Source organism: Xanthomonas fragariae, from assembly GCF_900183975.1.
In the GTDB taxonomy this organism is placed as follows: domain Bacteria; phylum Pseudomonadota; class Gammaproteobacteria; order Xanthomonadales; family Xanthomonadaceae; genus Xanthomonas; species Xanthomonas fragariae.
Genome location: NZ_LT853882.1, coordinates 3961168 through 4017963 on the forward strand (window position 1 = coordinate 3961168; position 56796 = coordinate 4017963).

At 62.2% G+C, this 56796-nt stretch carries 44 protein-coding genes, 1 tRNA gene, 1 other RNA gene and 18 pseudogenes; 34 read left to right on the top strand and 30 right to left on the bottom strand.

What is annotated here, in order from left to right; genetic code table 11:
* Window positions 1-190 precede the first annotated feature (190 nt).
* The 3 genes and pseudogenes from PD885_RS18360 to PD885_RS21110 all read right to left on the bottom strand — a co-directional run.
* Window positions 191-857 (bottom strand): annotated as a pseudogene (locus tag PD885_RS18360) (alpha/beta hydrolase); the annotation flags it as partial.
* A 40-nt stretch (window positions 858-897) separates the two neighbouring features.
* Complete coding sequence (locus PD885_RS18365; RefSeq protein WP_002801519.1) at window positions 898-1704, bottom strand: IS5 family transposase; 807 nt, start codon at window positions 1702-1704, stop codon at window positions 898-900.
* Between the two features lie 168 nt (window positions 1705-1872).
* Entirely contained in the window at window positions 1873-2055 is a 183-nt protein-coding gene (locus PD885_RS21110; RefSeq protein ID WP_134656568.1) for a hypothetical protein, read from the bottom strand.
* Between the two features lie 393 nt (window positions 2056-2448).
* Between PD885_RS21110 and PD885_RS18370 the strand changes: the two genes are divergently transcribed.
* From PD885_RS18370 to PD885_RS18385, 4 genes and pseudogenes are all read left to right on the top strand, one after another.
* A complete protein-coding gene (locus PD885_RS18370; protein ID WP_002809572.1) occupies window positions 2449-2736 on the top strand; it encodes a hypothetical protein in 288 nt (95 codons plus the stop codon).
* Between the two features lie 43 nt (window positions 2737-2779).
* Window positions 2780-3045, top strand: a pseudogene (locus tag PD885_RS18375) (hypothetical protein).
* Between the two features lie 77 nt (window positions 3046-3122).
* A complete protein-coding gene (locus PD885_RS18380; RefSeq protein WP_002809568.1) occupies window positions 3123-3716 on the top strand; it encodes a DUF4142 domain-containing protein in 594 nt (197 codons plus the stop codon).
* A 195-nt stretch (window positions 3717-3911) separates the two neighbouring features.
* Window positions 3912-4799: a TIGR01777 family oxidoreductase gene (locus PD885_RS18385; RefSeq protein ID WP_002809565.1), complete on the top strand. Its 888-nt coding sequence runs from the start codon at window positions 3912-3914 to the stop codon at window positions 4797-4799.
* 8 nt (window positions 4800-4807) lie between these two features.
* On the opposite strand, the pseudogene PD885_RS18390 reads toward PD885_RS18385, so the two are convergent.
* The 5 genes and pseudogenes from PD885_RS18390 to PD885_RS18410 all read right to left on the bottom strand — a co-directional run bounded on the left by PD885_RS18390 (window position 4808) and on the right by PD885_RS18410 (window position 7440).
* Window positions 4808-5604 (bottom strand): annotated as a pseudogene (locus tag PD885_RS18390) (IS5 family transposase).
* 53 nt (window positions 5605-5657) lie between these two features.
* Window positions 5658-5861: pseudogene (locus PD885_RS18395) on the bottom strand (transposase); the annotation flags it as partial.
* A gap of 6 nt (window positions 5862-5867) precedes the next feature.
* Window positions 5868-6674, bottom strand: coding sequence for an IS5 family transposase (locus PD885_RS18400; RefSeq protein ID WP_002802516.1), 807 nt, complete (start codon window positions 6672-6674; stop codon window positions 5868-5870).
* 43 nt (window positions 6675-6717) lie between these two features.
* A pseudogene (locus PD885_RS18405) lies at window positions 6718-7315 on the bottom strand (IS5 family transposase); the annotation flags it as partial.
* A gap of 49 nt (window positions 7316-7364) precedes the next feature.
* A non-coding RNA gene (locus PD885_RS18410) (sX9 sRNA) lies at window positions 7365-7440 on the bottom strand.
* A gap of 215 nt (window positions 7441-7655) precedes the next feature.
* Here PD885_RS18410 and PD885_RS18415 point away from each other — a divergent pair.
* The 4 genes from PD885_RS18415 (at window position 7656) to PD885_RS18430 (ending at window position 10633) form a co-directional block, all read left to right on the top strand.
* Window positions 7656-8321: a response regulator transcription factor gene (locus PD885_RS18415; RefSeq protein WP_002809562.1), complete on the top strand. Its 666-nt coding sequence runs from the start codon at window positions 7656-7658 to the stop codon at window positions 8319-8321.
* The gene (locus tag PD885_RS18420; RefSeq protein ID WP_002809560.1) at window positions 8318-9502 is read left to right on the top strand and encodes a sensor histidine kinase; all 1185 of its coding nucleotides are present in this window, start codon (window positions 8318-8320) and stop codon (window positions 9500-9502) included. Before PD885_RS18415 ends, PD885_RS18420 begins: the two co-directional genes overlap by 4 nt.
* A 100-nt stretch (window positions 9503-9602) precedes the next feature.
* A complete protein-coding gene (locus tag PD885_RS18425) occupies window positions 9603-9899 on the top strand; it encodes a hypothetical protein (RefSeq protein ID WP_040762756.1) in 297 nt (98 codons plus the stop codon).
* A 71-nt stretch (window positions 9900-9970) separates the two neighbouring features.
* Window positions 9971-10633, top strand: coding sequence for a DUF3313 domain-containing protein (locus tag PD885_RS18430; RefSeq protein ID WP_040762724.1), 663 nt, complete (start codon window positions 9971-9973; stop codon window positions 10631-10633).
* Window positions 10634-10758: 125 nt separating this feature from the next.
* Here PD885_RS18430 and PD885_RS18435 read toward each other — a convergent pair whose 3' ends face one another.
* Window positions 10759-11577, bottom strand: a complete 819-nt coding sequence (locus tag PD885_RS18435; RefSeq protein ID WP_002809553.1) for a hypothetical protein — start codon at window positions 11575-11577, stop codon at window positions 10759-10761.
* Between the two features lie 245 nt (window positions 11578-11822).
* Between PD885_RS18435 and PD885_RS18440 the strand changes: the two genes are divergently transcribed.
* The 7 genes from PD885_RS18440 to PD885_RS18470 all read left to right on the top strand — a co-directional run bounded on the left by PD885_RS18440 (window position 11823) and on the right by PD885_RS18470 (window position 18185).
* Window positions 11823-13259, top strand: a complete 1437-nt coding sequence (locus tag PD885_RS18440) for a Do family serine endopeptidase (protein ID WP_002809552.1) — start codon at window positions 11823-11825, stop codon at window positions 13257-13259.
* A gap of 115 nt (window positions 13260-13374) precedes the next feature.
* Entirely contained in the window at window positions 13375-13737 is a 363-nt protein-coding gene (locus PD885_RS18445; RefSeq protein WP_002809551.1) for a hypothetical protein, read from the top strand.
* Between the two features lie 3 nt (window positions 13738-13740).
* Window positions 13741-14223, top strand: coding sequence for a hypothetical protein (locus tag PD885_RS18450; protein ID WP_088057045.1), 483 nt, complete (start codon window positions 13741-13743; stop codon window positions 14221-14223).
* Window positions 14220-14603: a hypothetical protein gene (locus PD885_RS18455; RefSeq protein ID WP_088057046.1), complete on the top strand. Its 384-nt coding sequence runs from the start codon at window positions 14220-14222 to the stop codon at window positions 14601-14603. Before PD885_RS18450 ends, PD885_RS18455 begins: the two co-directional genes overlap by 4 nt.
* A 175-nt stretch (window positions 14604-14778) precedes the next feature.
* On the top strand, window positions 14779-15885 hold the full coding sequence (locus PD885_RS18460; RefSeq protein ID WP_002809543.1) for an AI-2E family transporter: 1107 nt from the start codon (window positions 14779-14781) through the stop codon (window positions 15883-15885).
* A 147-nt stretch (window positions 15886-16032) separates the two neighbouring features.
* On the top strand, window positions 16033-16770 hold the full coding sequence (locus PD885_RS18465) for an HAD family hydrolase (RefSeq protein ID WP_088057047.1): 738 nt from the start codon (window positions 16033-16035) through the stop codon (window positions 16768-16770).
* Between the two features lie 44 nt (window positions 16771-16814).
* Complete coding sequence (locus PD885_RS18470; protein WP_002809538.1) at window positions 16815-18185, top strand: leucyl aminopeptidase family protein; 1371 nt, start codon at window positions 16815-16817, stop codon at window positions 18183-18185.
* Here the strand turns inward: PD885_RS18470 and PD885_RS22260 are convergent.
* Window positions 18179-18440: pseudogene (locus PD885_RS22260) on the bottom strand (RNA polymerase sigma factor); the annotation flags it as partial. The gene PD885_RS18470 and the pseudogene PD885_RS22260 overlap by 7 nt on opposite strands.
* Before the next feature lie 179 nt (window positions 18441-18619).
* Here PD885_RS22260 and PD885_RS18480 point away from each other — a divergent pair.
* The 3 genes from PD885_RS18480 to PD885_RS18490 all read left to right on the top strand — a co-directional run bounded on the left by PD885_RS18480 (window position 18620) and on the right by PD885_RS18490 (window position 21879).
* A complete protein-coding gene (locus tag PD885_RS18480; RefSeq protein WP_002809533.1) occupies window positions 18620-19717 on the top strand; it encodes a catalase family peroxidase in 1098 nt (365 codons plus the stop codon).
* Window positions 19714-20247, top strand: a complete 534-nt coding sequence (locus PD885_RS18485; protein WP_002809530.1) for a cytochrome b — start codon at window positions 19714-19716, stop codon at window positions 20245-20247. Before PD885_RS18480 ends, PD885_RS18485 begins: the two co-directional genes overlap by 4 nt.
* Before the next feature lie 273 nt (window positions 20248-20520).
* Window positions 20521-21879 carry an IS5 family transposase gene (locus PD885_RS18490; RefSeq protein ID WP_088057048.1) on the top strand — a complete coding sequence of 453 codons (1359 nt, stop codon included), beginning with the start codon at window positions 20521-20523 and terminating at the stop codon, window positions 21877-21879.
* A gap of 32 nt (window positions 21880-21911) precedes the next feature.
* Here the strand turns inward: PD885_RS18490 and tmk are convergent, their stop codons facing one another.
* From tmk to PD885_RS22265, 3 genes are all read right to left on the bottom strand, one after another.
* Complete coding sequence (gene tmk / locus PD885_RS18495; RefSeq protein WP_002809527.1) at window positions 21912-22595, bottom strand: dTMP kinase; 684 nt, start codon at window positions 22593-22595, stop codon at window positions 21912-21914.
* 972 nt (window positions 22596-23567) lie between these two features.
* Entirely contained in the window at window positions 23568-24935 is a 1368-nt protein-coding gene (locus tag PD885_RS18510) for an IS5 family transposase (RefSeq protein WP_065975027.1), read from the bottom strand.
* 350 nt (window positions 24936-25285) lie between these two features.
* Window positions 25286-25663 carry a hypothetical protein gene (locus tag PD885_RS22265; RefSeq protein WP_231892705.1) on the bottom strand — a complete coding sequence of 126 codons (378 nt, stop codon included), beginning with the start codon at window positions 25661-25663 and terminating at the stop codon, window positions 25286-25288.
* Between the two features lie 199 nt (window positions 25664-25862).
* Here PD885_RS22265 and PD885_RS18520 point away from each other — a divergent pair.
* A protein-coding gene (locus tag PD885_RS18520; RefSeq protein ID WP_088057049.1) for an IS5 family transposase occupies window positions 25863-26661 on the top strand; the annotation gives its coding sequence in 2 pieces (ribosomal slippage) (window positions 25863-26134 and window positions 26133-26661; 801 coding nt in all).
* A 1026-nt stretch (window positions 26662-27687) separates the two neighbouring features.
* Here the strand turns inward: PD885_RS18520 and PD885_RS22845 are convergent.
* Window positions 27688-27955: pseudogene (locus PD885_RS22845) on the bottom strand (GTP-binding protein); the annotation flags it as partial.
* Window positions 27929-28322: pseudogene (locus PD885_RS18530) on the bottom strand (roadblock/LC7 domain-containing protein); the annotation flags it as partial. The pseudogenes PD885_RS18530 and PD885_RS22845, both read right to left, overlap by 27 nt.
* Window positions 28323-28679: 357 nt before the next feature.
* Between PD885_RS18530 and rocF the strand changes: the two are divergent.
* The 7 genes and pseudogenes from rocF to rarD all read left to right on the top strand — a co-directional run bounded on the left by rocF (window position 28680) and on the right by rarD (window position 33769).
* Window positions 28680-29603: an arginase gene (gene rocF / locus PD885_RS18535; RefSeq protein ID WP_002809521.1), complete on the top strand. Its 924-nt coding sequence runs from the start codon at window positions 28680-28682 to the stop codon at window positions 29601-29603.
* Window positions 29604-29711: 108 nt separating this feature from the next.
* Entirely contained in the window at window positions 29712-29864 is a 153-nt protein-coding gene (locus tag PD885_RS18540) for an entericidin A/B family lipoprotein (RefSeq protein WP_002809518.1), read from the top strand.
* A 79-nt stretch (window positions 29865-29943) separates the two neighbouring features.
* Window positions 29944-30078 (top strand): entericidin A/B family lipoprotein, encoded by a 135-nt coding sequence (locus tag PD885_RS18545; RefSeq protein ID WP_002809516.1) that lies wholly within the window; start codon window positions 29944-29946, stop codon window positions 30076-30078.
* A 327-nt stretch (window positions 30079-30405) separates the two neighbouring features.
* A complete protein-coding gene (locus PD885_RS18550) occupies window positions 30406-31695 on the top strand; it encodes a tryptophan--tRNA ligase (RefSeq protein WP_002809514.1) in 1290 nt (429 codons plus the stop codon).
* A gap of 182 nt (window positions 31696-31877) precedes the next feature.
* Window positions 31878-32078, top strand: coding sequence for a hypothetical protein (locus PD885_RS18555; RefSeq protein ID WP_002809511.1), 201 nt, complete (start codon window positions 31878-31880; stop codon window positions 32076-32078).
* A gap of 160 nt (window positions 32079-32238) precedes the next feature.
* Window positions 32239-32844, top strand: a pseudogene (locus PD885_RS18560) (DMT family transporter); the annotation flags it as partial.
* Window positions 32845-32859: 15 nt separating this feature from the next.
* Window positions 32860-33769 (top strand): annotated as a pseudogene (gene rarD, locus PD885_RS18565) (EamA family transporter RarD).
* Between the two features lie 59 nt (window positions 33770-33828).
* Here rarD and PD885_RS18570 read toward each other — a convergent pair.
* The 4 genes and pseudogenes from PD885_RS18570 to PD885_RS18585 form a co-directional block, all read right to left on the bottom strand.
* Window positions 33829-34944: an alpha/beta hydrolase family protein gene (locus PD885_RS18570; RefSeq protein WP_088057050.1), complete on the bottom strand. Its 1116-nt coding sequence runs from the start codon at window positions 34942-34944 to the stop codon at window positions 33829-33831.
* Between the two features lie 342 nt (window positions 34945-35286).
* A pseudogene (locus PD885_RS22850) lies at window positions 35287-35463 on the bottom strand (ABC transporter permease); the annotation flags it as partial.
* 235 nt (window positions 35464-35698) lie between these two features.
* A pseudogene (locus PD885_RS18580) lies at window positions 35699-35934 on the bottom strand (ABC transporter ATP-binding protein); the annotation flags it as partial.
* A gap of 24 nt (window positions 35935-35958) precedes the next feature.
* A pseudogene (locus PD885_RS18585) lies at window positions 35959-37326 on the bottom strand (IS5 family transposase).
* Between the two features lie 149 nt (window positions 37327-37475).
* Between PD885_RS18585 and PD885_RS22270 the strand changes: the two are divergent.
* The 4 genes and pseudogenes from PD885_RS22270 (at window position 37476) to PD885_RS18610 (ending at window position 40919) form a co-directional block, all read left to right on the top strand.
* Entirely contained in the window at window positions 37476-38066 is a 591-nt protein-coding gene (locus tag PD885_RS22270) for a SirB1 family protein (protein WP_002809484.1), read from the top strand.
* Window positions 38067-38170: 104 nt separating this feature from the next.
* A pseudogene (locus PD885_RS18600) lies at window positions 38171-38836 on the top strand (IS5 family transposase); the annotation flags it as partial.
* A gap of 63 nt (window positions 38837-38899) precedes the next feature.
* Window positions 38900-40044 (top strand): IS3 family transposase gene (locus tag PD885_RS18605; protein ID WP_088056617.1). Its coding sequence is split into 2 segments (ribosomal slippage): window positions 38900-39137 and window positions 39137-40044, totalling 1146 coding nucleotides; the frame shifts between segments, so codons are not numbered across the junction.
* Window positions 40045-40592: 548 nt separating this feature from the next.
* The gene (locus PD885_RS18610) at window positions 40593-40919 is read left to right on the top strand and encodes a hypothetical protein (protein WP_088057051.1); all 327 of its coding nucleotides are present in this window, start codon (window positions 40593-40595) and stop codon (window positions 40917-40919) included.
* Between the two features lie 108 nt (window positions 40920-41027).
* Here PD885_RS18610 and PD885_RS18615 read toward each other — a convergent pair.
* The 4 genes from PD885_RS18615 to birA form a co-directional block, all read right to left on the bottom strand.
* Window positions 41028-41103, bottom strand: a tRNA-Thr gene (locus PD885_RS18615).
* A 189-nt stretch (window positions 41104-41292) separates the two neighbouring features.
* Window positions 41293-42171 (bottom strand): SPOR domain-containing protein, encoded by an 879-nt coding sequence (locus PD885_RS18620; RefSeq protein WP_088057052.1) that lies wholly within the window; start codon window positions 42169-42171, stop codon window positions 41293-41295.
* Window positions 42172-42180: 9 nt separating this feature from the next.
* A complete protein-coding gene (locus PD885_RS18625; protein ID WP_002809476.1) occupies window positions 42181-42909 on the bottom strand; it encodes a type III pantothenate kinase in 729 nt (242 codons plus the stop codon).
* Window positions 42906-43910, bottom strand: coding sequence for a bifunctional biotin--[acetyl-CoA-carboxylase] ligase/biotin operon repressor BirA (gene birA / locus PD885_RS18630; protein ID WP_238396058.1), 1005 nt, complete (start codon window positions 43908-43910; stop codon window positions 42906-42908). Before birA ends, PD885_RS18625 begins: the two co-directional genes overlap by 4 nt.
* A gap of 51 nt (window positions 43911-43961) precedes the next feature.
* Here birA and PD885_RS18635 point away from each other — a divergent pair.
* A pseudogene (locus PD885_RS18635) lies at window positions 43962-44272 on the top strand (hypothetical protein).
* 65 nt (window positions 44273-44337) lie between these two features.
* Window positions 44338-44843: pseudogene (locus PD885_RS18640) on the top strand (zinc-dependent peptidase).
* Window positions 44844-44853: 10 nt separating this feature from the next.
* Here the strand turns inward: PD885_RS18640 and PD885_RS18645 are convergent.
* Window positions 44854-46221, bottom strand: coding sequence for an IS5 family transposase (locus PD885_RS18645; protein ID WP_088057136.1), 1368 nt, complete (start codon window positions 46219-46221; stop codon window positions 44854-44856).
* A 152-nt stretch (window positions 46222-46373) separates the two neighbouring features.
* On the opposite strand from PD885_RS18645, the pseudogene PD885_RS18650 reads away from it, so the two are divergent.
* Together PD885_RS18650 and PD885_RS18655 are read left to right on the top strand one after the other, a co-directional pair.
* Window positions 46374-46765 (top strand): annotated as a pseudogene (locus tag PD885_RS18650) (integrase core domain-containing protein); the annotation flags it as partial.
* 256 nt (window positions 46766-47021) lie between these two features.
* Complete coding sequence (locus tag PD885_RS18655; RefSeq protein WP_088057054.1) at window positions 47022-47438, top strand: cointegrate resolution protein T; 417 nt, start codon at window positions 47022-47024, stop codon at window positions 47436-47438.
* Here the strand turns inward: PD885_RS18655 and PD885_RS18660 are convergent.
* The 6 genes and pseudogenes from PD885_RS18660 to PD885_RS18685 form a co-directional block, all read right to left on the bottom strand.
* On the bottom strand, window positions 47426-48463 hold the full coding sequence (locus PD885_RS18660) for a hypothetical protein (RefSeq protein WP_082244341.1): 1038 nt from the start codon (window positions 48461-48463) through the stop codon (window positions 47426-47428). The genes PD885_RS18655 and PD885_RS18660 overlap by 13 nt on opposite strands.
* A 425-nt stretch (window positions 48464-48888) precedes the next feature.
* A complete protein-coding gene (locus PD885_RS18665) occupies window positions 48889-50211 on the bottom strand; it encodes a right-handed parallel beta-helix repeat-containing protein (protein WP_088057055.1) in 1323 nt (440 codons plus the stop codon).
* Window positions 50212-50410: 199 nt separating this feature from the next.
* Window positions 50411-51756 (bottom strand): annotated as a pseudogene (locus PD885_RS18670) (IS5 family transposase).
* Between the two features lie 200 nt (window positions 51757-51956).
* Complete coding sequence (locus PD885_RS18675; RefSeq protein WP_002809469.1) at window positions 51957-52379, bottom strand: DUF2147 domain-containing protein; 423 nt, start codon at window positions 52377-52379, stop codon at window positions 51957-51959.
* A gap of 436 nt (window positions 52380-52815) precedes the next feature.
* On the bottom strand, window positions 52816-55002 hold the full coding sequence (gene uvrD, locus PD885_RS18680; protein WP_088057056.1) for a DNA helicase II: 2187 nt from the start codon (window positions 55000-55002) through the stop codon (window positions 52816-52818).
* A gap of 123 nt (window positions 55003-55125) precedes the next feature.
* Window positions 55126-56517, bottom strand: a complete 1392-nt coding sequence (locus PD885_RS18685) for an FAD/NAD(P)-binding protein (protein WP_002809466.1) — start codon at window positions 56515-56517, stop codon at window positions 55126-55128.
* Window positions 56518-56796 lie beyond the last annotated feature (279 nt).

Genomic DNA, 56796 nt, shown 5'->3' on the forward strand with positions numbered 1-56796 from the left:
TTCACATCACCGAGATCGTTTTACTGAGAAATAAGCATGAGCAACAGCGTGGCTGGTTAACGAAACATCTGGAGCAATTTCAGAGATAGAAAACGCATAGCAACCAGGTGCATGAGTCGCAACTGCCGATGTCGAAAGACTCGTACACACGTCGGTCGAGACAAGCGTCGTAATCAGTGCGGGCAACAGATCAGCTGGCGATCTTCTCCACCGCACGAATATCGCCGCTGAGCGCAGGCGTGGCTTGCCCGGATGATGACGCTGCATCGCCATGCTGCTTGAGCAACTGCTAGCGCACGACCACCACATCCTTGGCCAGTTGGTGCTGATGCTCCTTGACGCTCACAGCGTGGTCGGTACCAGCAACGAACGCGCGAGGTCAGCGACCGTGCCTGCACGGATGTATCGGCGTAATTGCGCAGCACCGAATGCGTCACGATCACACCGTTCTCCGCCGCCACCAGCAGCGCATCGCACTGATACGCGGCGCATGCCGCCAAGGCATGCCACCAAGGCGATGTTGCGGGTTGGGCTCGAGCTGCGCTGACGGTAAGCCATCAGATCCGGATCGGCATTGAGGCTGAGCTTGGGCGCCTCCCAGTGCTCGCCCTTGTAGAGCGCGGCAGAACGCAACGCCAGCCATTCCAACGGCCACTCGCGCGTCAGTAATACGCCAGATAACCGCCATCCCTCACTTCTACCAGCGGGATCGAATGCGCATCCGCATACGGCAGACTAGCCAGCTGATCGTAGGCGTCCTTGATATCGTCCAGGTTATGCGCACGCGTCACGGCCTGACGCATCGATGCATAGCTCTCGTGCCCACGCAGATCGAAGATCGTACAGATGTACCCTAAGAGGAGCTAACAAAACGTAGCGCGCAGTCGCTAGAGCGTGTTATGAACTTTGAAAGAGGGTGGCTGCATTTCCAAGCATCAGGATCGTGAAGACGACGAAGTGCAAACCGGCCAAGGTTTCCGGCAATCGCTCGTAGTCGCGTGCCAGCCGTCTGAAACGATTGGCCCATCCGAAGCTGCGCTCGACAACCCAACGGCGCGGCAGCAAGACAAAGCCTTTTTTCGCTTCTTGCAGCTTGATCACGTGCAACTCAATGCCTTCTTCCGTGGCCGCCTGCGCCGGTTCTTGACCGGTGTAGCCCTGATCAACAAAGGCGATCTTGACCGTTTCACCGGTCACGTGTTGTACCTCTTGTGCCAACGATCGGACTTGCGCGCGCTCCTGCTCATTAGCCGGCGTCACCTGGACAGCGAGCAGATGTCCAAGCGTATCGACGGCCATGTGTACCTTGCTGCCTTTCTTGCGTTTATAGCCATCGTATCCAGCACGCGGCCCGCTTTCGCAGGTGGACTGCAGCGTGCGAGCATCGAAAATGACCGCGCTCGGCTGGCCTTTTTTCCCTTGCGCCACACGCAAGAGTGAGCGCAGATCACTGACCATGGCCTCAAAGCAGCCCGCTTGCAGCCAGCGCTGTGTTTGCTGATACACCGCTTCCCAGGGCGGAAAATCGTTGGGAAGCAATCGCCATGGTGCGCCGGCGCGCGCGATCCACCGCAGTGCGTTGAACATCGCGCGTAGCTCATACTTGCGCTGCGGTGCCTGCACGTCCATCAGCGTCAAATAGGGAGCCGCAAAGGCCCATTCTTCGTCGGAAATATCGGTGGAATAAGGCTTACGAGGCTTCATCCGTATACGTTAGCGTGACAAGGGCAAAGTTCATAACACGCTCTAGGTGGGTATGGACGGCGCGGAGCGACCGCCGTATACGCGCGGAACATGCCGATTCCCAGCACCGACCGCACCCGCATGGCGGTGAGCACATTTGTTTTGTTATCCGCTTTTATCCCAACTAGGTTATTTCAAGGCCAGATACAGGCCCAGCACGATGAGAAACACCACGATCAAGCTGATGGCAGCCCGCCCGCCACGCAGTTCCAATAGGGCATGCCACCACACGCGTGTTTCGGGTGTGCCGCTGGCATGATGCGGCTTACGACGACTGCTTTCGCTGTCCTGCATCCTGAGTGCTCTGTCCATTACGTCGATGCATACCTTACTGATTAGACGTTACACAGGTGTGGAGCGGCTCACAATCTTCCGTGAAATGCGGCATTGCATGAGCGATGTCGCTTTCAATGCATCGCTACCGCATGCGTGGGTGAGGTAGCTTGCAGCAATCTGCGGCGATGCAAATGGCATGCATCACGGCGCTGAGCTGATCACTGCAGCCTGGTCACACGTGGCACCCATACGCGCATTTTTCAAAGCGATTACCTGAATAAGTAGCGTGCAGAAGTGCGAGAACAAACTTACCAATTAAGCGTGCAAGGGTGCGCGATGCAGCGCAATGGTCGCGTTCGATGATCATTCGTTGACATACCCGGAGTTACTCTGCACGTCAAGTGTATTTAATCCGGACCACCTCACGTCATGAGCAGAGATCCATCCGTCATCGATGTACAAGCCGAAATCGCGCATTGGCAGGCGCGGCACGCCCAGGGCAACCTCGGCGCGGGCAAGTTCAGCGAGTTGTCACCGGTGGTGAAAATGGCCTGCGATATCTATCTGCAGGCACCGCGTTCGAGCGATCAGGAACGTCTGCGTTTGTTTCGCGACCGCCTGGAGCATCACTTCATTTCATCCAACACGCAGTCAAATTACGAACAGTTGGCCACCGATTGCTGGCAGAGGTTGGGCACACGCAATAGCCATAGTTGAGCACGCAGTCGTTGATCAGGACCTGTACCCATTGGAGATCGTCATGAAAACCCCGTATCAAGTGCAGCGGAGTTGGAACGACTGGAGCGGTTGGTACCGCACATCGTCAACGACCAGGGCGACCGCGCGGAGGAAATCCTCGGCTTCCATGTCGTCAGCCTGCTGGGCAACGCGCCAGCTAGCGAGCATGCAGTGATTCGCGAACGCACCGCGCGCATGGCACGCGTCTGCCGTGCTGCGCAAGACGCAGTGTGCGCACCGATCAGACCCTTGGGCAGGACGCCAATCGCCCAGCCGCAGCGGACCTGATCGACACGTCACCGGAGCCGCACAGCGGCTCCTTTGCATTTGATCGTCGGCGACTGCCGACTCACTCCAGGACAGTCATGAAATCCACTCTTGTTGCTGCTTCGCTACTGGCCATGCTGACTCTCACCGCGTGCGATCGCCCCGGCGGCGATGCATCGCGCACTGCGCCATCCGTCTCGCCGGAACCGAAGCCTGCGCCGATCAGCGGCAACGGTGCGACCGAATTGGCCAAGGGCGATGGCGGCGCATTGGGCGTACTGGCGGCGATCGATGAGAACGAGATCGCGCTTGCCAAACAGGCCATCGACCAGGACCTGGGTGGCACCACCGCCGAGTTCGCGCAGCAGATGCTACATGACCATGAAGCCAACCTTGAAAAAACCAAGGCGCTTGGCGCAACTAACAGCCCGCGTGCCGATGCGATGCGCGCCAAGGGCAAGGCCGCGGTAGAAGCGTTGTCGAAGACGTCGACCCTGCCCGACGGCAAGGACGCGTACCGCAACGGCTTCATGCGCAACATGGTCATGGACCACGGCGACGCCCTCAAGATTATCGATTCCGAACTATTGCCAGCCGCCGAAAGCGCGCCGGTCAAGCAGCACCTGGAAGAGACCCGCCGCGTGGTGGCGGCGCTTTTCGAACGCGCCCATGCGGTGTCTTCGTCGAAGTAAGCGCCGACGCTCGTCTGCAGCACGCAAACGCGCCGGCCTGTCCGGCGCGTTTGCGCTTGGGCGATCCGCCGCGCGCAGGGCACTCGGCACCAACGCCCATCGAGGCGACCGCTGCAACATCGCTGGGTCAGCTTCACTTCGCTGCAGTCCGCACTGGCCTATCGTGCCGCATCGATTCGGCCCAGGAGTCTTTCCATGCATTTGCTCATCACCGGCGGCACCGGCTTCATCGGTCAGGCCTTGTGCCCGGCGCTGCTGCATGCCGGCCACCAAGTCAGCGTGCTGACCCGCGATCCGCGCCGCGCTGGCCGCACCCTACCCGGTGTCACCGTCGTAGACACGCTGAACGGGATACAGGCCGACGCCGTCATCAACTTGGCTGGCGAGCCGCTGGCAGCCGGCCGCTGGACCGACGCACGCAAGCAGCGCTTTCGCGCCTCGCGGCTGGGCATCACCCGCCAGCTGCACGCCTGGATCGCGCAGCAGCCGGCCGCACAGCGCCCGTTGGTGCTGATCTCCGGCTCGGCGGTAGGCTATTACGGCGAACGCGGCGACACCGCACTGACCGAAACCGATAGCGCTGGCGAGGACTTCTCCGCCGTGCTTTGCCGCGACTGGGAGGCGGAAGCGAACAGGATCGCCGCGCTTGGCCCTCGGGTGAGCTGGGTGCGCACCGGCATCGTGCTGGACCAGGACGGCGGCGCACTGGCGCGCATGCTGCCGGCGTTCCGCTTCGGCGGTGGTGGCCCGTTCGGCGATGGCCGGCACTGGATGAGCTGGATCCACCGCGCCGACATGGTCTCGCTGCTGCTCTGGTTGCTACAGCATGGCGAACCCGGCGCCTACAACGCCACCGCACCGAACCCGGTCACCAATGCCGAATTTACGCAGACCTTGGCCAAGGTGTTGCATCGCCCTGCCCTGCTGGCGCTCCCAGCCGGCCTGTTGCGAATTGGTTTTGGCGAGATGGCCGATCTGCTGTTGATCAGCCAGAAGGTGCTGCCGCAACGCGCGCTCGATGCCGGCTTCCGCTTCCAGTACGTGGGCCTGGAGGCCGCGCTGCGTGCCATCCTGCAACGCTAAGAGCCTGTTCACGATCTTTTGAGTAGAAGCGCCAAGAAGGCCAGATGGATGAACTGCAAGCTGGTGTTGAGTTTGCGCTCGCAGTTCTTCCACAGCCTTCGGTTTTTCTCCAGCCAGGCAAAACTGCGCTCGACGATCCAGCGCTTGGGCATGACCTTGAAGGTGTGCAGTTCGCTGCGCTTGGCAATCTGCACCGTGAGCTGCTCGCCTAGAATCTCTCGCACGCCTTCGGCAAACGGTACTCCGGTGTAACCACTGTCGCACAGCAGGCTTTGTACATGCGTCAAGTTTGACTGACAGCGCTCCAGCGCCCGCAGCGCACCTTTGCGGTCGGTCACCTCCGCCGTCGTCACCGCGATGGCATAGGGCACCCTGGGTATCAACAGCGATATGCCGCTTGATGCCCGACACCTTTTTGCCCGCGTCATATCCCTTTTGCCCGGCTGTGTCCGTGTTCTTGACGCTCTGCGCGTCCACGATCAAGAACCTGCTGAAGATGTTGCGCTCCTGTTTCTGGCGGGCCACGCCAACCTGATTTTTTGAGCGCCCGCTCCAGCAGGCTCACTCCTTCATCGTCGCACTCGCTCCACTTGGCAAAGTACGCGTGCACGGTCCGCCACTTCGGAAAGTCGCTGGGTAGCGCTCGCCATTGGCAACCGGTTCGCAGCACGTACAACACTGCGCACCACACCTCATACATATCCACTCGGCGTGGCTTGGTGCGCTTGCGCGCTTGTTCCAGGATCGGGAGGATGTGTTCGAAACGCTCCCGGCTCATGTCGCTCGGATAGGTTTTTTGGCGCATCCGCAGAGTCTGCACCAATCAGGAAAGATCGTGAACAGGTTCTAAGAGCCTGTTCACGATCTTTTGAGTAGAAGCGCCAAGAAGGCCAGATGGATGAACTGCAAGCTGGTGTTGAGTTTGCGCTCGCAGTTCTTCCACAGCCTTCGGTTTTTCTCCAGCCAGGCAAAACTGCGCTCGACGATCCAGCGCTTGGGCATGACCTTGAAGGTGTGCAGTTCGCTGCGCTTGGCAATCTGCACCGTGAGCTGCTCGCCTAGAGCGTGTTATGAACTTTGAAAGAGGGTGGCTGCATTTCCAAGCATCAGGATCGTGAAGACGACGAAGTGCAAACCGGCCAAGGTTTCCGGCAATCGCTCGTAGTCGCGTGCCAGCCGTCTGAAACGATTGGCCCATCCGAAGCTGCGCTCGACAACCCAACGGCGCGGCAGCAAGACAAAGCCTTTTTTCGCTTCTTGCAGCTTGATCACTTGCAACTCAATGCCTTCTTCCGTGGCCGCCTGCGCCGGTTCTTGACCGGTGTAGCCCTGATCAACAAAGGCGATCTTGACCGTTTCACCGGTCACGTGTTGTACCTCTTGTGCCAACGATCGGACTTGCGCGCGCTCCTGCTCATTAGCCGGCGTCACCTGGACAGCGAGCAGATGTCCAAGCGTATCGACGGCCATGTGTACCTTGCTGCCTTTCTTGCGTTTATAGCCATCGTATCCAGCACGCGGCCCGCTTTCGCAGGTGGACTGCAGCGTGCGAGCATCGAAAATGACCGCGCTCGGCTGGCCTTTTTTCCCTTGCGCCACACGCAAGAGTGAGCGCAGATCACTGACCATGGCCTCAAAGCAGCCCGCTTGCAGCCAGCGCTGTGTTTGCTGATACACCGCTTCCCAGGGCGGAAAATCGTTGGGAAGCAATCGCCATGGTGCGCCGGCGCGCGCGATCCACCGCAGTGCGTTGAACATCGCGCGTAGCTCATACTTGCGCTGCGGTGCCTGCACGTCCATCAGCGTCAAATAGGGAGCCGCAAAGGCCCATTCTTCGTCGGAAATATCGGTGGAATAAGGCTTACGAGGCTTCATCCGTATACGTTAGCGTGACAAGGGCAAAGTTCATAACACGCTCTAGAATCTCTCGCACGCCTTCGGCAAACGGTACTCCGGTGTAACCACTGTCGCACAGCAGGCTTTGTACATGCGTCAAGTTTGACTGACAGCGCTCCAGCGCCTGCAGCGCACCTTTGCGGTCGGTCACCTCCGCCGTCGTCACCGCGATGGCATGGGGCAACCCCTGGGTATCAACAGCGATATGCCGCTTGATGCCCGACACCTTTTTGCCCGCGTCATATCCCTTTTGCCCGGCTGTGTCCGTGTTCTTGACGCTCTGCGCGTCCACGATCAAGAACCTGCTGAAGATGTTGCGCTCCTGTTTCTGGCGGGCCACGCCAACCTGATTTTTTGAGCGCCCGCTCCAGCAGGCTCACTCCTTCATCGTCGCACTCGCCCCACTTGGCAAAGTACGCGTGCACGGTCCGCCACTTCGGAAAGTCGCTGGGTAGCGCTCGCCATTGGCAACCGGTTCGCAGCACGTACAACACTGCGCACCACACCTCATACATATCCACTCGGCGTGGCTTGGTGCGCTTGCGCGCTTGTTCCAGGATCGGGAGGATGTGTTCGAAACGCTCCCGGCTCATGTCGCTCGGATAGGTTTTTTGGCGCATCCGCAGAGTCTGCACCAATCAGGAAAGATCGTGAACAGGTTCTTAGAGTGGCTAACAAAAAGTAGCGAGCAGTCGCCAGGTAGGTGCGGACGGTAGGGACAAGTTGCAGTGTACTAAGGATACATGCCGATTCCGAACAGCGGCCGCGCCCGCCTGGTGGCGAGCGCAGTCGTTTTGTTAGCCACGCTAAGCCGGCCGCAAAAACGTGGCGCGGGCTGACCGGAACGGGTCGCACCCCAGTCCCGACCTGCCGCGCGGACCGTGCACTAATATTTGCCTAACGACCATCTCCGAGAGTGCTGCGGATCTCGGACTGGCCCTGCGCCCGGCGGAAACACCTATGCACCTGCTCCTTGTCGAAGACGACACCATGCTGGCCAATGCGATCTGCGACGGCATACGCCAACAGTCCTGGACCATCGACCACGTCGGCAGCGCTAATGCTGCCAAGACGGTACTGGTGGACCACCGCTACACCGCGGTATTGCTGGATATCGGCCTGCCCGGCGAATCGGGGCTGACGGTGATCCGCTTCATGCGCAGCCATTACGACCCCACCCCGGTGATCGCATTGACCGCGCGTGGCCAGCTCACCGACCGCATCCGCGGCCTGGATGCCGGCGCCGACGATTATTTGGTGAAACCCTTTCAGTTCGACGAGCTGATGGCGCGGCTACGCGCGATCACCCGGCGCAGCCAGGGCCGCGTGGTGCCGCTGCTCAATCAGGGCGATGTCTGCGTGGACCCGAGCAACCGCAAGGTCACCAAGAACGGTAAGTGGGTGGCACTGAGCGCGCACGAATATCGGCTGCTGCTCGCACTGATGGAGCGCGCTGGGCGCGTGGTCACCAAGGATCAACTGGAAGAAGGCGTCTACGGCGGTCCGTCGGAAGGCGGCAGCAACATGATCGCGGTGTATGTGCACCAGCTGCGCCGCAAACTGGGTGACGAGCTCATCTCCACCATCTATGGCCAGGGCTATATGGTCGGTAAGTCACCCGAATGAAATCGCTGCAGGCGCGCATGCTGGCGGTACTGGCCACGATCGTTTTGCTGAGCTGGTCCACCTCCCTGTGGATTTTGGTCGCACTGGTCACCCAGGGCCATGAAAGCGTGTTCGAGCAGGAGCTCAACCTACTTGGCGATCAATTGATCAGCACCCTGCCCGATGCGCTGGAGCATCGCTTCGACACACAATCAGAGCCGCCCAATAGGGTGGACGCGCGTACCCCGACCGGCACTATGTCCTCGCGCATGAGTTTCAAGCAGACGCTGATTGCGATGGTGCTCAACACCCTGCAATTGGGCATCCTGGGACTGCTGGTGTGGTGGGCGGTGCGTACCTCGCTAGGGCCACTGCGCGCCATTTCCGGCGCCATCGCCCAACGCACCGGCCTGGACACCGAACCGGTGCCGCTGGAGCAGGTGCCCGATGAAATCCGCCCGCTGATCGGCTCGTTCAACACCTTGCTAGCGCGGGTGGAGAAAGCCGTGCAGGCCGAGCGCGATTTTGTTGCCGATGCCGCGCACGAACTGCGCACACCGCTCTCGGCGCTGCATGCCTACGCTGAGGTCGCGCTGCGCGCACCGACTCTGGAAGCCAAGGACGCCGCGGTGCGCCAGCTGCTGGAGACCGCACGGCGCAGCAACCGCCTTGCCGAACAATTGCTGGATCTGGCGCGGCTGGACGCCGGCATTAGTTCGACCGCCTACCACCAAGTCGAAATGGGCGAGCTGATGAAGCATGTGCTGGACGAATTTAGCGTGCAGGCCGATGCACGCCAGATCAATCTGCAGGCCGAGGTATCGCCGTGCCTGCTGCGCTGCGATGTGGATGCGATCGGCATCCTGATCCGCAATCTGGTCGACAACGCTATCCGCTATGGCCGCACCCATGGCACGGTGGAAGTAAGTTGCGGCTACTGCCTGCGCGCCGATGTGCTGCATCCGTTCGTGCAGGTCAGTGATGACGGCCCCGGCGTGCCGGAAAGCGCGCAGGCATCCATCTTCGAACGGTTTTATCGCGTGCCCGGCAGCGAGGTGCAGGGCAGCGGGATCGGGCTGTCGTTGGTAGCCGGCATCGCACGCATGCACGCGGCAACGATCGAAACCTGCGAAGGCAACGATGGCCGCGGTCTATGCGTGCGCGTGGTGTTTGCCGGCGACCGTGCACCCAGCGCGACCTGAACGTCGTGTGCGTGCTGCAACAGCATGCAGACAGACCCAATAAGTTCCCAAACACGCCTGCCTAAAGTTCACTCACCGCACGCATCCAGGATGCATGGTGATGTTCCACTCGATCCGTTCCACCCAACTCATCCCCGCCGCAATCTCGCTGTTGGCCGCGCAGACCGCCGCCAACGATGGCGACGCTGTCGCTGCCACTGTGACGCAGATTGCACCTACGCTGGATTTTCGCTGCGGCCGTACCGGCACACGCAATCGCGACATCTGGAGCGACCTGCCCGACATCCGCAGCGCACGCGACGCCCGCGGCCTGACGCGCTGGGCCACGAGCGGCGTATTGTTCACCGCCGCAGCGGCCGTGTTTGCGATGGCGCTGGCCAGTTTTCTGTTGCATTGAGCACTGAGCACCAGGCCACGGCTACGCGCTGGCGCATCCAATCTATCTGCTTCCTTCTTCAGGTCTTTTCCATGTCGCCCCATTCGCTTGTTCGTTGCTGCGCACTCGCCGTTGTCAGCGTGACCCTGATCGGCTGCGCCAGCACCCGTCCGATGCCGTACAGCCAATTGCCGTCTTCGAGCTATCTACGCCCGCAGGAGGGTAGCCGCGGCGACCGCATGCCGTACGCCTACCACGGCGATGTGGATTGGACACGTTATCGCGCAGCACTGGTCGAGTCGGTGAGCATTTACCGCGGGCCGGATGCGCAATTTGAAGACGTGCCCGAGCACGACAAAAGCATGCTGGCCGAATACATGCAGCAGGAGTTCGGCAACGCGATTGCCCAGCGCTGGGAGCGAACGACGTCGGCCGACCGCGACACCTTGCGGGTGCGCATCACCCTGACCGGCGCCAAGCCCAGCAAGCGGGTGCTCGGCACCATCATGAAGGTCGACATCGGCGGCGGCTCCTACAACGCAGTGCAGGCCGCACGCGGCAAGGAAGGCGCGTTCTCCGGCTCGGTCAGCTATGCGGTTGAAATATACGATGCGCCCAGCAATCGTCTGCTGGCTGCGTATGTCGAAAAGCAGTACCCGAGCGCAATGAATATCAAGGCCAGCCTAGGTGCGTACGACGCGGCGAAAGCCGGCATTCGCAAGGGAGCTGAGCAGTTGGTGGAGGGGTTGGAGTAGCAGGAGAATCGGGAATCGCTAGCGATCCCCACTAGCGATCCCCATATGACAAAGGCCGGTGCTGTACCAACAGCGCCGGCCTTTTTCCAACGTCAGCTCGCCGTGCAAGCGTCAGCGCTGCACCGTCAGCGTGTTACGCGCTTGGCGACTTTCTTGCCGACCGCTTTGCGTGCGGCGGTGGTCTTGGCCACTGCGCGCGTTGCCGGGGTCTTGGTGACCTTGGCCGCCTTCTTCAGCGCAGTTTTGGTCACCGCTTTCTTGAGTGGGGCCTTCTTCACCGCAGCCTGCTTGGTCGCGGTCTGCTTGGCGACCGGCGCCTTTTTGGCTGCGGGCTTGGCACTCGTTTTGACGACCGACTTCTTGACTGCTGCCGACGTGGCCGCCGCCTTCTTCGCTGCCGAACGCGCACCCACTGTGGCCACCGCAGTCTTGCGCGCCGCGCTCTTGGCTGCGGTCCTGGCGCTTAGTGCAGCGGCTTCTGCCTTGGCGTTGGCCTTGGCTATTTCCAGCTTCTGCTTGGCGCTGGCCTTGGTGTTGGCCACCTTTTTCTTGGCGGCATCGGCGGTGCTGGTCAACTTTTGCTTGGCCGCGTCTTTGGTCGTGGTTAGCTTCTGCTTGGCAGCGTCCTTGGTGGCGGTGAGCTTGTCCTTGGCGGCGTCTTTGGTCGAGGTGAGCGAGCGCTTGGTCCTGGCGACGCTGCGCTTCACTGCTGTGGCCGCCTCGCTTGCCTTTTTGACGAACTTTTTCTCGACCTTGACCACCGCTTTGCGCGCCTTGGCCACGCGTGTCTTGACCTCGGCCGCCGCCGTGCTGGCTACATCGTGCACATTGGCAACCGCCTCGCTGGTGGTGCTTGCAATGGTTTCGGTCAGTTCGGTGGCGGTGCTCTTTACGCTATCGACGGCGTCGGACAGGGTTGACGTTACACCATTGCCGTTGCTCATAAACCCTCCTTAAGGGCATCAGTATCTGGATACGCGGGCGATGCGCGGCGGCATGCGTCATGCTGAAACAAGCATCGTATCGAGCGGACGCTACGCTGGGCTCATGCAGCTGTCAACGTAATGCCAGCAAGGGATGGGCGTCACTTTCACCGAAAGTTAAATTGCGAGCAGGCACTCTCGTTCAGCTTGATTTACGCAGTCAGACGCCCTATTTCTCTTCCACCGCGCAACCCGGAATACGTTCCATGCGACCGCTGCCCACCCTGCTGACTCTTTCGCTTGCCGCTGCCTTCGGCGGATTTGCCGCCACCGGCATCACTACCTGGCTGGACAATCGCGCCGAGGCAACCCCGGCCGGCAATGCCGCTTTCACCTTGCCTAGCGCCGCGGCGCTCCCGGCAGCCGTCGCCGGCCAACCGGTGCCGTCGCTGGCGCCGATGCTGCAACGGGCGATGCCGGCGGTGGTCAGCGTCAACACCAAACAAGTGGTGCGCGTGCGCAACCCGTTCTTCAACGATCCGATCCTGCGCCGGCTGTTTCCACAGGTGCCGCAGGACCGCATCGACGAATCGCTGGGTTCGGGCGTGATCATCGATGCGCAAAAGGGCTATGTACTGACCAACCACCACGTCATCGAAAATGCCGACGACGTGCAGGTGACACTCGGAGACGGGCGCACGGTCAACGCCGATTTCATCGGCTCCGATGCCGATACCGATATCGCGCTGATCCGCATCAAGGCCGACAACCTCACCGACATCAAATTGGCCGACAGCAATGCGCTGCGCGTGGGCGATTTCGTGGTGGCGATCGGCAACCCGTTCGGCTTTACCCAGACGGTGACCTCCGGCATCGTGTCGGCGGTGGGCCGCAGCGGTATTCGCGGGCTGGGCTATCAGAACTTCATCCAGACCGATGCCTCGATCAACCCGGGCAATTCCGGCGGTGCGCTGGTCAATCTGCAAGGTCAGCTGGTGGGCATCAACACCGCCAGTTTCAATCCGCAGGGCAGCATGGCCGGCAATATCGGGCTGGGCCTGGCGATTCCGTCCAACCTGGCGCGCAACGTGGTCGAGCAATTGGTGACCAAGGGCGTGGTGGTGCGCGGCACGCTCGGTCTGGAGACCCAGAATCTCACGCAGCAAATGCTGCAGGGCTTGGGTGTGGATTCTTTACGCGGCGCCTTGGTGACACGCGTGTTGCCGGGCTCAGCTGCGGCCGCCGCAGGCGTGCAGCCAGGCGATGTTGTGGTGGCGGCCAACGATCAACGCGTGGACAGCGCCGAAGCACTGCACAACTACGAAGGCCTGCAAGCCGTCGGTAGCGCGGTGACCCTGGACATCCGTCGCGATGGCAAACCGCTCAAGCTCAAGGCGACCTTGAAGGAGCAGGACCGTGCCGTCACCGGCGACATGTTGGACCCGCGCCTGAGTGGCGCCACCTTTGTGGACCTGCCCGAATCGCTACGTCAATCCGGCATCACCGGAGTGATGGTCAGCGAGGTCAAACGTGGTTGCCGTGCAGCAGCCAATGGTCTGGTCTCCGGCGACGTGATCGTGGCCAGCAGTGTCGGCGAGTTTGCGGACTTGGCCAGCTGGCGCGCCAATTTCCAACGCAAGCCGGAGCAGTTGGTCGTGCGTATCCTGCGTGGCAACGCGCAGTACGACGCACTCATGCGTTGACTTGGCCTGCACGGCGGTGCACATCCACTAACACCCCCTACACTGCGGCGATGCTATTGCTGCACCACGCCCGCACGCTGTCGCGGCTGCCACCAATGACCAAAGGAGATATCGCATGAGCCCCACCAATACCGATCAGCTGAAGGAAAACCTGAGCGAAGCCGGCACCCATTTGAAGTCCGCTGCCAGTGCTGCCAGCGAAGCCGTCAAGGGCGCTACCAGCGCTGCAGGCGATGAGCTCAAGCTTGGCCGCGCCAACGTCAAGGCCGAACTGTCCGACACCGCACTGGCCGGCATGGCCGCTGCCGAGTTCGGCGGCGCCGCTGCCAAAGAACAGCTTGATGTACTGGTCAGCAAGGGCAACGACCTGCTGGGAAGCGCCACCGACTTGATCCGTGAGCGCCCGCTGGCCGCATTCGGCGTTGCCTTCGCGACCGGCTGGATCATTGCCAAACTGGCACGCAGCAACGACGACTAAGTCGTGAGCGATCAGGCTTCTACAGCTGCCGCCTCCGACGCGCAGAACGCGCGTTCGGACACGCCAGGACTGGACGAAAGCGTACGGGCGGTCGGCGCAGCCGGCCGCGCAACGCTGGGCTCGGCCAAAGACACCAGCCGTGCACTACGCCGGCTGGTGTCGGCCGACCTGCAACTGGCACGCAGCGCATTCGGACGCGGTCTGGCATGGGCATGCGTGGCCGTGGTGTTCGGCGCCTCGTCGTGGTTGTTGCTGGCGGGCGCGATCATTGCCTTGCTGCAACGCGCCGGTTTGTCGTGGTTCCAGGCAATGTTTTTTACTGCGCTGGCCAGCCTGTTGGTCACCGGCATCGCGGCATGGCGGGTGTTCTTCTACTTTGATCACACCGGCTTGAACGCAACACGTCGTCAGCTGATCAAGTTGGGCATTTTCGATGACCACAGCGACGACGCCACCGCATCGCCTGCCAGTGGAGCACGTACATGAAGTTCGGTACCTTGCGTCAGCGCGTCGAGCGCGCTGAATTTTTAGTGGAAGGGCGCGCCCAAGAGACGCGTCTACATTGGGGTGAGCTGGGCCAGGCATGGCGGGCAGGATGGTCCCCGCTGCGCATTGTGGTGGCCGGTTTCGGGCTGGGCTTCATCACTGGCCGCAACGAACCGCAGGCCGCGCTGGGCAGCATCGCCGGCAAGCTCGGCGGCATCCCCAAGATTTTACAGATGGTCAGCACGATCTCTGCGTTGTTTACTGCGCACCGTGTGCAGGAAGCGTCCGAACAAGCCGCGCGCGCCGCCGACAATGCCGAAGAGGTCGCTGCCGATGCTCCTGTCACGGTTGTGCAGGTGCCGGTCGAGCACGCTGCCTGAGGCTAGCTCCGTCTGTCGGGCCGCATGGTTACTGCGCAGTCCAATGCCCGGCTGAAGCAGCCATCTGCAACGTTCCTTAGTGACACCGCGCGCGCAGGCTCTGTGCACGCCGTTGACGTGTTGTGCCGATAATGGCGCACCGCTGGCAGTACGCCAGTCTGCTGCCAGGGTGCACATGTCTCTTCCCGTCAACTCATCGGATGCTGCCGCACCGGCAGATTCGCTTCCGCCGCCATCGGCACCACGCCCGCGCGCGCCTGCGTCGATGGTCGTGTTGGCCACGCTTGCGGTCGGCTACACGCTGTGGGCCGCGCAGACGATCATCTTGCCCATCATGCTGTCAGCGTTCTTCGCGCTGATCGGCAACCCAATCCTGCGCGGTCTGCGCAAGCTGTATATCCCGCGCTTTATCGGCGCATTGATGGTGCTGTGCCTGGGTCTGGCCGGCACCGTGACCTTAGCCGCGCAACTGGCAGGCCCGGCCGCCGAATGGGTGCAGCAGGCACCGCGACAAATGCGGCAAATTGCGCGCGATGTGCGTGATTTCACCAAGCCGGTGATGCAAGCCAACCAGGCGGCGGAAAATTTTGCACGCGCGGCCGGCGGCGAAGGCCAGCGCGGCGTGCAGATCGTGCGCACGCAGATGGACGACCCCTACAAGGCGCTGGTGCGCACGCCTAAGCTCGCTGCCTCGGTGCTGGCGGTGGTGCTGCTGACGTTCTTCTTCATGGTCTATGGCGAGAGCCTGCAGCGGCATGCAATTGCATTACTGCAGAACCGGCAGCAACAACGCTTCACCACAGAAATCATGTTGGATATCGAACGCGAGGTGTCGCGTTACGTACTCACCATCAGCGTGATCAACACGCTGGTCGGCCTTATTTTTGCCGGCATCTTGTATGCGCTACAGATTCCGCTGCCTGAAGCGTTGTTGTGGGGCACCGTGGTGGCGCTATTCAACTTCGCACCGTATGTGGGTCCGTTGATCGGCGTGATGCTGATGCTATTGATGGGCTTTGTGGAATTCCGCACCACTTTGTCCTCGCTGCTGCCGGCGATTCTGTATCTGGCGCTGCACACCATCGAAGGCCAGGTCGTCACCCCGATCGTGCTCGGCCGACGCATGGCGATCTCGCCGCTGATGCTGATCCTGGCGCTGATGCTGTTCGGCTGGCTCTGGGGCATGCTCGGCCTGCTGCTGGCGGTCCCGCTGCTGGTCTGCATTAAGATGGTGCTGAGCCGGGTGGAAGGGATGCAGCGCTGGGCCAGGCTACTTGAGTGACCGAGATTGGGGAGTCGGCATTAGGGATTTGCAAAGGCAGCTGCATTGCGCTGCGGGATTGGTCCAGGCGCCGGCACACCGCTGTTGCGAGTTGCCGATCCCGACTCCCCGATCCCCTTTTCATCGCCACAACCGTAAGATCGGCGCATGAGCTTCTACATCAACGCCATCACTCTCGACCTAGACGATACGTTGTGGCCTTTTGCGCCGATCGGTGCGCATATCGATCAGGTGTTGCACGACTGGATGCGTGAGCACAGTCCGGTCACTGCCGAGCGGTTTCCGGTGAAGGCAATGGGTGAGTTGCGCGAGCGCAGCTTTGCCGACAACCCGCATCTGCATCACGACCTCAGTGCGCTGCGTCGGTTGACGCTGGAGATGGCCTTGCGCGAGAGCGGCGGCGATCTGGCGTTGCTGGAGCCTGCCTATGAAGTGTTCTATGCCGCGCGCAATCAGGTGGAATGCTACCCGGACGCGCTCGACGCACTGGCCCGTATCGCCGCGCATGTGCCGGTGGCCGCACTCAGTAACGGCAATGCCGATCTGCAGTGCATCGACTTGATGCATCACTTCGCGTTTCAGCTGGGCTCGCGCGAGCACGGCAGCGCCAAGCCGGATCCGAGTATCTTCCTGGCCGCGTGCGCGCGCCTGCAGGCGCCGCCGGCGCAGGTGCTGCATGTGGGCGACCACGTACGCATGGATGTGCTCGGCGCACTCGATGCCGGCTTGCGCGCGTGCTGGATCAACCGCGACGGTGCGGTGTGGTCGCACCCCGCTCAGCAGCCGGACCTGGAGTTCGACAGCATGACCGGGCTGGCCGATTGGCTGGACGCACAACAGCTGCATCCAGGCACGCCGCACGACGGCATCCGGGTTCCCGCCTGAGCCCAACCTTTGCTCGGCGCACGGCGCCGCATTCGAGGATTTCCATGTCGCACCTCACCGGTTTCATCGATTCCAACGCTGCGGCCTTGCCGCTGTATGTGCTCGACCGCGAAGGCTTTGCGCACTGGTGTGCCGAGCAGCCAACGCGCGTGCTGTCGTGGGCGCAGGCGCAGCGCTTCGACGCCGCGCCGGGTAGCGTTTTGTTGTTGCCGGGCGAGCAAGGACTGGCCGGCGCGATCCTCGGTATCGGCGATCGCGCCGATGCCTACGCTTATGCACATGCACCGTTGGCGCTACCGCCGGCCAGTCGCTGGATGCTGGCCAGCGCGTTGAGCGAGACCGAACAGGCGTTGCTGCAGTTGGGCTGGGGGTTGGGCGCGTATCGCTTCTCGCGCTACCGCAAGGTGCCGCGGGCGCCGGCCGAACTGGCGGCCACGCCCTCGGCAGAAACCCGCGCCTTGATCGAAGCCTGTGTCCGCGTGCGCGATTGGGTCAACACGCCCACCGAAGACATGGGTCCGCAGCAACTGGAAGATGCCGTGCACACGCTGGCGCAGGCGCATGGTGCGCGGGTCGAGGCCATCGTCGGCGAAGCATTGCTGGCGCAAAATTTTCCCACCATCCATGCGGTGGGACGAGCCTCGCATCGTGCGCCGCGCTTGATCGCATTGCGTTGGGGCGCGGCCGAGCATCCGCATCTGGTGCTGGTCGGCAAGGGCGTGTGCTTCGACACCGGCGGCCTGGATCTGAAGCCGGCCGACGGAATGCGCAACATGAAAAAGGACATGGGCGGTGCAGCGCACGCATTGGCGCTGGCCGGCCTGGTGATGGCGCAGCAGTTGCCGGTGCGGCTGACGCTGCTGATTCCTGCAGTGGAGAACGCAGTGGGTCCGAATGCGTTCCGTCCCGGCGAAGTGATCACCACGCGCGTCGGCGTCAGCGTGGAAGTGGACAACACCGATGCCGAAGGCCGGCTGGTGCTGTGCGATGCGCTGAGCTACGCCACCGAACAGCGCCCGGATCTGATCCTGGATTTCGCCACACTCACAGGTGCCGCACGTATCGCGTTGGGCCCGGACCTGCCGGCACTGTTCGCCAACGACGATGCATTGGCGCAGGCTTGGCTGAGTGCCGGCGAGCAGACCCGCGACCCGGTCTGGCGCATGCCGCTATGGCGCCCGTACCTGCGTTATCTCAACAGCCATGTGGCCGATATGGCCAACGCCGGCTCGCGCATGGCTGGCGCGGTGACCGCCGCGCTCTATCTGGAGCGCTTTGTCGCACCTGGCCAGTGCTGGGCGCATCTGGACGTCTACGCCTGGAACGACAGCGAGCGCCCCGGCCGCCCGGCAGGCGGCGAAGCGCTGGCACTGCGCTCGGCCTACGCGATGCTGAAGCAGCGTTACGGCGGTTGAGTAAGCGCTGCGATACAGCGCGGGCGTCCATAACCCGCAGCACGTCGCTGCGCGTCCAGCAAGTGGCGATAAAAAACGGCGAACAGCCACGGTTGCAACGCCTCGACGGTGTGCCGGGTGCGCCAGCGCCGCAGCGCGCGTTCCAGCATGGCCTGCACCAAGATCCTCGGCAGTGACTGGCTTGCCGGCCAGCGAGCCCACAAGGCGGCGCAGTGTCGGCAGCACCGCGCGAAGTCGGTCGTCCAGATCATCCATCGGCCGATTGTGGTGCTGGCATCACACAGTAGACGCACTAGAGCGTGGACTATTCCCACGGGTCGTGTGCGTGCCGCACTTTTCTTATGTGGACGGAAATAAACCGTATCGCACGTCGTCTCACTGCATTGACGACCCACTGCATCGACCACTTGCCTCATCGAATCACGGAGCCAGCCATGACCTTGCTACCTCCATCTCCACCGCCGCAGCGCGCACGTCGTCCCGTGGCACCGTTGCTCGGCATTGCAACGATTGCCGGCGGCATTGCGCTCGCGTTCGCCTGGACGGCCGGCTGGATCGGCGGCGACCGGCTCACCGCCGCGCGCATGACCGACACCATCGAAGCGAGCGGGCCACCGCATCCGGGCTTCCGTCGCGCGCACACCAAGGGCGTGTGCGTCAGCGGCCAATTTCAGGCCAGCGGCAAGGCGACCTGGCTGTCGTCGGCACGCATCTTCAGCCAGGCCAGCACGCCGGTGTTGGGTCGGATGTCGATCGGTGGCGGCGACCCGCACGGGGCCGATGGCGCGGCGCGGGTGCGCAGCATGGCGCTGCTGTTGCGTAGCGACGATGGGCAGGAATGGCGCACCGCGATGAACAGTTTTCCGTTCTTTGTGGTCGCCACGCCGGCCGGTTTTCAGGCGCTCAACATGGCCTCCAAGCCGGACCCGGCCACCGGCAAGCCCGACCCGGCCAAGCTGGCAGCATTCGGTAAGCAGTATCCGGAAGCGGCCAAGTTTCAGCAGTGGGCCAAGACCGCACCGTGGTCGGACAGCTGGGCCAACACCCAGTACAACGGCGTCGACGCATTCCGTGCAATTGCCGCCGATGGACGCGAGCGCTACATCCGCTGGTCGATGCGTCCGCATACGCCGTTCAAAGCGTTGAGTGCGCAGCAGCGGGCGCAGGCCGATGGCGATTTTCTCGCCACCGATCTGGACACGCGCCTGGCGCAGGGACCGTTGCGCTGGGATCTGGTGCTGAGCGTCGCCGAACCGGGCGATCCGGTCGACGATCCGTCGCAGCCGTGGCCGGAAAGCCGCAAGCAGATCGTGGCCGGCACCGTGTCGATTGATCATGCCGAGCCGCAAGCCACCGGTCCGTGTCGCGATCTGAATTACGACCCGCTGATCCTGCCCAAGGGTATCGCCGCATCGAACGACCCGATTCTGGCGGCACGTTCGTCGGTGTATTCGCACTCGTTCAATCGTCGCGAACACGAAATCGCCAACGGCCAAGGCAGCGCTGCCACCGGCCAGGGAACCCACCCATGAGCAGCCATACCCACTTCAATCTGCCTGCCCGCGTGCTGCACTGGCTGATGGCGGCAATGATCCTGACCATGCTGTTCGTCGGCGTAGGCATGGTCGCCTCGGTTACGCAGCGGCCGTGGTTGATCAATCTGCACCGTCCGCTGGGCATCGCGATTCTGATTCTTGCGGTGCTGCGGTTGATCAACCGTCTGCGTCACCGCCCACCGCCGTTGCCGGCCGATCTGCCCGCGTGGCAGAAGGCCGCCGCGATTGCGTCGCACTGGTTGCTGTATGCGCTGATGCTGGGCATGCCACTGATCGGCTGGGCGATGTTGTCGGCCGGTGGGTATCCGATCGTGCTGTGGCCGGGCGCGAACTTGCCAGCGATCGCACCGCACGATCCGGCGCTATATGCGTGGTTGCGTAGCGCACACGGCTGGTTGGCATATCTGTTGTTCGCCACTGTGCTGGGGCATTTGAGCGCTGCGCTATTTCATGCATGGATACGGCGGGATGGCGTGTTTTCCAGCATGGCGCGTGGGGGGCGGTAGGCCAGCTCTCGGAGCTGTCCACGGCTGCGCAGATCACAGGCATCTCCCCAGCTGGACAAAAGCTGGGGGGCACAAGGTCAATATGGCCGGGGGAGCCGTAATCAGCGCCCGGTTGCGATCCCTCGCCCGATCACCGCCCAATAAGATTGGCTAACAAGTCGCCCCTGAAAAACCCCAACCACCCAACGACCGCAAGGCCTTGATGTCTGCACCGGCGTGCCAAAACTACCAGTGTTCGCTACGCTGAAGGCTGGTTTCTTGCAATTTCCGCCCATGCGTACACGCCGTCCTGCTGCCGAAGACAGACCCGCCGACGAGTTGTTTCGTTCGCGGCTGGAGAACCTGCGTCATCCGCTGGCGCGGCTGAGCCAACAGATGCCGTGGACGGCGTTGGAACAAGCACTTTCATCGCGCTTGCCGGCCACCCAGGCCGGTGGCGGTCGGCCGGCATTGCCGGTGCGGCTGATTGCCGGTTTGCTCTACCTCAAACACGCCTACGACCTGTCCGATGAAACGGTGTGCGAGCGTTGGCTGGAGAATCCGTACTGGCAGTTCTTCACTGACGAGGTCGTGTTCCAGACGCGTTTGCCGTGCGATGCCAGCTCGCTGACGCGCTGGCGGCAGCGCCTGGGTGAGGCCGGGATGGAAGAGCTGTTGGCGCACACCATCAACGCCGCGCATGCGATGCAGGCGGTGGACGCACGCGAGTTGTCGCGGGTGATCGTGGACACCACGGTGCAGGAAAAGGCGATCGCCTATCCGACCGACAGCCGTTTGCTGGAGGTGGCACGCAAGAAGCTGGTGTTACTGGCCAAGCGGCACGGCATCGGATTGCGGCAGAGCTACGCGCGGCAAGGCCCGGCCCTGAGCCGCAAGGCAGGTCGGTATGCGCATGCGCGCCAGTTCAAGCGCATGCAGCGCGTGCTGCGACGTCAACGCACAGTGCTGGGACGGCTCGTGCGCGACATCCAACGCAAACTCGATCAGGTCGACACCGGCGTGCGCGAGCGCATCGCTGTCTGGCTGGAACGTGCGCAACGGCTATACACGCAGCGTCCGAAGGACAAACAAAAACTCTACGCATTGCATGCCTCGGAAGTGGAATGCATCGGCAAGGGCAAGGCGCGTCAAGCGTACGAATTCGGCGTCAAGGTCGGCATTGCGGTCACCGCCTGCAAGGGATTGGTCGTGGGTGCGCGCAGCTTCCCGGGCAACCCGTACGACGGCGATACCTTGGCCGAGCAGCTGGAGCAGACACGCGGGTTGCTGCAGGATGTGAGCGTAGAACCGACGGTGGCGATCGTGGACCTGGGCGATCGCGGGCGCGAAGTCGATGGCGTGCAGGTCCTGCATCGCGGCAAGGCCAAGACGCTGACGCGACGGCAATGGCGCTGGATCAAGCGACGGCAGGCGGTGGAGCCGGTGATCGGACATCTGAAAGACGACTGCCGGTTGCGTCGCTGCAGGCTGAAAGGTGCCCAAGGCGATGCGCTGCACGTGCTCGGCTGCGCCGCTGGCTACAACCTGCGCTGGCTGCTGCGCTGGATCGCGTTTTTGCGTGCCTGGATGCGGGCGATGGGATGGTCATCCTTGAGTGCCGTGCCGCTGTCACCGACGGCACTTGGCGCTTGAAGGGGATTTTTCAGGGACGACTACTAAGCAGATCAGGCCAGGCGACCTGCCGATAGCAGTTCTAGTATGGCCCTTTCTGCGTCAGTGCGCGCGGCGGCGTCGCTCAGCCGTTCGGCCAGTGCTGCCACGACGATGGTGTGGGCCTGGCGTAGCACGCTGTCTGCATCGGCGCTGGCGTTGAGGAGGTGTTTTCCCGGCAACTGTAGCTGCGCAAAAATTGTGCGACAGCGCTCCAGGTTGTCCTGGGTTTCGAAGTGGTTGGGTGCATCGCCGCGGGCGCGGATGCGGGCCAGACCGGTGGGTGGCGGCAGATCGAGCAGCAACAGCACGTCCGGGCGTGGTGCGAAGGCATTGCGTTCCAGCAGGTCGTCCAGCGGCAGGCCGGCGGCGCCCTGGTAAGCGATCATCGAGGGGAAATAGCGGTCCAGGATCACGATGTCGCCGCGTGCCAACGCCGGTGCGATCAGGGTGTCCACATGTTCGTGGCGGTCGCGGATCAGTAGCTCGGCTTCTTCGTCCGCGCTCAGGCGACCGGTAGCGGCGGACTGGCGCAGTTGGGTGCCCCAGGGGCCGTTGGTCGGCTCCTTGCTCAGCACGACGCGCGCGCCCGCCGCTTCCAGGGTGGTGGCCAAGCTGCGGGCGAGGGTGGTCTTGCCGGCGCCGTCGATCCCTTCGATCGCGATCAACAAGCCGCCGGGCTTCAGTTCGATTGTCATCGCGCTACTTTAATCGATGAATCCGCATTCCAGCATTGCCGTGGCAGGCGCCCTGCCGTTGACGATCCCCGCGGGTCGGGGTCTGCGCCGTTACGCGCCACCGAAGCGGCGCTGCTGTCGTGCGCCGAGATTGCAGGGCGCTTCTGTTCGCGATATGCGGCCGCTGTGCGGCGAAGATCAACGTTTAGGGCTGCAGGTGAGTTGAAAAGAGCCGACACAGACATAAGCCTGCGTCAGTACGGGCCAGAAGGCACCCCGATCTTGCCGAGCGCTAGGGGCCAGGAAGAGGAGCAATCGAAAGAGCAACTCCCCCTGCAACTGCGATTAGTGCCAACGTGCTCAGAGTTATCGAATAGAGCCGCCTAGAAAAACTGGGGCGGTGCTGAATAGTTCGAATGATGGCTATAGGAACCAATGCATAAAAGGCGCACAACGCAATGAAGTACCAATTGATTTGATACGCGGAGCCTTTCCCTAGCAAGTTTCCGACCTGAAATAAAACCACTCCGCCTGCAAGCGATAGAAAAGAGCGGATCGCAAATGCATTGTTAGTTTGCATCTGATTATTCATATATTCACATCACGACGATTTGGCACACTGCCCCTGATGTGGTACTTGTGCAGGCTAAGTGGAAGCTGCGGTCTGCCGGCCTAGTTGTAGCCCCTTGCCACCTGACGCCGAGGTTACCAATGTGCTCAACCATTCTCTCGCCGGCATCCAGAGATTCTCGGTAGTTGGGGTAGACATAGTTGCGCACGCCATCGGTTCCTCCTGTGACATCGGCCTTGTTTTCAGGGATAATGTTCCCAGCGGGGCATCCTTAGCAGATCCCTTCACGTATGAGTAATCTTTCAGGACCCAATTCCATTCAACTTTAAAATGAGATCCATCGGGAAACTGAATTATGTTTGTGACAACAAATGGGCTTTGTATGACGCCGATGTTAATTAGTCGTCCCTGAAAAATCCCCTTCAAGCGCCAAGTGCCGTCGGTGACAGCGGCACGGTACTCAAGGATGACCATCCCATCGCCCGCATCCAGGCACGCAAAAACACGATCCAGCGCAGCAGCCAACGCAGGTTGTAGCCGGCCGCGCAGCCGAGCACGTGCAGCGCATCGCCTTGGGCACCTTTCAGCCTGCAGCGACGCAACCTGCAGTCGTCTTTCAGATGTCCGATCACCGGCTCCACCGCCTGCCGTCGCTTGATCCAGCGCCATTGCCGTCGCGTCAGCGTCTTGGCCTTGCCGCGATGCAGGACCTGCACGCCATCGACTTCGCGCCCGCGATCGCCCAGGTCCACGATCGCCACCGTCGGTTCTACGCTCACATCCTGCAGCAACCCGCGTGTCTGCTCCAGCTGCTCGGCCAAGGTATCGCCGTCGTACGGGTTGCCCGGGAAGCTGCGCGCACCCACGACCAATCCCTTGCAGGCGGTGACTGCAATGCCGACCTTGACGCCAAATTCGTACGCTTGACGCGCCTTGCCCTTGCCGATGCATTCCACTTCCGGGGCATGCAATGCGTAGAGTTTTTGTTTGTCCTTCGGACGCTGCGTGTACAGCCGTTGCGCACGTTCCAGCCAGACAGCGATGCGCTCGCGCACGCCGGTGTTTACCTGATCGAGTTTGCGTTGGATGTCGCGCACGAGCCGTCCCAGCACTGTGCGTTGACGTCGCAGCACGCGCTGCATGCGCTTGAACTGGCGCGCATGCGCATACCGACCTGCCTTGCGGCTCAGGGCCGGGCCTTGCCGCGCGTAGCTCTGCCGCAATCCGATGCCGTGCCGCTTGGCCAGTAACACCAGCTTCTTGCGTGCCACCTCCAGCAAACGGCTGTCGGTCGGATAGGCGATCGCCTTTTCCTGCACCGTGGTGTCCACGATCACCCGCGACAACTCGCGTGCGTCCACCGCCTGCATCGCATGTGCGGCGTTGATGGTGTGCGCCAGCAGCTCTTCCATCCCGGCCTCACCCAGGCGCTGCCGCCAGCGCGTCAGCGAGCTGGCATCGCACGGCAAACGCGTCTGGAACACGACCTCGCCGGTGAAGAACTGCCAGTACGGATTCTCCAGCCAACGCTCGCACACCGCTTCATCGGACAGGTCGTAGGCGTGTTTGAGGTAGAGCAAACCGGCAATCAGCCGCACCGGCAATGCCGGCCGACCGCCACCGGCCTGGGTGGCCGGCAAGCGCGATGAAAGTGCTTGCTCCAACGCCGTCCACGGCATCCGTTGGCTCAGCCGCGCCAGCGGATGACGCAGATCGATCTGGTTCTCCAGCCGCGAACGAAACAACTCGTCGGCGGGTCTGTCTTCGGCAGCAGGACGGCGTGTACGCATGGGCGGAAATTGCAAGAAACCAGCCTTCAGCGTAGCGAACACTGGTAGTTCTGGCACGCCGGTGCAGACATCAAGGCCTTGCGGTCGTTGGGTGGTTGGGGTTTTTCAGGGGCGACTAATTACGCTTGTCAAATTCGAGACCACGACTCGAAGCTGCTCATTTAAGTACCAAAAAGGCCCAAGATTGTCGATACCCAAAGCTGCTCGCGCCGCAGCCTCTCGATAAGCGGGAGTGGTGACAGCATCCATTGCGGTCATGGGGCGTGTTGCTTCGGCCCGCGGACCAACTCTAGCTGCTATTTTTCCTGCTGCAGCGGAGGTGGCGATAGTGATGTTTGCCGGCAGCGTGCTTACAACATAGGGAGATCCACCGTTCGCATCGTACACAGCGAGGCCTGCTGCTCGACAGCGGTCAGAGTGACTTCCTTTACGAGCAGTTGCCCACCAGCAGTTACCGTCACTTTTGGGTCTGAGGTACGCCGAACATAGTCTGCTGCAGGTGCAGACATCGGATTGGGTGGGCTACCCCTGCCGTTGACCAAGACGATCATGTGGTAGACCGTTCGGCGATTGAAATCCCACAGATGGTGATCACCCACCCCGAGCTCGCGAGACATTGTCTGCTTCTGTCCAAGGTTGCAATCATTACAAATTCCGGCTGCTGCGTGAGCTGAGGACGAAAAAGCAAACCCTGCCACGAGCACCGCACTCACCACGTACTTGATCAATGTCAACTCCTTTGCATTTCCATCGAGCATCATTGCTCAATCTTTATTTTTATAGATAAACTGTAACTGCGTCAAATAGAACATGGTTGCCGTGTGATGCGGCGCACATCCGTTGAGGCAGTTCGGCACTCGGCGCGTTCGCCGGTCCGAGCCCTTAGAACCTGTTCACGATCTTTCCTGATTGGTGCAGACTCTGCGGATGCGCCAAAAAACCTATCCGAGCGACGTGAGCCGGGAGCGTTTCGAACACATCCTCCCGATCCTGGAACAAGCGCGCAAGCGCACCAAGCCACGCCGAGTGGATATGTATGAGGTGTGGTGCGCAGTGTTGTACGTGCTGCGAACCGGTTGCCAATGGCGAGCGCTACCCAGCGACTTTCCGAAGTGGCGGACCGTGCACGCGTACTTTGCCAAGTGGAGCGAGTGCGACGATGAAGGAGTGAGCCTGCTGGAGCGGGCGCTCAAAAAATCAGGTTGGCGTGGCCCGCCAGAAACAGGAGCGCAACATCTTCAGCAGGTTCTTGATCGTGGACGCGCAGAGCGTCAAGAACACGGACACAGCCGGGCAAAAGGAATATGACGCGGGCAAAAAGGTGTCGGGCATCAAGCGGCATATCGCTGTTGATACCCAGGGGTTGCCCCATGCCATCGCGGTGACGACGGCGGAGGTGACCGACCGCAAAGGTGCGCTGCGGGCGCTGGAGCGCTGTCAGTCAAACTTGACGCATGTACAAAGCCTGCTGTGCGACAGTGGTTACACCGGAGTACCGTTTGCCGAAGGCGTGCGAGAGATTCTAGGCGAGCAGCTCACGGTGCAGATTGCCAAGCGCAGCGAACTGCACACCTTCAAGGTCATGCCCAAGCGCTGGATCGTCGAGCGCAGTTTTGCCTGGCTGGAGAAAAACCGAAGGCTGTGGAAGAACTGCGAGCGCAAACTCAACACCAGCTTGCAGTTCATCCATCTGGCCTTCTTGGCGCTTCTACTCAAAAGATCGTGAACAGGCCCTTAGTCTGTTTCGCTGGCACATTGCTACTGAGCGCGTTCGCTCAAGGGCTGGAGTTGCTTGTCGCTAATGGCTTCCTCGGCATTGCATTCAGGGCAGCTGATGATAGATTCGCAGCCCGGCGGAGTGATCACGGCGGTTCCGCTAGCGCGCGCGGTCCATCTGTCACCGCACTCCAGGCATTCCGCCTCCAGTGAATGCACACCGACCCACTAAGGCGACCTTTTGTGAGCTCCGATGTGCTGAATTTTCCTGCCAAGCTATGGATCTTGAACTTCTGGGTCTGCGACATGAGTCAGCTCCTTAACGTTTGTGATGATCACCATACGGCAGTTGGCTTACTAAGAACCGATTGAAGTCCGGCTGAGCGGAAGTTCCCCCACTGCCCGGAAACTCTCACAGCACAAGGGGGCTTGCATCCGGGTGCCGGCACCATCTCAGCGACACCGTCGCTTAACGCTTCTGTTGAACAGGCGCACTGATGCGCGTTGGGTTGCGCTTCTTCCTTCGGGTAATTTGATCGCGCATAAGCGCGCGGATTCCCTTTCCGTCGGGCTAGTGCTTCTCTGGAGGCGGGGGGGCAGATAGCGCTGCATATGAGAACGCCAGCGCGACCGCTGTCAGTTGCACGATTTGCACGACGCGCTGCATGACCGACACGTGGCAACGAGCGGTGAGCGCATCGTCACCAGGGCATGCCGCCGCAACGAAAAGGCTGTCCGCCGCCAGAGCTATTGCTTAAGCCGTATCACCGGTATGTTCCGGGCGATGTCGGGAATGTCCCGATGTCCTCGCTTCTGACCGCGCGCCATGCTGAATAAGTCGGACACGGTGCCCAATCGTGTGATGCTTGAGTCCCGTTGCTGGCATCAAGGAAGATGGACGCGTCGCCGCCACCCTAGAAGCGGCATCCCCCGCGTGACGCCCTTTCAGGCACCGCCGTGACCGGATTCCTTGTTCTCCCTGCGTGGCGACCACGCCTGCCTGCGCCGTCCGCGCTGCCGAGCAGTTGGGCGTCCAAGTATAGCGATAGGACCGCAGCGACTTCATCAGGAAAATGATCTGGGTGGCCGAGCGCGCCTCCACGCGCATGACCGGGATGCGGAAACCAACGCATCGTGGAACGGTGGCAGCAAAAAGTCCTCGACCTCGTCAGTCATGGTGATGCCCACCGCCAAGTTGGCGTCGGGGGGCAATCTGCAAAAACTCGCGCAACAACGCCACCGTGGCATCGAGCATCTGCGGATCGCGCGCTGGTCAGCACGATCACGCTCAACGCGCCGGCGCAGTCGCGCGCGTTGAACGACAGCGCGGCCGCATTGATGTCGGTGCTGCCCACGGCGTCCAGCGTCAGCGGCTTGTCGACACGCATGCGGATCAGCATCAACTGCCCGCCGCGGGTGCTGATGGTGGCGTAATCGGCTTCGCTCAAGCCGGCTTCGCGCGCCAGGGTATGCCCAAGGTCAGGAACGAATTGGCCATTGCCGCGAGCCGACGACCGTCGACATCCGGGCTGGATTGCTCGGTGATGGCGCGACCGTCGGCGGTGGACAGCATCAACAAGCGAGTGCCCGGCTCACGCGCGATGGTCTGCTCGAACTCGCGTCGATGCGTTGCAGGTCGTACTGATGCGACGCCTGCACGACTTCGCCCACGGCAGCTTTGACGACCTAGCTATCATTGTAATGCATAAATCTTCCCTGTGTGAAACGACCTGCGCGATAAAAAGAACCTGTCGGTGAAGCAGTTTCCGCGCTGGCCGGCGCACCATGCCATGGGCACATTCACCCAGCGCTGCATCGGCCTCAGCGTCTTCACCGTGCGGTCAGGCAAGCACGGTAGCTAACGCGGCCGGCGCCAGAAACTGGCTTATCGCGTCACTTTTGACGACCATCCGGTGCAGCTGCAACACCCGATCCCGTGACGCAAGCAGCGTGCCGTGCTGCGCTGCCGCGCGTCACTGCGTGAGCGCGCCACTAGACTGCACGGCTTTATCGATGCTGGAGCGATGCATGGCGACGCAGGACATGCCGGTTTCCCTCATTGGCGTCCCCACCGACATCGGCGCCGGCCATCGCGGTGCGCGGATGGGGCCAGAAGCGCTGCGCATCGCCGGTCTGCAGGAGGCCTTGATCGGGCGCGGCGTGGAGGTGTGCGACCTGGGCAACCTGAATGGTCCGCGTAATCCGTGGCAGGCCCCACAGGCCGGCTACCGGCATCTGGATGAAGTAGTGGCCTGGAACCAGGCGCTGATGGACGCCAGCTATGCCGAACTGCGCGCCGGACGCATGCCGATCATGCTCGGCGGCGACCATTGCCTTGGGATCGGCTCCATCACCGCGGTGGCGAAATATTGCCGCGAGCAAGGGCGACCACTGCGGGTGCTGTGGCTAGATGCTCATTCAGACTTCAACACCAGCCAGGTCACCCCGTCCGGCAACGTGCACGGCATGCCGGTGGCCTGCCTGTGCGGGCTGGGGCCGGACGCGCTGACCCAGCTTGGCGGCAGTGCGCCGGCGCTGTTGCCCGAGCAGGTGCGGCAGATCGGCATCCGCTCGGTTGACCCGGACGAGAAGCGCTTGATCAAGCAGCACCGCATCGACGTCTACGACATGCGCTACATCGACGAAGCCGGCATGAAGCGCACTATGGAAGCTGCGCTGCACGGCATGAGCGAAGACACCCATCTGCATGTGAGCTTCGATGTCGACTTCCTTGATCCCAGCATCGCGCCGGGTGTGGGCACCACTGTGCCCGGTGGCCCCAACTACCGCGAGGCGCAGTTGGTGATGGAAATGATTGCCGACACCGGGCGTATGGGGTCGCTGGATATCGTCGAGCTCAATCCGGTGCTGGACAACCGCAACGCGACCGCCGAACTGGCGGTGGATCTGGTCGAGAGTCTGTTCGGCAAGTCGACGCTGATGCGAGATTGATCGACCGCTGAACGCGGCGGGCCGCGTTCACATCAAATCCACGGCCGCGCAGTCAGATTTGGCGCCAAGCACGGTGCATTGGCACCGGCGCATAACAGAGGAAAACCGATGAAGCGACTGCTGACACTGATGGTGCTGGGCCTGTTTTCGGCCGGCGTGATGACTGGCTGTAACACCTTTGCTGGCGCCGGCAAGGATATGCAACGCGCGGGCAGCAAGGTCGAAAAGAAGGCCGATAACTGCAGCGACGGTAAGTGCTGATTTCGTGTTTTGTCTGATATTAGTTGTTTGATTTGATTGATCTGCGGCAAGTCGCCGCTTACCCAAGAAGGAGTCTGTTATGAAGCGTGCAATTGTGCTGCTGGTGCTGTCGGTGTTGTCGGTCGGTATACTGTCGGGTTGCAACACCGTCGCAGGTGCCGGCAAGGACGTGAAGGGCGCTGGCGAGAAGGTGGAAGACGCTGCGCGCAAGTGATCTAACGCCGCATACAGAAAAAAACGGGCCGCAAGGCCCGTTTTTTTGGCCCGATGTTTTCGTAGGGGCGTTGGCGCGTCAAACGCGCGCAGTATGCGCTCCGGCGAAAAGTCGCTGCGCTGCAGCCCAGGCTGGTGGCCTGGGCAAAGCGCGTAACGCAGTGTCGGCGCGCCACAGGCCGATTTGCACTCATCCCAACGTGCATAACATGCTCTAACGCGGCCCGTTCTGCGTTGGTTTCGCAAGAACTACGTGTTCAGCTCGACGCGGCGATGGCAGGCGCACGGAACCGCTAGACTTGCCGGCTGACTCCCTGGCATTACGCAGATGACCACTCGCGTCCTCACCGGCATTACCACCTCCGGCACCCCGCATCTGGGCAATTACGTCGGCGCGATTCGCCCGGCCATCCACGCCAGCACGGCTGCCGATGCTGAGAGCTTCTACTTCCTGGCCGACCTGCACAGCCTGATCAAGGCGCAGGACCCGGCCCGCACGCAGCGCTCGACGCTGGAAATCGCTGCCAGTTGGCTGGCCTGCGGCCTGGACCCGGAAACGGTGTGGTTCTATCGCCAGTCCGATGTGCCCGAAACCACCGAGTTGATGTGGCTGCTGACATGCGTGGCCGGCAAGGGCATCCTCAACCGCGCGCATGCCTACAAGGCGGCGGTGGACAAGAACCGCGCCGACAACGAGGACGACGATGCGGGCGTGACCGCCGGCTTGTTCATGTATCCGGTACTGATGGCAGCGGACATCTTGATCTTCAACGCGCACAAGGTGCCGGTGGGACGCGACCAGATCCAGCACATCGAGATGGCGCGCGATTTCGCACAGCGCTTCAACCATGTGTATGGCCGAGACTTTTTCACCTTGCCCGAAGCGGTGATCGACGAGCAGGTGTCAACCTTGCCCGGCCTGGACGGCCGCAAGATGAGCAAGAGCTACGGCAATACGATTCCGCTGTTCGCACCGCGCGAGCAATTGCGCAAGCTGGTGTTTTCCATCCTCACCGATTCGCGCGCCCCGGGTGAAGCCAAGGACACCCAAGGCTCGGCGTTGTTCCAGCTGTATCAGGCATTCGCCACGCCGCAGGAAATGGCTGCATTTGCGCAGGTCTTTGCCAGTGGGATCGGTTGGGGCGATGCCAAGCAGCAGGTGTTCGAACGCATCGATCAGGAGATCGCGCCGCTGCGCACGCGCTATGAAGCGCTGATGGCCGAGCCGGCCAGGATCGAAGCGATTCTGCGTGCCGGTGGCGCACGTCTGCGCGCGCGCTACGCCACGCCGTTGCTGGCCGAGTTGCGCGATGCGGTGGGCTTGCGCGACCTGTCCAGTCAGGCCGGTACATCTACGACCGATGCTGGCGAAAAGATCGCGTCGCCTGCGTTCAAGCAATACCGCGAAAATGATGGGCAGTTCTATTTCAAGTTGAACGATGGCGCCGGCATGTTGCTGTTGCAGAGCGATGGCTTCGCGTCGCCGCGCGATGCCGGCCAGGTGATTGCGCGGCTGAAACAGGCCGAGCAGGCCAGCGATCTGCAATTGCCGGGTGTGCATGCGCAGGTGGACGCACGTGTGATTCTTGCGGCCATGCACGCACTGCGCGGGGCGTAACCGCAGCGATAGTGTGAGAGGTTGGCTGCTGGCTGCAAACAGCCTGAGCGGTGCGCGGCATGTGTGCGGACGCATTGACTACGGCGCACTGCCGCACCTGCCTTTTGCGTGATCGTATTGCAGCGCGCTTCGACAGGTCTGGCGTGCGAACGCGGCGAGCAGTTGTCAGGCGGCCGTCGACCGTGCGCCGAAAATATTTTGCCGATTGCTACTACCAGCCCTGCGATCGCTGGACCCCGCGATGGGACGCCAGCAGCCACGCGACCGACACCATGCTGGTCTACGACGTGGGCGTGGCGCTGGCCAACGGCCGGCAGTTGCCGGGCTGGCAGGACAGTTCGGAGTTTAAGGCCATCTGCGCCCACCTGGCAGCTGCGCAGTAGTTTTGGTAAGCGCTCTAAGAGCCATGCGGGCGGCGCAGTGTTGAATGTGCCGCCCGCATAGGTGCAATGCAGTGATCCGTTAAGCGCGCAGTCGCGTCCGCTACTGCACTGGCAGGGCTGATTTAGAATCGGCGCTTCTCGCTATTGTCGGCACTTCCCAATGTCTTATTCCCACGACGCTGCAGCGCCTGCGCGCAGTGGGCTGGTCGTTCCCGCATTGCTGCTGTTCTATGTGGTGTGGGGCTCGACCTATCTGGCGATTCGCTTTGCGCTGGAAGGTGGCGTGCAGCCGCTGACTATGGTGTTGGGTGCGCGTCTCATCTTGGCCGGCACGGTGTTGTATGCGGTCCTGCGCTGGTGTGGTGTGGCCGCGCCAACGCGTGCGCAATCGAAGAACGTGGCGTTAATGGATGTGGGGTTGTTGCTGCTGGGCAACGGCATGGCGGTGCTGGCCGAGCGCAGTGTGTCGTCCGGCCTGCCCGCCACCGCAGTGGCATCGGTGCCATTGTCGATGGTCTTGCCTGGCGCGTTGCGCGGGCAGTACGCCAGTCGTGGCGAATGGCTGGGCAGCGTGATCGGCTTCGTGGGCGTGGGCTGGCTCAACGCCGGCAGCAGCTTTACCGCAACGCCGGGCGAATTGGTGTCGTTGCCGATCGCGCCGATCGGTTGGGCGTTCGGTTGGGTGTGCTCGCGCGGGCGCGATCTGCCATCGCCGTCCATGACCGCGGCCGCTCAGATGCTGAGCGGCGGCGTGCTGGTGGTCGCCTTCGCCAGGGCGCGGATGAGTGCGGTCTCGCCGATCGAGGCGCGTCGTGGGCTGTTGATCACCGCAGCGGCCTTCGTGGTGTGGGGTATGGTGCCGCTGTATTGGCATCTTCTCAAGGCAGTGCCATCGCTGCAGATCATTGCGCACCGTATCGTGTGGAGCGCAGTGCTGGTGGTGGCTTTGTTGCTGGCGACATCGGGGGTGCGTTGGTGGCGCGAAATTGCAGCACAGCCGGGCGCGCTACGGATGCTGGCCTGCAGCAGCGTGGCGATTGCCTTCAAATTGGGGGCTGTATATCTGGGCGATCAACGCCGGCCATGCGATCGAGGCCAGCCTGGGTTACTTCATCAATCCGCTGCTGAGCGTGTTGTTGGGCGTGCTGGTGTTGAAGGAGCGCTTGCGCCACATCCAGTGGGTGGCGGTAATGTTCGCGGCAGCGGGCGTGTTGTGGTTGGCCATCGATGCCGGCGCGCCGCCGTGGATCGCGTTGGGGCTGGCGTTTACGTTTGGCGCCTATGGCTTGCTGCGCAAGTTGGTGGCGGTGGATCCGGTGGCCGGGCTTGGCGTGGAAAGCGTGTATCTGTTCGTGCCGGCCCTGCTGCTGGCGGTATGGGGCGAGCAGGGACACGGCGGCGAATTTTTGAATGGCTGGAGCCTGCGCACCGATCTGTTGCTGATCTTCGGCGGGGTGATAACGGCATTGCCGCTGATCGGGTTTGCATATGGTGTGCGGCGGATCCCACTGTCGCTGGTGGGCAGCCTGCAATACATCGGGCCGAGCCTGCAGTTGCTGCTAGGCGTGTGGTTTTTCCAGGAGCCATTCGATCAGGGACGTGCGATCGGTTTTGCCGCCATCTGGGTCGGCTTGCTGCTGTTCGTCGGCGACAGCGTGTTGCGTTCGCGGCAGCCGGTTGTGCTGCGCTGAGGGATTGCTTTGTTTCATCCTGTGTGCGTGCTGCGCGTCAGAACGCGTTTGTTGCGGTATCAGCCGCGCGGCACCGTCAGTGGGGTTGCTACCGCGAATGTGGAAGCCGGCAGCGACTGCGGCGCGGGGCAGTGGCTCGGGTCCTGTTGCGTCTGCGCCAGCCACTGATCGATCGGCCCGCCGAGCAGATCCAGCCGTAGCGGCAGGCTCAGATGATTCTCTCCGGGCAGTTCGACGTAGCGTACGCGCGGGCTGGCCAGCGCCAGCGCGCGGCCATGCGCAACCGGAATGTGCTGATCGGCATCGCCATGCAACACCAACACACAGCTGCGCGTGTCGGCCAATGCGTGCACGACATCGACGCGATCCAGATCCAGTTTGAGTTGGGTGTCGGCCGCGGTGATTACTGCATCGATATTCTGGTCGGCATACCGCCAACGCGCATACGCGGCAACCGCCTGCCCGCGCCAACCATTGGGTCGGCTGGCGAGCAGGTGCGGCACCATGTCGCGAATGCCGCGCCCGGCGTTGGCGAAGGATTCCATCGCCACCACGCCGGCAACGCGGTCGCCAAGCTTGTCGGCGGTGAACAAGGCGGTGGCGGCGCCATAGGAAATGCCGAACAGATACAGTGGGCCGCGGATTTCGCCGCTTGGTTGCAGTGCGTCGAGCACAGCGATGACGTCATCGGATTCGCGCGTGCCGTAACCGGACGGACCACCGCCGTAATGACCGTGGTTACGCAGGTCGATGGTGATCACCCGGTAGCCAGCCTGCGCCAGCTGCAGCGACCACGGCAGCAGCGAGTCGCCGTCCATCATCCAGCCGTGCAATAGCACCACGGTGCCGCGCGGCGCCAACGCCGCGACGGTGGGCACCTTGAAGCTCAAGTCCACATCCAGCGCATGTGCCGGATCGTTGGGTTGGCCGAGATAGCGATAGCGCATGGCGTACTGGCCGGGATCGATCGCACGCCAGAAGATCGGCACCTGATCGCGCGTTACCACGTGCCCGCTGCGGTTGGGCACCGTGGCGATGGTGGCGGCAATGCGCTTTTCGTCCGGCAACGGCGACACCCCACCGGGCGCAACCAGACGCTCGCTGAGCGAGGTCGAGGGCGAAGAACAGCCGGCAAGCCACAGGCAGGCGCAGGCCAGCAACAACAAACGCGTCATGGCGACACATCGATGGATCAAACGGCCCAGCACTCTACGACCTGCCCAATTCATGCAGCTACCGCACTACAGTGACAAAACGATGACAGCGCCTCATGCGTTCAGCCGCAGCGCGCGTCGGGTGAGCTCTGGCTGTAAGGAATCCCCAATCCCGACGCACGCATCCCGGTGGGCCGGCGGCCCACCTAGATCTCGCGCAACGCCGTGGTAATCGGCAACCGCGCCGCCCGCAACGCCGGGAACAGCCTGCCGACCGTGCCAATGCCCAGCGCCCATTTCAGCCAGCTCCGGCGACACCTTGAATACGCGCGGGTAGTTTCCACATTTAGTTTGATCCGCGGGTCGGCGGCTCTGCACGATCTTGACCTTTTCGTGCACCGTCCATGCCTGTTCGCCCACGCCACGCAGCTGCGCGTTGACGTCGGTGCGCCATCGGACGTGAAAGCGGTTGACCATCTGCGAGAGTTCCGGCGACAGCATCGGGCGGCCATCGGCGTCGGCGGCGATGCCGGACACGCTGCAGATCTGCGATTCCAGGCTGACCTGCAGCAATTGGTTGCTCGACAAGCGCGATGCCACCACCAGTTTGGCCACAACGCTGATGTTGCTGCCAGAGGTGAATGCCACGCGCAACGAATCGCGCATGCAGAACAGCAAGAACGCCACCACCACCGATAGCAGCGTCAGTAGAGCGCGTCTTGCTGCGGAACAACTGCGCCTATACCAGTGAGAGATACTTCATGGCGTCACTGCTTCAAAGCGCGAGCGGCGCGTCAGCCAGCTCGCCCTTGTCCAGATGGATGGTGTGTGTGGCGTACTCGGTAGCTTCGGGTCGTGGGTGACCACGACGATGGTTTTGCCGTGCGCGCGATTGAGCTGCAGCAGCAGGCGCAGGATTTCTTCGGCGTTGTGGCAGTCCAGATCGCCGGTGGGTTGATCGCAGATCAAAAAAGTAGGGTCGGACACGATCGCGCGTGCAATCGCCACTTGTTAGTCGTCCCTGAAAAATCCCCTTCAAGCGCCAAGTGCCGTCGGTGACAGCGGCACGGCACTCAAGGATGACCATCCCATCGCCCGTATCCAGGCCCGCAAAAACGCGATCCAGCGCAGCAGCCAACGCAGGTTGTAGCCGGCCGCGCAGCCGAGCACGTGCAGCGCATCGCCTTGGGCACCTTTCAGCCTGCAGCGACGCAACCTGCAGTCGTCTTTCAGATGTCCGATCACCGGCTCCACCGCCTGCCGTCGCTTGATCCAGCGCCATTGCCGTCGCGTCAGCGTCTTGGCCTTGCCGCGATGCAGGGACCTGCACGCCATCGACTTCGCGCCCGCGATAGCCCAGGTCCACGATCGCCACCGTCGGTTCTACGCTCACATCCTGCAGCAACCCGCGTGTCTGCTCCAGCTGCTCGGCCAAGGTATCGCCGTCGTACGGGTTGCCCGGGAAGCTGCGCGCACCCACGACCAATCCCTTGCAGGCGGTGACCGCAATGCCGACCTTGACGCCGAATTCGTACGCTTGACGCGCCTTGCCCTTGCCGATGCATTCCACTTCCGGGGCATGCAATGCGTAGAGTTTTTGTTTGTCCTTCGGACGCTGCGTGTACAGCCGTTGCGCACGTTCCAGCCAGACAGCGATGCGCTCGCGCACGCCGGTGTTTACCTGATCGAGTTTGCGTTGGATGTCGCGCACGAGCCGTCCCAGCACTGTGCGTTGACGTCGCAGGACGCGCCGCATCCGCTTGAACTGGCACGCATGCGCATACCGACCTGCCTTGCGGCTCAGGGCCGGGCCTTGCCGCGCGTAGCTCTGCCGCAATCCGATGCCGTGCCGCTTGGCCAGTAACACCAGCTTCTTGCGTGCCACCTCCAGCAAACGGCTGTCGGTCGGATAGGCGATCGCCTTTTCCTGCACCGCGGTGTCTACGATCACCCGCGACAACTCGCGTGCGTCCACCGCCTGCATCGCATGCGCGGCGTTGATGGTGTGCGCCAGCAGCTCTTCCATCCCGGCCTCACCCAGGCGCTGCCGCCAGCGCGTCAGCGAGCTGGCATCGCACGGCAAACGCGTCTGGAACACGACCTCGCCGGTGAAGAACTGCCAGTACGGATTCTCCAGCCAGCGCTCGCACACCGCTTCATCGGACAGGTCGTAGGCCTGTTTGAGGTAGAGCAAACCGGCAATCAGCCGCACCGGCAATGCCGGCCGACCGCCACCGGCCTGGGTGGCCGGCAAGCGCGATGAAAGTGCTTGCTCCAACGCCGCCCACGGCATCTGTTGGCTCAGCCGCGCCAGCGGATGACGCAGATCGATCTGGTTCTCCAGCCGCGAACGAAACAACTCATCGGCGGGTCTGTCTCGGCAGCAGGACGGCGTGTACGCATGGGCGGAAATTGCAAGAAACCAGCCTTCAGCGTAGCGAACACCGGTAGTTTTGGCACGCCGGTGCAGACATCAAGGCCTTGCGGTCGTTGGGTGGTTGGGGTTTTTCAGGTGCGACTACTTCGTCACCCGTAAAGGCCAGTGCGTCATCATGCCCATTGCATTCCTGATCATCGGCCAGCGGCTGGGCTTACCGTTGACCATCACCACTGCGCCGTATCATTTAATCGTCAAGCACGGTGACGAAGAGCAAGGTCAGTGGACGAACTTCGAGGCTACCAGCGGTTTGTTCCATCCGGACGGTGGCTACGAACAGGCCATGAACATACCGTCCGAGGCAACACGCAACGACACGTTCCTGCGCCCCTTCACGCAACGGGAAACCGTGTCCCTGTTCGCCTCTGCGTCCCTATTGCCGTACTACCGCGAGCAGAAGCAGGCCGAACGGATATTGGCGGCCACCGATTTGATCCTCAAGGCCAATCCCAAGGATGTCAACGCAATGACAGCCCGCGGGGATGCCTATTACCTGCTCATCGAAGAGCGCTTCAAGGCCAAGTATCCGCAGGCCGAACAGATACCGATGGAGCTACGCGCCGAGTATCTGGATTACAGTAGACAAAATCACGCTTGGTACGAAAGGGCAGAGGCATTAGGTTGGCGCCAGTGGGGACCGGCGGAAAAGCAACGCTACCTGCAACACTTCAATAACATGAAAGTACAGAGCCAAGGGGGTTCGTGATGCATAAGATCCTGACAAGTGGCGCATTGGCATTAGCATTAGGGAACCTCTGAACAACGCACTTCAAATGCGCGACACTACACACCTACGTTGAGGAGTCATCCATGCAACTGACGTTCGGTGACGCTGAAGGTTTGGGCAAGCGCAAGCAGACTCGCCGCGAGATCTTCCTGGCCGAGATGGAGCAGGTGGTTCCGTGGAGGCATTTGCTCGGACTGATCGCGCCGCACTATCCGGTGTCGGGGCGGCCTGGTCGACAGCCGTACGCACTGGCGACGATGTTGCGGATTCATTTGCTGCGGCAGTGGTATGCGTTGAGCGATCCGGCGATGGAAGAAGCGTTGCACCAGATCCCGACCTTGCGCCGTTTTGCCCGGCTCGGTGGTTTGGACAATGTTCCCGACGAGACCACGATTCTCAACTTTCGCCGCTTGCTGGAAACCCATGGCCTTGCAGCGCGGATGCTGGAGGCCGTCAACGCGGATCTGGTGCGCAAGGGTCAGAGCCTGCGGTCCGGCACGATCGTCGATGCAACCCTGATCGCTGCGCCCAGTTCGACCAAGAACACCGACCGCGCGCGCGACCCTGAAATGCATCAGACCAAGAAAGGCAATCAGTGGTATTTCGGGATGAAGGCACCCATCGGCGTGGATGAGTTTTCCGGGCTGGTGCACCACGTCCGTTGTACGGCTGCCAATGTGGCTGATGTCACGGTGACCCACGCATTGCTGCACGGCAAAGAAGACAGTGTGTTTGGCGACAGCGGCTACTGATACGCCCAGGGTTTCCTAGACATCTCAAGGCCATGGAAAATGGTCAATTCGGAGGTGTCTATGAGCAGCAAGCGGTATACGGATGAATTCAAGATTGGGGCGGTCCGGCAAGTGACCGATCGTGGTTTCAAGGTGGCAGAAGTCGCGGAGCGACTGGGTGTCACCACGCACAGCCTCTACGCCTGGCTGCGCAAGTTCGGCAAGCCTGGCGTGGTGCAGCGCGCCGAGGTGGACCAGAGCGCCGAGGTTCGGCGGCTGAAGGCAGAGTTGCGTCGAGTGACCGAGGAGCGCGACATCCTAAAAAAGGCCGCCGCGTACTTTGCCAAGGGGTAAGGGCAAAGTACGCCTTCATGCAAGCCCACTGTGGGGAATTCAGGGTGTGTGCGATGTGCCGGGTATTGCGGGTCAACCGGTCGGGCTATTACGCCTGGTTGTGCTCGCCCAACAGTGAGCGCGCCAAGGAAGATGAGCGCTTGCTTGGACTGATCAAGCACCACTGGCTGGCCAGCGGCAGTGTCTATGGGCATCGCAAGATCACCAGGGATCTGCGCGATCTGGGTGAGCGTTGCAGTCGCCATCGGGTGCATCGGCTGATGCGCACCGAGGGACTGCGTGCCCAGGTGGGCTATGGTCGCAAACCGCGCTTCCATGGAGGAATGCAGTGCAAGGCGGCGGCCAACCTGCTTGACCGACAGTTCGACGTGACTGAGCCGGACACGGCCTGGGCGAGCGATTTCACCTTCATCCGCACGCATGAAGGCTGGATGTACCTGGCTGTTGTGATCGATCTGTTTTCCCGGCAGGTCGTCGGCTGGGCGATGCGCGATCGGGCCGACACCGAGTTGGTCGTGCAGGCCTTGTTGTCTGCGGTGTGGCGGCGCAAACCCAACGCTGGTTGCTTGGTTCATTCGGACCAAGGGTCTGTCTACACCAGCGATGACTGGCGCAGTTTCCTGGCGTCCCATAGCGTGGTGTGCAGCATGAGTCGGCGTGGCAACTGCCACGACAACGCACCCGTGGAGAGCTTCTTCGGACTGCTCAAACGCGAGCGGATCAGGCGGCGGACCTATTCCACCAAGGACGCCGCTCGCGCCGAGGTATTCGACTACATCGAGATGTTCTACAACCCCAACCGCCGCCACGATTCAACTGGCGACCTGTCCCCTGTAGAGTTTGAACGGCGCTACGCGCAACGAGGGTCTTGAGGGTCTACGGAACCCTGGGCGTCTCACCACGAAGTCTCCGAACTACCATGCGTATAGTGTTCCAGCGAACACACCTGGAAAGACCCTCGAACAAAACCAGGCTTATGTGAAAAACAACCCGACCCGCGGTTTTTCTTCACCTGCGACACCGCAGGGCACGTTCAATGACGCTACCCCAGTAATTGGCGGTATCAGTCCGGCAGCCATCAGTCCCGTAACGTCTTTCAGTTTGACGAACCAACTCAACGGCCAGCCGGTTGTCGTGAATGTCACGCTCCCCGGGCACCCGCTTGAATCCGGCATCGTGGTACGTCAGCCAACCGTGGATGCTAGCGGAAACTCCACCATCCAGAACTGGGGCGAAGGCACGTCCAAGCTGCAGGCACCTGGAAGCTGGACTGCCACCCATCAACGGTGTCTGGACCGAACAGAAGCAAGGAACACCCAATCCCACTGGCTGCGCTTCGGGGAGGGATAGTGTCTGCAACAACTAACCCAAGCGGCTAGTGCTTGGGTTAGCACTGGCGCCCTTGGTACCAGCGTTGCTCATGCTGACCTTGTCTATACTCGGAAATCCCAGCGAAGGGATATGGGCACTGAAACTGATTGCGATGATTGCGTATCCCGCAATGCTCGTTATCGGCCTACCCATGCACCTGCTATTTCAGAGCAAAGGCTGGACAAGCGTATGGCCATACCTCATAGCCGGCACGATTACGGGCGCGGCCATCGCCTACTTCTTATTTCCGATGCTACAAGGTGCCGCCAGTGGGCCAGTGACAGCCTCGTCAATCGCTATCGCAGCTATTTGTGCGTTCTTTGGTGCCATCACAGCCGCGACGTTCTGGATGATCGTGCGACCGAATAACAAGTAAGCCCAGCAGCGATGAAATCACCGTCCATTTCCTTGCTGGTGTCGCTGGCGCTCTACCTCGCCCAGATCCCCCTTTACACGTGCGCAAAGCGGCGCTGACTACGAGAGATGGTGCCGCTTGTCCGAATCGAACGGACGACCTACTGATTACAAATCAGTTGCTCTACCGACTGAGCTAAAGCGGCGATGTCGTACTTCTCTTGCTCAAACCGTGTCCGGCTTGTCCCGCAGTCTACTCGCTGGCAAACCTAAAGCCCTGCCGCGCTTAGCCTTTCGCCCTATCACCACAACAACCGCGTCCGAGTTACAAGGCGGTTGCTCTACCAACTGAGCTATGCCGGCAAAGGCAGGCGCGCTGGGCGCCGGTGCGCATTCTAGCGCAGCGCGGAGCAATCTAGCGATCGTTGCCGCGCTGCACCCGCCGCGCCCTGCAACGCAGTGGTCGCCACAGCACTACGCACATCGATCCACCAGCGCGACAGGCCGGTGCCGCTGGGCACCAATTGCGCCGGAAAACTTGCGCTGACCAGACTGGCTTGGCGTCGCTCGGCGCGCTCGCGACTCTGGTACTGGCCCAGCGCGACGGTGTTGTCCTCGCCTTGCGCGATCACGTAGTAATCGCCCATACCGGCCGCGGCAATGCGCTTGACCCAGGCCTGTGCTGCCGCACGATCGCCCACGTTCGGCAGCATCACCCGGAACGTATTGACCCCGACGTCCCTGTCCTCGCGCACGCTGATACGACTGGCCTGACCACGAATGCGTGCAAGCGCAGCATCGGCATCGCTGCGTGCCGCATACGGCCCCAGGCTGGCGCAGCGCTCCGTAGCGGGCACGGGCACCGGCGTGATGGATGGCGATCTTGGGACAGTAGCGGCTGCAGCGACATCGGCAGGTTTCTCGGCAACCTTGGTTGTCGCTGGAATCTCTGCCGCAGCGCGCGACGCTTCGCCCGCTGCAGTTGTCGATGTAACGGTCGGCGTGGTTACCACTGCTGCGCTAGCGACTGGTACTGATGCCTGCGCGGCTGGTGTTGCCGCAGGCGTAGCACCCGGAGTCGAAGCCGTGGTCACATCCGCCCCCGCCAGTTCCGTCGCCAGTTCCGTCGCCGCATTCGGCAACAACTCCAGCCGCGCTACACCGGGCGGCTGTGCAGGGGCCACCTGCGCTGCCGGTGATGACTGCAACGCCCACCACAACGCCACTCCGGCATTGAGGATGATCAGAACAACGATGAGCGCGCGTACGTACATGCGCCGATTCTACGAGGAGGACGAAGACGTCGCCCAGGTCGCCAGTCCATCCAGCACCAGTGCGGCGCGGAACATGGCATCGGGCAACAACGGCAGCAACGGTGGCGCACCGCCGCCGTGCACCAGCAAGCGCACCGGCACTCCCAGGCTGCGCTGCGCGTGCTGCAGGCTGCGCTCGATCAGCGCAACTGCCGCGCCATCGCAGCCGGAGGTCAACGCATCGACCGTGTCGTTGGCCAGTTCGACATAGTCGCCGCCGCTGGCCGGCAATTGCATCGCACGCGCATGCAATGCCTCGCGCATCGTGGTCGGCGAGGCGGCGATGCGGCCGCCGTGATGTTGGCCGTCGGCGCCGAGCACATCGATGGTCAGCGCGGTGCCCACGCCGGCCACCAGCACTGGTGCGTCGCCGCGCGCGCCGAGCAGCGCCAGAAAGCGATCCACACCAAAACCGCTCGGATCTGCATACGCAATCCGGATACCGGCGCATTCGGTCGCGGTACGCACGATGCGCACTTGCTCGAAGCGCTGATGCAGGCAGCCGATCATGCACTCGGTCAGTGCAGGAGCCGCCACGCTGGCCACATGCGCGATGCGCCCGGACGGTAGCGCCGACAACGCGGACGCATCCATGACTTCGGCGCCGTGCGCCCACGCCTGCGCATCGCCGGCACGGTTGCCGTGCAACGGCGCGTACTTGAACCGCGAATTGCCCAGGTCGAACAGCCACTCGCTCATGTAGGTCTCACGCTCACTTCTCCGGAGTGGAACAAGCGCACCGTTTCGCCCAGTTGCACACGCAACGCGCCGTCGGCAGCCAAGCCGAGCGCAATCCCGTGATACCGGATGCCGGCCTCTTCAACCTGCACTGCACGGCCACTCAACACATCCAGTGCCGCGTAGCGGCTCAGAAATGGCGCCAGCCCCTGCGCTTGGAACAAGTCCAACGCCGGCAACATCGCGGACAACACAGCAGCTACAACGACATCGCGCGACACCGCGCTGCCGGCCAACGTATCCAGATCCACCCACGGCTGGTCGATGGTGGCGGCCACCGCAGCCGGCATGTGCACGTTCAAGCCCAGCCCAATCACAGCGCGGGCATTGCCGGCCATCTCGCCGCCGCCTTCGATCAACAGCCCGCCCAGCTTGCGCTCGCGCGCCAGCAGGTCGTTGGGCCATTTCAGCCCCACATCGGCGAACCCGCAGCCACGCAAAGCTTCGGCCACCGCCACCCCCATCGCCAGGCTGAGGCCGGCCAACTGGCTCAGCCCGCCGCTGAAACGCCGCGATGCCGACAGATAGATGTGTGCGCCCAGCGGCGAAGTCCATTGGCGGCCACGTCGACCGCGCCCTCCGGTCTGGCGCTCGGCCAACAGCACCGCCACGCCCTGCTCGGGCGCCGGGCGATCCAACAAGGTGGAGTTGGTGGATTTCAGCGTCCAGGCCACGTCCAGTGCGGCCAGACCAGTCGCAGCATCGGTGGCCATGCCGGCGCGAATCCGTGCAGTATCCAGCAGGTCCAGCGGCGCGGCCAATCGATAACCGCCCCCTGCCCGCCCTTCGATGTCGACACCGGCAGCACGCAAATTCTGAATACGCTTCCACACTGCGGCGCGGGTCAATCCGGCATCGCGCGCCAGCGCATCGCCGGATAACCGGCCGCTCGCAAGTTTGGCCAGCAATGCGCGGTCATCCACGGCAAGGTCCCCAAATCGATCCGTGAAAGTATGCGCCAAGCCTCTCCGGGCGCCCAGCGCGGGCTTGCGTGAGGGGATGAAAAGCACGTTATGATCGACAGCTCACGCCGCTTGCCTGGATATGGACGATGCGCCGAATCACGGTTTGCCTGCTCCTGTTGTTGGCTCCGTTTGCCGCACTGGCATCGGGCCAGCTGGCCAATGGCAATCATGAGAGTTGCGTCAGAACCAACTCGGCGGCACGCAGCAGGGCGCCGGCCCCCGAGGCGGCAACAGCGCGCAACAGCGCGCACAAGCCCGCCCCGTCCACTGGCGGCGGTGGCAGCGAGAGCGATTCGTTGTTTCCGCGTATGCGCATGATGCCGCACTGGCACAGCTTTCTGCCGGGCATGTTCCGCTGATCCAGTAGTTGAGGCGCTGGCTGCGCCGGCCGCCGCTCCAGATTCCTGACGCGTTGTGGCAACCGGTGTGCACCGGTTGCGTCTGGGTCGCTGCACTTGATCCGCTCCGCCAGCAACGTCTGCGCGCATTGGCGACGCAGCTCCTGCAGGAAAAAAAAACCATTTCGCCAGTCGATGGGTTGCCGCTGCCTCCGCACGATCGCGTACTGTTGGCTGCCACCTGCTGCTTGCCGCTGCTGAAAATCGGTGCGCCCGGCTGGCGCGGTTCGTGTATCCGGATGCCTTCGGCGTGCAGCGCCCCCATATGGACGCGGCCGGCGTCATGCATGCATGGGACGACACGTTGATCGGCGATGCCTGGGAGCAAGGTCCGCTGATTGTCAGCTAGGCCGATGTGCAGGCCGATCTGGCCGACCCGCATGCAGGCTTCAACGTGATCGTGCGCGAGATGGCGCACAAGCTCGATGCATGGGATGGTGCGCTCGACGGCACACCACCGTTACCGCGTGATGCGCAATGCGCATGGGCACGTGACTTCAAGTACGCGTCTGCACTGGCTAGTCGTCCCTGAAAAATCCCCTTCAAGTGCCAAGTGCCGTCGGTGACGGCGGCACGGTGCTCAAGGATGACCATCCCATCGCCCGCATCCAGGCACGCAAAAACGCGATCCAGCGCAGCAGCCAGCGCAGGTTGTAGCCGGCGGCGCAGCCGAGCACGTGCAGCGCATCGCCTTGGGCACCTTTCAGCCTGCAGCGACGCAACCGGCAGTCGTCTTTCAGATGTCCGATCACCGGCTCCACCGCCTGCCGTCGCTTGATCCAGCGCCATTGCCGTCGCGTCAGCGTCTTGGCCTTGCCGCGATGCAGGACCTGCACGCCATCGACTTCGCGCCCGCGATCGCCCAGGTCCACGATCGCCACCGTCGGTTCTACGCTCACATCCTGCAGCAACCCGCGTGTCTGCTCCAGCTGCTCGGCCAAGGTATCGCCGTCGTACGGGTTGCCCGGGAAGCTGCGCGCACCCACGACCAATCCCTTGCAGGCGGTGACCGCAATGCCGACCTTGACGCCGAATTCGTACGCTTGACGCGCCTTGCCCTTGCCGATGCATTCCACTTCCGGGGCATGCAATGCGTAGAGTTTTTGTTTGTCCTTCGGACGCTGCGTGTACAGCCGTTGCGCACGTTCCAGCCAGACAGCGATGCGCTCGCGCACGCCGGTGTTTACCTGATCGAGTTTGCGTTGGATGTCGCGCACGAGCCGTCCCAGCACTGTGCGTTGACGTCGCAGCACGCGCCGCATCCGCTTGAACTGGCGCGCATGCGCATACCGACCTGCCTTGCGGCTCAGGGCCGGGCCTTGCCGCGCGTAGCTCTGCCGCAATCCGATGCCGTGCCGCTTGGCCAGTAACACCAGCTTCTTGCGTGCCACCTCCAGCAAACGGCTGTCGGTCGGATAGGCGATCGCCTTCTCTTGCACCGTGGTGTCCACGATCACCCGCGACAACTCGCGTGCGTCCACCGCCTGCATCGCATGCGCGGCGTTGATGGTGTGCGCCAGCAGCTCTTCCATCCCGGCCTCACCCAGGCGCTGCCGCCAGCGCGTCAGCGAGCTGGCATCGCACGGCAAGCGCGTCTGGAACACGACCTCGCCAGTGAAGAACTGCCAGTACGGATTCTCCAGCCAGCGCTCGCACACCGCTTCATCGGACAGGTCGTAGGCGTGTTTGAGGTAGAGCAAACCGGCAATCAGCCGCACCGGCAATGCCGGCCGACCGCCACCGGCCTGGGTGGCCGGCAAGCGCGATGAAAGTGCTTGCTCCAACGCCGTCCACGGCATCCGTTGGCTCAGCCGCGCCAGCGGATGACGCAGATCGATCTGGTTCTCCAGCCGCGAACGAAACAACTCGTCGGCGGGTCTGTCTTCGGCAGCAGGACGGCGTGTACGCATGGGCGCAAATTGCCAGAAACCAGCCTTCAGCGTAGCGAACACTGGTAGTTTTGGCACGCCGGTGCAGACATCAAGGCCTTGCGGTCGTTGGGTGGTTGGGGTTTTTCAGGGGCGACTACTTATGCGGTGTCTGTCAGGCTGGGGAGCTTACGGAGCGTGCGATTTTCGGCCATGGCGTGACGCGTGTGCTGGATCGGCTGGCCATCAGCCGCGGCTTGCCGCAGGTGATCCGCACCGATAAAGGCAAAAGGAGTTTTGCGGCAAGGCGATGGTGGCCTGGGCGCATGCACGTGGCGTGCAGTTACGGCTGATCCAGCCCGGCAAGCCGAATCAGAACGCCTACGTTGAATCGTTCAATGGCCGGTTACGCGACGAATGCCTCAACGAACACTGGTTTCCGACACTGCTGCATACGCGCACCGAGATCGAACGCTGGCGACGCGAATACAACGAGGACCGACCCAAGAAAGCAATTGGCGGCATGACGCCATCCGCGTATGCCCAACAGCTGGCCAACACCGATATCATCAACCCCGGACTCTAAACCCGGCAGCTACTCAGGACGGGGGGGACGTCGCAGCGAGAGCGCTTTGCAATCTGGCCTAGTCGCGACAATCGCCAATTGTAGCCGGCGGCGCAGCCAGGACATGAATGAGCCGGCAGCTACGCAGACGACAATCGTCTTTCCGATGGCCGATCACGAGAGCAGGCAGGGATTCGTGAAAAATTCTTTACTGACAGCGAGTTAGCTCACTTTTAGCTGTTTTTTACACGAACCCCTGCCGACCCTCAACGAGGCCTTGACCGCCAAGAACCACGACCTGATGCAGCTCAACCGGGAGAACGGCCAGTGGCTGGAACGCCAGACCCGCCTGGAGTGTGAACTGGTGCAGGCACGCCAGCGGGCGGATGCCCAGCAACACGAGCACGACGCGCTGCGCCTGACGGCCGCCGAGCACCAAGCCCTGCAGGCACGCTGGACCCAAGATGCCCACGCGCTGGAAGGCGTGCGCGCCGAACTGGCTGCGGCACGGACCGAGCTGGTCGAAGAGCGCCAGCGCCGGGAACACGCCGAGGCGGACACCTCACGGGCCACGGTACGTCTGAGCACGCTGGAACAGCTCTTGGAGCAGCTGCGGCCAGTGCGCCCGGTTGGCGAACAAGTAACGTCTGGGAAGGACGAAACCTCCCCAGACGCAAATAGTCAGTTGCTTTGAGGAAAGCTAATGCCGGGCGAAGCGCCACCAAAGGTGGTGCAACTACCACGCGTCAGGTTGTTCTGCTCGAATGTCTTGCCGGCATTGCCCAGGCAAGTCGGGGCATTTGTCGTACCATCGTTTACGGCTACGTTTACCGTGACGTGCGAGCCGCGATTAAACGACACCGTCTGAGTTCTGGCGCCGTTGCCGAAGATGTTGAATTCGGTCAGGCGCCAGATCTTATTGATATCCACCGTAGAGGCGCGCTGACTCACGCTGTAGGCCCTTCCGTTCACCGAGAACGACACGGTATCCACGCCCCCCGAGGTCGCAGAACCTGTCAGCTTGACACCAGCGATGCCCGAAACTGGCACCAGAGGTACTCGCACCGCTTCGCTGTTAATCACGCAAGCGTTGCCTGCGTAAGCATCCCAGCCGGACGGGCAACCCGCCGCCTCGTATTCCGAGGTACTGTTCGCATATACCCAGCTTTCAATGAAGATGACCGGGTCAAAGCCATTACTTGAGTCTTCGTCGGCGTCGCTGGAGTAGACGTACTGTTGCCAGGTCTTGCATGAAGAAAAACCGAACTGCGCGCAAGCGGCGGGGTTGCTGTCGTTGTCGGTATTGATTTGCAGCGAGTATTGAACTACCCCAGTGGTCACGCCGCTTACGCTCGGGAACGAGCCGACGGCTGAATGGGTGAGCATGCCCGTGCGTGCAGCGTAGTCATAGCCATTGCCGGTGATGAGCACGCGGTTGTCGGTGTCGGTACGAACGTTGCCGCTGGTAAGGTGTTGTGGCTTCATGACCAACTTCGGCGGTGCGCCACAGCGTACCGCCTGCCACCCCATGTCCGGAAACGTCGAGCTAAAGCAGCCCTCCATAACCGGAGCCTCGTGCTTGAGCGTAGTTTCCCATGCAGACATAGCCTCGGCACGGCCAGTATTGTTTATTGCAGCGACCTGCGCCGCTGCACCCGCGCTAAAGATGCTTCCAACGATGCATGTGCCAAGCATGCATTTCGATTTAAATTTTCTCACGTTATTTCTTCTGGCTTGATAGTTAAATCACTGTAAATTTTTAGTAATTTTTGCGACGCACCGAACCGGAAGTAATAGCCGTATTGGAGAAGTGTTGCTTCTAGGCCAACGTATTACTTCGTCCTCGATCACATTCATAAGATGGCGCGAGACCAGTGCTAAACCGCCAAGCGGGCAGGTCGCGGTCCAGCATGCACGCGGGCCAGCTCGGTCAGGCGTGGCAGCGCGGGCGCTGGAGCTGGGGGCATCGAACCAGACGGCATGTGGAGTGCCGGAAGCCGGGGGCGGTTCACCGGCTTACATCCCCTGAAAGTGAGCTAACTCGCTGTCAGTAAAGGTCTTTTACACGAATCCCTGCCGACCCTTAATCCTGCCGGGCACGATGGCGCTAACCGCCGGCCAGGCGGCTGGCGCCATCGTCCGGATCAAGGCGCCTCGAATGCCCCCAGGTCCGGTGCACGTCCGTTGAAGGCCTCACCGGTATCGGCGCCGGCGTCGATCAACGCGCTGCCCGGGGCCAGGGTGGCGAAGGTGATGATGGGTAGGTCGCCGTTGGCCTGGCGCGGACGCATGAGCTGGCGCTCGTCCAGGCTGACGAAATCGCCTGCACTGACGACAAGGGGAAGATTGAACGAATTGCGGCCGATATCGTTCTCGCTCGCAGACCCCAGGTTGATCATTTCGATGCGCGTTCCGAATCCCAGGTTATTGGCCAGATGGTGGTCGTATCCAGGCACGTCGGTGAGGTTGTCGCTCAAGGTGGATTGCATGTCGTAGTTGGCGCGGCCGTTCTTGATCGATGTGTTGCTGATCCACTCCTGCCCACCGATGTGGTGATTGGCGTAGAGGCCATTGGATCGATTGCCCACTGCCAGATTGAACCGCACGATATGGCGCGGCACCGGCTTGGGATAATCGCTTCCGTTGCGCCCGTAGCCACCTGCCTTGAAGCCTGCGCCATTGCCCAGCGGGGTGAATGCGCTGTCGTACCCGTTGTAGAACGACCAGTTGCGTTGCAGGGTGACTGCGGCAGCGGCATTGATCAGGTCGAAGCCATCGTCGCTGTTGAACCATGCGCGGCTGCCTTCGATGAGGTTTCCGGTGCTTCCCGCAAGCGTCGGGTGCACGCCGAAACCGTCGATATTTCCATCGGAGAAGGCATTTAGTCCACGGTTGTTATAGGCATCGACGTTGTGTACCCGGTTGTCGCTGCCCGAAACCAGGTACCAGCCGATCGCCTGGCCGTCGTGGATCGCCAGATTCTCGAACAGGTTGCCGTTGCCGCGGTCAACGCGGAATGCTTCGGACTGGGTCAGGCGGTCTGCAATGGTGATCCGCACACCCACCACCTCGAATCCGCGAAAGACGCAGTTGTTGCTGGCCACCCGGAATGCGGCCACGCGCAGGCCGGTGGGCGTCACCGCAGAGAAGTCGAACACCGGCCGCTCGTTGGCGACGTTGACATAGGCGATGCCGGGCTTGGTGATCTCGTTGACCACGGCGTAGGGCTGCCGCACCACGCTGATGTTGGCGTTGGTCAGGCGATAGGTGCCGCTGCGCAGGTAAACGGTATCGCCACTGGACGCGGCGGCCTGCGCAGCCATCACGCTGGCAAAGGGGGCGGCGCGGGTGCCGGGATTGCCGTCGTTGCCGGTGGGTGCGACGTACCAGTCGGCGGCCACGGCCGTGCACGGCGGCACGCAGGCGGCAATGGCGATCGCCACGATGGTGCAAAGAGAGAGGTTCATCAGATGTCCCTGGTGTACTGCATGAAAGTGGCTGCTTGCCGCTCTTGACCCGTCGTGGCGCCAGCAGCGAAGCCTGCGGGAACCGGTTTGCGCTCGCCAGTGGTCGTGCTCGGTTCTGCTACGGCGGTTGACGTTTCGATGTGCCGCAACGCAGAAGTGTGCAAACGGGACATAGGTAGTCGTCCCTGAAAAATCCCTTTCAAGCGCCAAGTGCCGTCGGTGACAGCGGCACGGCACTCAAGGATGACCATCCCATCGCCCGCATCCAGGCACGCAAAAACGCGATCCAGCGCAGCAGCCAGCGCAGGTTGTAGCCGGCCGCGCAGCCGAGCACGTGCAGCGCATCGCCTTGGGCACCTTTCAGCCTGCAGCGACGCAACCGGCAGTCGTCTTTCAGATGTCCGATCACCGGCTCCACCGCCTGCCGTCGCTTGATCCAGCGCCATTGCCGTCGCGGTCTTGGCCTTGCCGCGATGCAGGACCTGCACGCCATCGACTTCGCGCCCGCGATCGCCCAGGTCCACGATCGCCACCGTCGGTTCTACGCTCACATCCTGCAGCAACCCGCGTGTCTGCTCCAGCTGCTCGGCCAAGGTATCGCCGTCGTACGGGTTGCCCGGGAAGCTGCGCGCACCCACGACCAATCCCTTGCAGGCGGTGACCGCAATGCCGACCTTGACGCCGAATTCGTACGCTTGACGCGCCTTGCCCTTGCCAATGCATTCCACTTCCGAGGCATGCAATGCGTACAGTTTTTGTTTGTCCTTCGGACGCTGCGTGTACAGCCGTTGCGCACGTTCCAGCCAGACAGCGATGCGCTCGCGCACGCCGGTGTTTACCTGATCGAGTTTGCGTTGGATGTCGCGCATGAGCCGTCCCAGCACTGTGCGTTGACGTCGCAAGATGCGCCGCATCCGCTTGAACTGGCGCGCATGCGCATACCGACCTGCCTTGCGGCTCAGGGCCGGGCCTTGCCGCGCGTAGCTCTGCCGCAATCCGATGCCGTGCCGCTTGGCCACTAAAACCAGCTTCTTGCGTGCCACCTCCAGCAAACGGCTGTCGGTCGGATAGGCGATCGCCTTCTCTTGCACCGTGGTGTCCACGATCACCCGCGACAACTCGCGTGCGTCCACCGCCTGCATGGCATGTGCGGCGTTGATGGTGTGCGCCAGCAGCTCTTCCATCCCGGCCTCACCCAGGCGCTGCCGCCAGCGCGTCAGCGAGCTGGCATCGCACGGCAAGCGCGTCTGGAACACGACCTCACCGGTGAAGAACTGCCAGTACGGATTCTCCAGCCAGCGCTCGCACACCGCTTCATCGGACAGGTCGTAGGCGTGTTTGAGGTAGAGCAAACCGGCAATGCCGGCCGACCGCCACCGGCCTGGGTGGCCGGCAAGCGCGATGAAAGTGCTTGCTCCAACGCCGTCCACGGCATCCGTTGGCTCAGCCGCGCCAGCGGATGACGCAGATCGATCTGGTTCTCCAGCCGCGAACGAAACAACTCGTCGGCGGGTCTGTCTCGGCAGCAGGACGGCGTGTACGCATGACTGAAAATTGCAAGAAACCAGCCTTCAGCGTAGCGAACACCGGTAGTTTTGGCACGCCGGTGCAGACATCAAGGCCTTGCGGTCGTTGGGTGGTTGGGGTTTTTCAGGGGCGACTAAATACGTAACGATTTTAGATGGCCGCCCGTGATGGCGGCCAGCTAGTGACGTCGCTGGAACGCGTCTGCTTTTGCAAGGCGATCAGTTGGCTGGCTGCCAGGTCGGACCTTGGCAGATGAAGGCCACGCACCCCTCCACTTTCAATGAACCATCGGTATCCCGCCTGATCTTGGCGTTATAGGTCTTGCCGGACTCCGGGTTGTAGATCTTGCCTTTCCACAGATCCCCCGCATCCACCAGCTCGCTGAGGATCACGGTGCCTTCCATCGGAGTGTTGTGTTTTCCCGGATCCGGATTGAATACGTCGGTCTTTGCGCTACCGGGCTTGCTTCGCAGCACCTTGACGATTTTTCCGCATAACGACGCGCCGCAGGACTGAATCTCCACCAAGGCTTGCTGATTATCGGTGAACCATTTACCGGTGATTGGCTCGGCGGCAAATGCATGAGTGCTCTGAGTGACAAGACCGACGATAAGGCAACAAGCTGCAGCGAGACGTTTCATTGGAATCCCCAAGCGCGATAAGACGTGGATGACGGGCGATGTTCGCTGAGCTGAAGTGCGTGACAGACTCCACGCCAATCTTTCTGCACCAGACAACTTTGATGATATCGACGTCGTCTTGGAAGATGATTAGCGTCGGTTTTGCCGTGTTTACGCAGGTCGCCACAAGCGAGTGCCGCCATTTACGCTGGTCGTGCTAGCGGACAAGTCCACGCTCACGGTGAAAGGCGAGCGCATCAACTCCACCTTCAGCTGGGAAATGTGAGCGTGCGCGATGCCGCGGAAGCGATGCCTCATCCACTGCGGTTACCGCATGCATTGACGCTATTTCGATTCGTCGCCTGACGTCAGACAACAACCGGATTAGGAATGGCGCGCTCCAGCGCCATCATGGCTTCATGAAGGGGGCAGAATCGCCGGTGGGAAAACAACCGACCTACACCACCGTCAAATTCGCATACGCCATCACCAGCCATTTGGCGCCGACTTCATCGAACTGCACCTGCACGCGGGCATGCGCACCGGCGCCTTCATAGTCGACCACTACACCGCCGCCGAACTTGGGGTGTTCGACGTTGGCGCCCAGTTTGATCGGTGCCGCTTCGACAACGCCATGCACCGGTCCGCCACGCGTCGCGCCCAGCGAGGCGGTGCGCGAGACCTGCACTTTCGGACGTACTTCGTGCACCAGATCGCGCGGAATTTCGCGTAAAAAGCGCGATGGCACGTTGTAGTTGTCCTGGCCGTGGATGCGCCGCGACTCGGCGTAGCACAGCACTAGTTTCTGCCGCGCGCGGGTGATGCCCACGTACGCCAGACGACGCTCTTCTTCCAGCCGCCCGCTTTCTTCCAGCGACCGCGCGCTCGGGAACAAGCCATCTTCCAGCCCGACCAGAAACACGGTCGGAAATTCCAGACCTTTAGCCGAATGCAGCGTCATCAGCTGCACGCCTTCTTCGCCGGCCTGTGCCTGGCCTTCGCCGGCTTCCAGCGAAGCGTAGGCGAGGAAGGCGACCAGTTCGGTCATGCCCTGGCTGTCTTCGTCGTCGGGGCGGGTGAAGCGCGAAGCCACCGACACCAGTTCGTCCAGGTTCTCGGTGCGCGATTCCGAATCCAGCCCACCGCGGCTTTCCTTGGCCCAATGCTCGCGCAATCCTGAGCGCATCAGCACGTGGTCGATGCGCTCGGCCAATTCCATCTCGCCGGTTTCGGCATGCAACTGACCGACCAGGCTCAGGAACGTGGCCAACGCATTGCGCGCACGTGCGGCCAGGGTGTTTTCCTGGGTGCACAGCATCGCCGCTTCCCACAGCGACAGCGCATTGGCACGCGCCAGCCGGCGCACTTCATCCAGTGTGCGATCGCCGATGCCACGCGTCGGCGTGTTGACCGCGCGCTCAAACGCGGCATCGTCGCTGCGGTTGGTGAGCAGGCGCAGATACGCAAATGCATCCTTGATTTCGGCGCGTTCGAAAAACCGCGTGCCGCCGTATACGCGGTACGGCAGCTGCTCGGAAATCAGCGCTTCTTCCAGCGCGCGCGACTGCGCGTTGCTGCGATAGAGCACCGCCACTTCGCCGTAGCTGCCGCCGTCGCGCACCCACTGCCGCGCGCGCTCGACCACATAGCGCGCCTCGTCGACTTCGTTGTAGGCCGCATACAGATCGATCGGATCGCCATCGCCGGAATCGGTCCACAGCTGCTTGCCGATACGGTCCGGGTTGTGCGCGATCACCGCATTGGCCGCGCCCAGAATATTGGCGCTGGAACGGTAATTCTGCTCCAGCCGCACGGTCTGCGCACCGGGAAAATCCTTCATAAAGCGCTGGACGTTCTCGACCTTGGCCCCGCGCCAGCCGTAGATGGCCTGGTCGTCGTCGCCGACCACGAACACATGCCCAGTCTCGCCGGCCAGCACACGTACGAACGCGTACTGAATCGCATTGGTGTCCTGGAACTCATCGACCAGGATCTCGCGGAAGCGCGCACGGTAATGCGCCAGCAACGCAGGGGTATCGCGCAGCAGTTCGTGCGCGCGCAGCAGCAACTCGGCGAAATCCAGCAGCCCGGAGCGGTCGCAACGTTCCTGATAGGCCGCATACACCTGCCGGCGCACCTCGGTCCAATCGTCGTTGGGCTCGGGCTGGATATGTTGCGGACGGCGGCCTTCGTCCTTTTGCTCGTTGATCCACCAGCTGATCTGCTTGGGCGGATACTTGCTTTCGTCCAGCTCCAGCGACTGCACCACGCGCTTGACCAGCCGCAGCTGGTCGTCGCTGTCCATGACCTGGAAGCCTTCCGGCAGCTGTGCGTCCTGCCAATGCAGACGCAACAACCGATGCGCCAGCCCATGGAAGGTGCCGATCCACATCCCGCGGCTGCCGTTACGCAGCTGCAGGTCGGTGCGGTGGCGCATTTCGCCGGCGGCCTTGTTGGTGAAGGTCACCGCGAAGATGCCGTGGTTGGGCACGCCCTGAACTTCATTGAGCCAGGCGATGCGATGGATCAGCACGCGCGTCTTGCCGGAGCCGGCGCCGGCCAGCACGAGGTAGTGCCCCGGCGGCGCGGAAACGGCCTCGCGCTGGGCGGGGTTTAAATGATCGAGCAAATGAGAGACATCCACCGGTGCATTTTACCGGTTGTCGCGTCACTTCGGCTGAGATTGCGATGAAGCGGTTGGGATTGTGGTAGCTGATCGCCTAGATAGAGTCCCTCTCCGGCCGGCACCGCGATCCCGGCACCTGCTTCAACGCCTCAATGCCCCCAACACATCCCGCGCAATCGCCGTGGCCTGCTCCCGCAGCTCCGGCACCGCGAGGCTCTCCCATAATGATCCAGTCCGCAAACTGCCAATCACCCGCAGCCGCGGATTCGCGCAACCATCGGCAGCGATCAGACTGCCATCGGCATCGGTATCCACGCCAATCCCATGCGGCCCGGCCACTGCAATGCCCTGCCCCAGCAATTGCTGCAGCAGCGGGTTGCGCATCGCCTGCACGCGCATTTCCACACCGGTGGCATTGATCAGCGTCTGCACATCCAGCTGCAATGCATGCCCGGCATTGGCGCCGGCACTCACGCGCACGCAAGCGCCCGCCTGAAACGCGACGTCCAGCCGCGCGCGATGCAATTGCAATTGTCCACGCGCATGCATCGCCTGCAGCTGCGCATGCACCGGCGCGGCAATACGATGACGGTGCACGTCCCAATAACGCACTACATGACGCAGGAAGCGGCACTGATCGGCCATCGACAGCGTTTGCCACAGCGCCTGACTCAGCGGGCGAATGCGCTCCATCACGCCCTGCCAGGGCAAGCCCTGCGCCGCTGCGACGCGCGCATGCTCGCGCAACGTGCGCATGCGCGCGCGCAGCGACATCGTCAACAGCAGCTGCGGGTCGAACTCTGCAACTGCGCCATGCGCCTGCGGCAACGGCAACAATCCATGTCGCGACACCACATGCACCGCTCCACGATGCGCCTGCGCAGCCAGCGTCACTACCGTATCGGCCATGCTCAGCCCCGAGCCGACGATGCATACCGCCGCATCCTGCGGCAAAGCCGCGACCGCCTCGGTGTCCCAGGCATCCATCCGCTGCGCGCCCGACAAGCCGGTCGCTCCACGCAGCGGCAACGGCCGTAGCGCGTTGCCCACCGCCAGCACCACGGCGCTGGCCTGCACGGTCTGTCCATCGTCCAGCTGCAGCAGCGCGCCGCCTGCGTTGGGCTGCAATGTCTGCACACGTGCGGCGTGCAAGGTCAGCGTCGCTGGGCTATGCGCGCGTGCAGCGTGCAAGCGATCGCGCAAGTAAGGCGCGTAATGCCGACGCCCGACAAACTGCCGCGGCAGTTGCGCGTCCTCCAGTTCCGGGTAATACACATTCGCGCGCAGGTAATCGACAAAGTCTCGCGGAGCCTCCATCAGCGCACTCATGCGCGCGGCCGGCACATTGAGCAGGTGCTCGGCACGTGCGGTGGAATACGCCACGCCCTCGCCCAGCACCGGATGCGGTTCGATCAACACGATCTGCATCGGCGCGGTCGCCTGACGCAGCAGCTGCAGCGCAATCAGTACACCGGAAGCGCCACCGCCGACGATGGCGATCAATGTATCGCCAGGATCACGCAGTTCATTCATGGCGCAATTGTAGGCGATGCCTGCATCGCGCCGATGACGGTGGATTTGTCAGTGGGAGAAATGGCCATCACTCCACAGCGCCCTGCGGTGCCAGACGCGTCTGCCGGTCCGCAGACCTGAACGACGCATCCTGGACATGATCAGCCGTTGCCCAGAACACGCTCGCCATTGAGAAGCAGCTAGCCAACCCGTAGCAAGCAGAGATCGAGCATGGCAGGCGGCGCTTATGAACCGCAGTGGTGCAGTGGTCAAGTGGCGACCCACCCAAGCCCCGGACGG

What these genes read in the sequence shown, in the direction of transcription:
- PD885_RS18370 (WP_002809572.1), top strand. Translation starts at nt 2,449, where the DNA reads ATGAGCAGAGATCCATCCGTCATCGATGTACAAGCCGAAATCGCGCAT.
- PD885_RS18510 (WP_065975027.1), bottom strand. Translation starts at nt 24,935, where the DNA reads ATGCGTACACGCCGTCCTGCTGCCGAAGACAGACCCGCCGACGAGTTG.
- PD885_RS18470 (WP_002809538.1), top strand. Translation starts at nt 16,815, where the DNA reads ATGTCGCACCTCACCGGTTTCATCGATTCCAACGCTGCGGCCTTGCCG.
- PD885_RS21110 (WP_134656568.1), bottom strand. Translation starts at nt 2,055, where the DNA reads ATGGACAGAGCACTCAGGATGCAGGACAGCGAAAGCAGTCGTCGTAAG.
- tmk (WP_002809527.1), bottom strand. Translation starts at nt 22,595, where the DNA reads ATGACAATCGAACTGAAGCCCGGCGGCTTGTTGATCGCGATCGAAGGG.
- PD885_RS18485 (WP_002809530.1), top strand. Translation starts at nt 19,714, where the DNA reads ATGAGCAGCCATACCCACTTCAATCTGCCTGCCCGCGTGCTGCACTGG.
- PD885_RS18465 (WP_088057047.1), top strand. Translation starts at nt 16,033, where the DNA reads ATGAGCTTCTACATCAACGCCATCACTCTCGACCTAGACGATACGTTG.
- PD885_RS18430 (WP_040762724.1), top strand. Translation starts at nt 9,971, where the DNA reads ATGTCGCCCCATTCGCTTGTTCGTTGCTGCGCACTCGCCGTTGTCAGC.
- PD885_RS18460 (WP_002809543.1), top strand. Translation starts at nt 14,779, where the DNA reads ATGTCTCTTCCCGTCAACTCATCGGATGCTGCCGCACCGGCAGATTCG.
- PD885_RS18620 (WP_088057052.1), bottom strand. Translation starts at nt 42,171, where the DNA reads ATGTACGTACGCGCGCTCATCGTTGTTCTGATCATCCTCAATGCCGGA.
- PD885_RS18540 (WP_002809518.1), top strand. Translation starts at nt 29,712, where the DNA reads ATGAAGCGACTGCTGACACTGATGGTGCTGGGCCTGTTTTCGGCCGGC.
- PD885_RS18455 (WP_088057046.1), top strand. Translation starts at nt 14,220, where the DNA reads ATGAAGTTCGGTACCTTGCGTCAGCGCGTCGAGCGCGCTGAATTTTTA.
- PD885_RS18675 (WP_002809469.1), bottom strand. Translation starts at nt 52,379, where the DNA reads ATGAAACGTCTCGCTGCAGCTTGTTGCCTTATCGTCGGTCTTGTCACT.
- PD885_RS18570 (WP_088057050.1), bottom strand. Translation starts at nt 34,944, where the DNA reads ATGACGCGTTTGTTGTTGCTGGCCTGCGCCTGCCTGTGGCTTGCCGGC.
- PD885_RS18365 (WP_002801519.1), bottom strand. Translation starts at nt 1,704, where the DNA reads ATGAAGCCTCGTAAGCCTTATTCCACCGATATTTCCGACGAAGAATGG.
- rocF (WP_002809521.1), top strand. Translation starts at nt 28,680, where the DNA reads ATGGCGACGCAGGACATGCCGGTTTCCCTCATTGGCGTCCCCACCGAC.
- PD885_RS18420 (WP_002809560.1), top strand. Translation starts at nt 8,318, where the DNA reads ATGAAATCGCTGCAGGCGCGCATGCTGGCGGTACTGGCCACGATCGTT.
- PD885_RS18385 (WP_002809565.1), top strand. Translation starts at nt 3,912, where the DNA reads ATGCATTTGCTCATCACCGGCGGCACCGGCTTCATCGGTCAGGCCTTG.
- PD885_RS18490 (WP_088057048.1), top strand. Translation starts at nt 20,521, where the DNA reads ATGCGTACACGCCGTCCTGCTGCCGAAGACAGACCCGCCGACGAGTTG.
- PD885_RS18445 (WP_002809551.1), top strand. Translation starts at nt 13,375, where the DNA reads ATGAGCCCCACCAATACCGATCAGCTGAAGGAAAACCTGAGCGAAGCC.
- PD885_RS18625 (WP_002809476.1), bottom strand. Translation starts at nt 42,909, where the DNA reads ATGAGCGAGTGGCTGTTCGACCTGGGCAATTCGCGGTTCAAGTACGCG.
- PD885_RS18425 (WP_040762756.1), top strand. Translation starts at nt 9,603, where the DNA reads ATGTTCCACTCGATCCGTTCCACCCAACTCATCCCCGCCGCAATCTCG.
- PD885_RS18380 (WP_002809568.1), top strand. Translation starts at nt 3,123, where the DNA reads ATGAAATCCACTCTTGTTGCTGCTTCGCTACTGGCCATGCTGACTCTC.
- PD885_RS18685 (WP_002809466.1), bottom strand. Translation starts at nt 56,517, where the DNA reads ATGAATGAACTGCGTGATCCTGGCGATACATTGATCGCCATCGTCGGC.
- PD885_RS18665 (WP_088057055.1), bottom strand. Translation starts at nt 50,211, where the DNA reads ATGAACCTCTCTCTTTGCACCATCGTGGCGATCGCCATTGCCGCCTGC.
- PD885_RS18550 (WP_002809514.1), top strand. Translation starts at nt 30,406, where the DNA reads ATGACCACTCGCGTCCTCACCGGCATTACCACCTCCGGCACCCCGCAT.
- PD885_RS18545 (WP_002809516.1), top strand. Translation starts at nt 29,944, where the DNA reads ATGAAGCGTGCAATTGTGCTGCTGGTGCTGTCGGTGTTGTCGGTCGGT.
- PD885_RS18440 (WP_002809552.1), top strand. Translation starts at nt 11,823, where the DNA reads ATGCGACCGCTGCCCACCCTGCTGACTCTTTCGCTTGCCGCTGCCTTC.
- PD885_RS18400 (WP_002802516.1), bottom strand. Translation starts at nt 6,674, where the DNA reads ATGAAGCCTCGTAAGCCTTATTCCACCGATATTTCCGACGAAGAATGG.
- PD885_RS18480 (WP_002809533.1), top strand. Translation starts at nt 18,620, where the DNA reads ATGACCTTGCTACCTCCATCTCCACCGCCGCAGCGCGCACGTCGTCCC.
- PD885_RS18415 (WP_002809562.1), top strand. Translation starts at nt 7,656, where the DNA reads ATGCACCTGCTCCTTGTCGAAGACGACACCATGCTGGCCAATGCGATC.
- PD885_RS22270 (WP_002809484.1), top strand. Translation starts at nt 37,476, where the DNA reads ATGCCCATTGCATTCCTGATCATCGGCCAGCGGCTGGGCTTACCGTTG.
- PD885_RS18645 (WP_088057136.1), bottom strand. Translation starts at nt 46,221, where the DNA reads ATGCGTACACGCCGTCCTGCTGCCGAAGACAGACCCGCCGACGAGTTG.
- PD885_RS18435 (WP_002809553.1), bottom strand. Translation starts at nt 11,577, where the DNA reads ATGAGCAACGGCAATGGTGTAACGTCAACCCTGTCCGACGCCGTCGAT.
- PD885_RS18610 (WP_088057051.1), top strand. Translation starts at nt 40,593, where the DNA reads ATGCTGACCTTGTCTATACTCGGAAATCCCAGCGAAGGGATATGGGCA.